This window comes from Mycobacterium sp. AMU20-3851 (assembly GCF_043974665.1).
Taxonomy (GTDB): Bacteria; Actinomycetota; Actinomycetes; order Mycobacteriales; family Mycobacteriaceae; genus Mycobacterium.
In genome coordinates this window covers 3,075,593-3,132,368 of record NZ_CP146371.1, presented here as the reverse complement: position 1 = coordinate 3,132,368, position 56,776 = coordinate 3,075,593, and the positions used below count along the sequence as shown (strand labels likewise).

Below are 56,776 nucleotides of genomic sequence, written 5' to 3'. Positions count from 1 at the left end.
TGCCACCGACGGCTGGGACCCCGCGGCGACGCCGCTCGTTCCGGTCGGCGGCGGTAAGGATTCGGTGGTCACCATCGAGGCGTTCCGCCGTCATGGCATCGCCCCGATGTTGTTCAGCGTCAACCGCTATGACCCGATCGACCGCTGCATCGAGGTCAGCGGACTGGGCAGCGTGCACGTGCGGCGCAGCATCGACCGCGGGCTGATCGAGGCCAACGCCGCAGGGGCCTACAACGGCCATGTGCCGGTCACCGCGATCAACAGTGTGATCGGGTTGATGGTCGCCGATGCCCGCGGCCTCGGGCCGGTGGTGCTGTCCAACGAGCGATCCTCCAACGTCGGCAACGTCGAGTGGCTGGGCCGCGACATCAACCATCAGTGGTCCAAATCACTGGAGTACGAAAGCTTGTTGCGGGACACACTGGCGCGCTACGGGTTCGATCCGGATCGATACTTCTCGCTGCTGCGCGGGCTGTCCGAATCGCAGATCGCCGATCGGTTCGCCGCCGCGGACCAGTACTTCGGGGTCTTCACCAGCTGCAACCGGCTGTTCGCACTCGACCCGAGCCGGCGGGCCAGTTCGTGGTGCGGGCATTGCCCGAAATGCCAGTTCGTGTTCGTGCTGCTGGCCCCGCGGCTGGGCCGGCCGACCTGCGAGAAGATCTTCGGCCGCAACCTGTTCGCCGACACCGGCAACCGGGACGGGATGGCCGACATCCTCGGGCTCGGCGTACACAAGCCGTTCGAATGTGTGGGGGAGTACTACGAGGCCGCCGAGGCGATGCTCGCGGTCATCGATGACCCGCAATGGCAGGGGCTGGAACTGGTCGACGAATTCGCCGGGCAGCGTGCGCAGTTGGCTGCGGTCGCGGTCAACCCGGATCCTGGCCCAGCACAGCACCATGTGCCGGCCCGGTATGCGAAGTTGCTCGATGACTGAGCTGTCCGGCCGGGTCGTCGGCATCTGGGGTCTGGGCAAGGAAGGGCTGTCGATGGCCCGCACCGCGGCCGCCCACGGCGCTGCCCGCATCGTCGCGGTCGACGACAGGGCCGACGTCCGGGCGCCCGAGATCGCCAATCTGACAGTCGATGTCGGACCGGACGCAGCCGGCCGGCTGCGGGACACCGATATCGTGTTCGTCAGTCCCGGGGTGCCCTGGCGTCACCCGGTCTTCGCGGAACTGCGCCGCAGCGCCGGATCGGGGGCCGGCCCGGCGGTGTCGAATGCCGCGGACTGGTACATGGGCCGGCACGGTGGCCATACGGTCGGCATCACCGGCACCAAGGGCAAGAGCACCACCGCCGCGTTCCTGGCGCACCTGCTGACCGGGCTCGGCGTGCCGACGGTGGCGGCGGGAAACATCGGGACGCCGCTGTCGGATCTCGAGCCCGCCCACGGCGAATGGGTGGTCGCCGAGCTGTCCAGTCAGCAGTGCGCGCTGCTGCGCACACCGCCGGCGGTGTCGGTGATCACCAACCTGTACCAGGATCACCTGGATTTCCACGGCGACGTGGCGTCCTACTACGAGGCCAAGTCGCATGTCTTCGGTTCGGCGACGGCCGCCCTGGTGACCGTCCCGGACGTCATCGAATCGCTTCGGGCAATCGGTATCTCGCAGTTCCCGCCGGTGCGGACCGTGGATCCCACCGCGGTCCGGGTGCCCGCCGGGGACTCGGTGCTGTCGTACCCGCACAACACCGTCAACGCCGCGCTGGCCGCCGCGGCCGCCGGGCAGGTGCTCGGGCGCGCGGTGACCGATGTCGAGGTGGACGCCGCCGCCGCATCGTTCGCCGGTCTGCCGCACCGGTTGCAGACGGTGCGCCGTACCGGACCCACCCGCTGGATCGACGACACGTTGGCGACCACCGGTGAGGCGGTGGTCGCCGCGTTGCGCGCGATGCGCCCCGACGAGGAGATCGCGCTGATCGTCGGCGGGATGGACCGGTCTCTGGACTACCGCCAGCTCGACGAGTTCCTGTGCAGCGGGCAACGCCGGGTGCGGCTCATCCAGGGCCCGACCAACGGCGCGCTCATCGGTGTCCGTTTCGCCGCCGCGCACCCCGACCGCACCCATCTGGTGGACGACCTGGCCGCCGCCGTCCGGGTCGCCGCAGCCGCCGCCGTCGACGTGGTGCTGCTGTCCCCGGGGGCGGCCAGCTACGACATTTTCCGCAACTACGAAGAAAAAGCGGCGATGTACTGCAGGTATATCGACGTCGTAGACACGCTCTAACCTGGACCCGTGCCCGATCCAGCGACTTACCGGCCCGCGCCGGGTTCGATTCCTGTCGAACCCGGCGTCTATCGGTTCCGCGATCCGCACGGGCGGGTGATCTACGTCGGCAAGGCCAAGAGCCTGCGCAGCCGGCTGAATTCCTACTTCGCCGACATCTCCGGCCTGGCGCCGCGCACCCGGCAGATGGTGATGACCGCGGGCAGTGTCGAGTGGACCGTGGTGACCACCGAGGTCGAGGCGCTGCAGCTGGAATACAACTGGATCAAGGAGTTCGACCCGCGGTTCAACATCCGCTATCGGGACGACAAGTCCTACCCGGTGCTGGCGGTGACCCTCAACGAGGAGTACCCACGGCTGTTCGTCTATCGCGGGCCGCGCCGCAAAGGGGTGCGTTACTTCGGCCCGTACTCGCACGCCTGGGCCATCCGCGAAACCCTCGACCTGCTCACCCGGGTGTTCCCGGCCCGTACCTGTTCGGCCGGAGTGTTCAAGCGGCACAGGCAGATCGACCGTCCCTGCCTGCTCGGCTACATCGACAAATGCTCGGCCCCCTGCATCAACCGGGTGAGCGCCGAGCAGCACCGCCAGATCGTGCTGGACTTCTGCGACTTCCTGGCAGGCAAGACCGACCGGCTGGTCCGCGACATGGAGCGGCAGATGAACGCCGCGGCCGAGGACCTCGACTTCGAGCGGGCGGCCCGGCTGCGCGACGACATCGGCGCCCTCAAACGTGCGCTGGAGAAGCAGACCGTGGTGTTCGGCGACGGAACCGACGCCGATGTGGTGGCCTTCGCCGACGACGACCTGGAGGCGGCGGTCCAGGTGTTCCACGTGCGCGGGGGCCGGGTCCGCGGTCAGCGGGGATGGGTCGTCGAGAAGACGGGCGAACCGGGTGAAGAGGGCGAGGCGCCGTTGGTCGAGCAGTTCCTCACCCAGTTCTACGGGGACCAGGCCGAACTCAGCGTAGGCACCGGGGACGAGTCCACCAACCCGGTGCCCAAAGAGGTTCTGGTGCCGGTACTTCCGGACAATGCCGGCGAACTGGCGGACTGGCTGTCGGGTCTGCGCGGTTCGCGGGTGTCGCTGCGGGTGCCGCAGCGAGGGGACAAGCGGGCGCTCGCCGAGACGGTACAGCGCAACGCGCAGGAGGCGCTGGCCCAGCACAAGCTCAAACGAGCCGGCGACTTCAACGCCAGATCCGAAGCGCTGCAGAGCATTCAGGAGACGCTCGGGCTCGCCGAAGCACCACTGCGTATCGAGTGTGTCGACATCAGCCATGTGCAGGGCACGGACGTGGTGGCCTCCCTGGTGGTGTTCGAGGACGGGCTGCCACGAAAATCCGACTACCGGCACTACGCCATCCGCGAGGCCGCCGGCGGCGGCCGCTCCGATGACGTCGCGTCCATCGCCGAGGTCACCCGTCGCCGGTTCGCCCGCCACGTCGCCGACTCCGAGCAGCCGATGGTGGCAGAAGGCAAGTCACGCAGGTTCGCCTACCCACCGAACCTCTTCGTCGTCGACGGCGGTGCTCCGCAGGTCAACGCGGCGGCTGCGGTGCTCAAGGACCTCGGGGTGACCGATGTCGCGGTGGTCGGCCTGGCCAAACGACTCGAAGAGGTGTGGGTGCCCGGACCATCGGCAGATCCGGTGATCTTCCCGCGCACCAGCGAGGGCCTCTACCTGCTGCAGCGTGTCCGTGACGAAGCCCACCGCTTCGCGATCACCTTCCACCGCAGCAAGCGCTCCAAGCGGATGACGGCCTCGGCCCTGGATTCGGTGCGCGGACTCGGCGAGCACCGGCGCAAGGCGCTGGTGACGCATTTCGGCTCGGTGTCGCGGCTGCGCTCGGCCAGCGTCGAGGAGATCACCGCGGTGCCCGGCATCGGGGTCACCACGGCCAAGGCCGTCCTGGAGGCGCTGGGCGTGACCCAGGACGCAACCCCCGGTCCGGCATCCGACGCGCCGAACGATTCCGACACGCCGGAGCCGGTTTTGCACGATGATCGACCCCGAGCCGATCTACTACCCCCTGCAGACGAGCAGCCCACCACTGACCAACACAGCGAACAGATATCGGAGTGGCAGACCAGCGAATGAGCGAGGAATCAGGCATTGAAGTCGTGCTGGTCACCGGATTGTCAGGCGCCGGCCGCGGCACCGCCGCCAAAGTGCTCGAGGACCTCGGCTGGTACGTCGCCGACAACCTGCCGCCCGAACTGATCGCCCGGATGGTCGATCTGGGGCTGGATGCCGGATCCCGGATCACCCAACTGGCCCTGGTGATGGATGTCCGGTCGCGTGGCTTCACCGGTGACCTGGATTCGGTGCGCAACGAACTGGCGACCCGTGGCATCCGGCCCCGGGTGCTGTTCATGGAGGCCGCCGACGAGATCCTGGTCCGGCGCTACGAACAGAACCGCCGCAGCCACCCGTTGCAGGGCAATCAGACGCTGGCCGAGGGCATCGCCGCCGAACGCGCCATGCTGGCGCCGGTGCGCGCGGCGGCCGACCTGGTCATCGACACGTCGACGCTGGCGGTGCCTGCGCTGCGGGAGAGCATCGAGCGTGCCTTCGGCGGCGAGGCCGTCGCCTACACCAACGTCACGGTGGAGTCGTTCGGGTACAAGTACGGGTTGCCGATGGACGCCGACACGGTGATGGATGTCCGCTTCATCCCGAATCCGCACTGGGTCGACGAACTGCGGCCGCACACCGGGCAGCACCCGGCGGTCCGGGACTTCGTGCTCGGCCAGGAGGGCGCCGCCGAGTTCCTCGATACCTATCATCGGCTGCTGGGGGTGGTGATCGATGGATACCGGCGGGAGGGGAAGCGGTACATGACGGTGGCCATCGGCTGCACCGGGGGCAAGCACCGCAGCGTCGCCATCGCCGAGGCGCTGACGGAGCGGTTGCGCAGCGACGACCATCTGACGGTGCGTGCGCTGCACCGGGATCTGGGTCGCGAATGACCGGTCCTCCACGCATCGTTGCGCTCGGCGGTGGCCACGGCCTGTACGCGACGCTGTCGGCGGCGCGGCGGCTCACCCCGCACGTCACCGCCGTGGTGACCGTCGCCGACGACGGTGGATCCTCCGGGCGACTACGCAGCGAACTCGACGTCGTGCCGCCCGGCGATCTGCGAATGGCGTTGGCAGCATTGGCCTCCGACTCACCGCACGGCCGGTTGTGGGCCACCATCATCCAGCACCGGTTCGGCGGCAGCGGCGCGCTGGCCGGTCATCCCATCGGCAACCTGATGCTGGCCGGGCTCAGCGAGGTGCTGGCCGATCCGGTGGCCGCGCTCGACGAGTTGGCCCGTGTCCTGGACCTGAAGGGCCGTGTCCTGCCGATGTGTCCGCTGGCCCTGCAGATCGAGGCCGATGTGGCCGGGCTGGAATCCGACCCGCGGATGTTCCGGGTGATCCGCGGCCAGGTGGCGGTCGCCACCACAGTCGGTCAGGTCCGCCGCGTGCGGCTGCTGCCCGGTGACCCACCGGCCACCCGGCAGGCGGTCGACGCGATCATGGCCGCCGACCTGGTGGTGCTGGGACCCGGGTCGTGGTTCACCAGTGTGATTCCCCACGTATTGGTCCCCGGGCTGGCCGCCGCGCTTCGGGACACCACCGCGCGGCGCGCGCTGGTGCTGAATCTGGTGGCCGAGCCGGGGGAGACCGCCGGGTTCTCCGCCGAACGCCACATCCACGTGTTGGCGCAGCACGCGCCGGGTTTCCAGGTCGACGACATCATCGTCGACGCGGCGCGGGTGCCCAGCGATCGCGAGCGGGAACAACTGGCCCGGACGGCTACGCTGCTCGGCGCCAACGTTGAATTTGCCGCCGTATCCCGACCTGGTACACAGTTACATGACCCGTCGCTGCTGGCAGCAGCTCTTGAAGCAGTGCGCCTGCGCGGCCGGGATCCCGGCTCGCCCGGCGGTCAGGAGGACCCCGGCGCGACATACAGCGGGCAACAACGATCGAACGCACCGAGGGGGGACCAGTCGTGGCAATGACGGCCGAGGTCAAAGACGAGCTGAGCCGTCTGGTTGTGAATTCGGTGAGCGCCCGTCGCGCCGAGGTCTCGGCGCTGCTGCGATTCGCCGGGGGGCTGCACATCGTCGGCGGCCGGGTGGTCGTGGAGGCCGAGGTCGACCTCGGCATCATCGCCCGCAGGCTGCGCAAGGACATCTACGACCTGTACGGCTACAACGCCGTGGTGCACGTGCTGTCCGCCAGCGGCATCCGCAAGAGCACCCGCTATGTGGTGCGGGTCGCCAAGGACGGTGAGGCCCTGGCCCGCCAGACCGGTCTGCTCGACCTGCGTGGCCGACCGGTGCGCGGGCTGCCCGCCCAGGTGGTCGGCGGCAGCGTCACCGACGCCGAAGCAGCTTGGCGGGGAGCGTTTTTGGCGCACGGCTCGCTCACCGAGCCCGGCCGCTCCTCGGCGCTGGAGGTCAGCTGCCCCGGCCCGGAGGCCGCCCTCGCCCTGGTCGGAGCGGCCCGCCGGCTCGGCATCAGCGCCAAGGCCCGCGAGGTGCGGGGCAGTGACCGGGTGGTGGTCCGTGACGGTGAGGCCATCGGCGCACTGCTCACCCGGATGGGCGCCCAGGACACCCGGCTGACCTGGGAAGAGCGCCGGATGCGGCGCGAGGTGCGGGCCACCGCCAACCGGCTGGCCAACTTCGACGATGCCAACCTGCGCCGATCGGCACGCGCCGCGGTGGCCGCCGCGGCCCGGGTGGAGCGCGCATTGCACATCCTCGGCGACACCGTCCCCGATCACCTGGCCCAGGCCGGCCGGCTCCGCGTCGAGCACCGGCAGGCATCGCTGGAGGAGCTGGGCCGGCTGGCCGATCCGCCGATGACCAAAGACGCCGTGGCAGGCCGCATTCGGCGTTTGCTGTCGATGGCCGACCGCAAGGCCAAGCAGGACGGCATCCCCGACACCGAATCGGCGGTCACCCCGGATCTGCTCGAGGACGCCTGAGCCGGACCGGCTGACCAGCGTGCACGCGCCGAAACCGGCACCGATAGGCTGGCCTGCGAGCAGTTCACCGCGATTTCCCCACAACTAGGAGAGACACGTGACCATCCGGGTAGGCGTTAACGGCTTCGGTCGAATCGGACGTAACTTCTTCCGCGCCCTCGATGCGCAGAAGGCAGCCGGCAAGAACACCGACATCGAGATCGTCGCGGTCAACGACCTGACCTCGAACGCGACGCTCGCGCACCTGCTGAAGTTCGACTCGATCCTGGGCCGGCTGCCCTACGAGGTGAGCCTCGAGGGCGAGGACACCATCGTCGTCGGCGACCACAAGATCAAGGCGCTGTCGGTCAAGGAGGGCCCGTCGGCCCTGCCCTGGGGCGACCTGGGCGTCGACGTCGTCGTCGAGTCGACCGGCATCTTCACCAAGCGCGACAAGGCCCAGGGCCACCTCGACGCGGGTGCCAAGAAGGTCATCATCTCCGCGCCCGCCAGCGACGAGGACATCACCATCGTGCTCGGCGTGAACGAGGACAAGTACGACGGCAGCCAGAACATCATCTCCAACGCCTCGTGCACCACGAACTGCCTCGGCCCGCTGGCCAAGGTCCTCAACGACGAGTTCGGCATCGTCAAGGGCCTGATGACCACCATCCACGCCTACACCCAGGACCAGAACCTGCAGGACGGTCCGCACAGCGACCTGCGCCGCGCGCGGGCCGCCGCCATCAACATCGTTCCCACCTCGACCGGCGCCGCCAAGGCCATCGGCCTGGTGCTGCCCGAGCTGAAGGGCAAGCTGGACGGCTATGCCCTGCGGGTGCCGATCCCCACCGGCTCGGTGACCGACCTGACCGCCGAGCTGAAGAAGTCGGCCACCGCCGACGAGATCAACGCCGCGATGAAGGCCGCGGCCGAGGGCAAGCTCAAGGGCATCCTGAAGTACTACGACGCCCCGATCGTCTCCAGCGACATCGTCACCGACCCGCACAGCTCGCTGTTCGACGCCGGCCTGACCAAGGTCATCGACAACCAGGCCAAGGTCGTCTCCTGGTACGACAACGAGTGGGGCTACTCCAACCGCCTCGCGGATCTGGTCGCCCTGGTCGGTAAGTCGCTGTAGCTCGCGATCATGGCGATCAATTCACTGTCTGACCTGCTCGCCGAAGGTGTTGAAGGTCGGGGCGTCCTGGTGCGCTCCGACCTCAACGTCCCCCTCGACGACAACGGAACCATCACCGACCCGGGGCGCATCATCGCTTCGGTGCCCACGCTCAAGGCACTCGCCGAGGCGGGGGCCAAGGTCGTCGTCACCGCGCATCTGGGCCGCCCCAAGGGCGAGCCGGATCCCAAGTTCTCGCTCGCCCCGGTCGCCGCGGCGCTGTCCGAGCAGCTGGGCCGGCACGTCCAGCTGGCCGGCGATGTCGTCGGCACCGATGCGCTGGCGCGGGCCGAAGGCCTGACCGACGGCGACGTCCTGCTGCTGGAGAACATCCGCTTCGATGCGCGGGAGACCAGCAAGGACGACGCCGAACGCCTGGCGCTGGCCAAGGCGCTGGCCGGTCTGGTCGAGGGCGCCGACGGTACACCCGGAGCGTTCGTCTCCGACGGGTTCGGTGTGGTGCACCGCAAGCAGGCGTCGGTCTATGACGTCGCCACCCTGCTGCCGCACTACGCCGGCACGCTGGTGGCCACCGAGGTAAAGGTGCTCGAGCAGCTGACCAGCTCGACCGAGCGTCCGTACGCGGTGGTGCTGGGCGGGTCCAAGGTGTCCGACAAGCTCGCGGTCATAGAGAATTTGGCCACCAAGGCCGACAGCATCGTCATCGGCGGCGGCATGTGCTTCACATTCCTTGCCGCCCAAGGGGTTTCGGTCGGTTCCTCGCTGCTGCAGGAGGAGATGATCGATACCTGCAAGAAGCTGCTGGAGACCTATGGGGACGTCATCCACCTGCCGGTCGACATCGTGGCCGCGGACAAGTTCTCCGCCGACGCGAACACCGAAACCGTGGCCGCCGACCGCATTCCGGACGACAAGATGGGTTTGGACATCGGTCCGGAGTCGGTCAAACGGTTCACCGCGCTGCTGAGCAACGCCAAGACGGTGTTCTGGAACGGCCCGATGGGCGTGTTCGAGTTCGAGGCGTTCTCGGCCGGCACGAAGGGTGTCGCCGAGGCGATCATCGGGGCCACCGGCAAGGGCGCGTTCAGCGTCGTCGGCGGCGGCGACTCCGCAGCGGCGGTGCGTCTGCTCGGCCTGCCCGAGGACGGCTTCTCGCACATCTCCACCGGCGGTGGTGCATCGCTGGAGTACCTGGAGGGCAAGACCCTCCCCGGCATCGACATCCTCGATTAGACGGACTGGAGGCGAAACAACATGGCCCGTAAGCCGCTCATCGCCGGCAACTGGAAGATGAACCTCAATCACTTCGAGGCCATCGCGCTGGTGCAGAAGATCGCATTCGCCTTGCCGGACAAGTACTTCGACAAGGTCGACGTGACCGTCATCCCGCCGTTCACCGATCTGCGCAGCGTGCAGACGCTGGTCGACGGGGACAAGCTGCGCCTCACCTACGGCGCCCAGGACGTGTCGCAGCACGATTCGGGTGCCTACACCGGCGAGATCAGCGGCGCGTTCCTGGCCAAGCTGGGTGTCACCTTCGCCGTCGTCGGGCACTCCGAACGCCGCACCTACCACGGCGAGACCGACGAACTGGTCGCCGCCAAGGCCGCCGCCGCCCTCAAGCACGGTCTGACGCCGATCGTGTGCATCGGTGAGGCGCTGGAGGTCCGCGAGGCGGGCAACCACGTCGAGTTCAACGTGACCTCGCTGCGCGGGTCGCTGGCCGGGCTGACGGCCGAGCAGATCAGCCAGGTCGTCATCGCCTACGAACCGGTCTGGGCGATCGGCACCGGACGGGTGGCCAGCGCCGCCGACGCGCAGGAAGTGTGCGCCGCCATCCGCGCCGAACTGGCCGAACTGGCCGACAAGGACGTGGCCGCATCGGTGCGGGTGCTCTACGGCGGCTCCGTCAACGCCAAGAACGTCGGCGAGATCGTCGGTCAGACCGATGTGGACGGCGCTCTGGTCGGTGGCGCCTCGCTGGACGGGGAGCAGTTCGCCACGCTGTCCGCGATCGCCGCCGGCGGCCCGCTGCCGTGATCGACGTGGGGGCGATTTGCGCACCTCTACCGGCGCTCAGCGCCGGTTTTCGTGCGCAAATCACCCCCGTGTAGGCTGTCCGCCATGGAACTCGCTCTGCAGATCGTGCTGATCATCACCAGTCTCCTGACGGTGTTGCTCGTGCTGCTGCATCGGGCCAAGGGCGGCGGTCTGTCCACCCTCTTCGGCGGCGGCGTGCAGTCCAGCCTCTCCGGCTCGACCGTGGTGGAGAAGAACCTGGACCGGCTGACGCTGTTCGTCGTCGGCATCTGGCTTGTCTCCATCATCGGCATGGCGCTGCGCATCAAGTACAACGCCTAGGCCGGGGCTCGTTCTGCGCCGCATGTGCGCGGGACGGATAATCGACTGATGGCTGACGCACCGGATTCTGTCCTCGCCCCTGTCGGATCGGTGTACCGGACGCAGGTCGGCCGGGAGGCCACCGAACCGATGCGCGAGGACATCCGGTTACTCGGGGCCATTCTCGGCGACACCGTGCGGGAGCAGAATGGTGATGCCGTCTTCGACCTGGTGGAACGTGCCCGGGTGGAGTCGTTCCGGGTGCGCCGGTCCGAGATCGACCGGTCCGAACTGGCCGACCTGTTCCGCGATGTCGATGTGCACCAGGCGATTCCGGTCATCCGTGCGTTCACCCACTTCGCCTTGCTGGCCAACGTCGCCGAGGACATCCACCGCGAGCGCCGCCGCGCGATCCATGAAGCCGCCGGCGAGCCGCCGCAGGACAGCAGCCTGGCGGCCACCTATCGCAAGCTCGACGAGGCGCAACTGGACGCCACCGAGGTGGCCGACGCTCTGACCGGCGCGCTGGTGTCCCCGGTGATCACCGCGCACCCCACCGAAACCCGGCGTCGCACCGTCTTCGACACCCAGCACCAGATCACCGAACTGATGCGGCGGCGCCTGCACGGGCACACCCGGACCGAGGCCGGTCGCGACATCGAGACGGAACTGCGCAGGCACATCCTCACCCTCTGGCAGACCGCGCTGGTGCGACTGTCGCGGCTGAAGATCTCCGACGAGATCGAAACCGGCCTGCGGTACTACCCGGCGGCGTTCCTCGAAGTCATCCCGCGGGTGAATGCCGAGGTACGCGCGGCCCTGCAGGAACGGTTCCCGGGCGCCGAGCTGCTGGCCCAGCCGATCCTGCGTCCGGGATCCTGGATCGGCGGTGACCGCGACGGCAACCCGAACGTCACCGCCGAGGTGGTGCGGCTGGCCAGCGGCCGGGCGGCCTTCACCGCCTTCGACCACTACTTCGGCGAGATCACCGCGCTGGAGGAGGAGCTGTCCATGTCGGCGCGGTTGGTGCAGGTCAGCGCCGCTCTGACCGCGCTCGCCGATGCGTGCGATGAACCGGCCCGCGGCGACGAACCCTACCGCCGCGCGCTGCGGGTCATCCATGCCCGGCTCACCGCGACGGCCGCACAGATCCTGGACCGCCAGCCCGAGCACGAACTCGATCTCGGATTGCCGCCCTACGGGACCCCGACCGAGCTGCTCGACGACCTGGACACCGTCGACGAATCGTTGCGCGCCAACGGCTCTGCGGTGCTCGCCGACGACCGGCTGGCGCGCCTGCGGGAAGCGGTGCGGGTGTTCGGATTTCACCTGTCCGGTTTGGACATGCGGCAGAACTCCGAGGTGCACGAGAACGTGGTCGCCGAGCTGCTGGCCTGGGCCGGGGTGCACGAGGATTACCTGTCGCTGTCCGAGGACGAACGGGTGGCCCTGCTGGCCACCGAGATCGGCACCCGACGGCCGCTGATCGGTCCCGGCGCGCATCTCTCCGAGCTGGCGAGCAAGGAACTCGGCATCGTGCACGCTGCGGCGCGGGCCGTTAAAGTATTTGGGCCGCAGGCGATTCCGAACTACATCATCTCGATGTGCCAGTCGGTATCCGACATCCTGGAGGCGGCGGTGCTGCTCAAGGAGGCCGGGCTGTTCGTGATCTCCGGCGACGAGCGGTACGCCCCGGTGGGCATCGTGCCGCTGTTCGAGACCATCGACGATCTGCAGCGCGGATCCTCGATCCTGGAAGCCGTGCTGGATGTCCCGGTCTACGCGGCCGCGGTCGCTGCCCGGGGCGGCCACCAGGAAGTCATGCTGGGGTATTCGGATTCCAACAAGGACGGCGGTTATCTGGCGGCGAACTGGGCGTTGTACCGCGCCGAACTCGACCTCGTCGAGTCCGCGGAGAAGACCGGAATCCGGTTGCGGCTGTTCCACGGTCGCGGCGGAACCGTCGGCCGCGGCGGCGGGCCCAGCTACGACGCCATCCTGGCCCAGCCGCCGGGGGCGGTGCGCGGGTCACTGCGCATCACCGAGCAGGGCGAGGTGATCGCCGCCAAGTACGCCGAACCGCGGATCGCACACCGCAACCTGGAAACCCTGCTGGCCGCCACCCTGGAATCCACCCTGCTGGACTTGGAAGGGTTGGGGGATTCTGCGGCTGACGCGTACGCGGTGCTCGACGATCTTGCCGCACGCGCCCAGCGCGCGTACTCCGAACTCGTGCACGAGACACCGGGATTCGTCGAGTACTTCAAGGAATCGACGCCGGTCAGCGAGATCGGTGCGCTCAATATCGGCAGCCGGCCGACCTCGCGTAAACCGACCACGGCGATCTCCGACCTGCGGGCCATTCCATGGGTGCTGGCCTGGAGCCAGTCCCGGGTGATGCTGCCCGGTTGGTACGGCACCGGAACGGCCTTCGAGGAGTACGTGGCAGGCGGGGCGGGCAGACTCGAGGTGCTGCAGGACCTCTACGAGCGGTGGCCGTTCTTCCGGACGGTGCTGTCGAACATGGCACAGGTGCTCGCCAAATCGGATCTGGGCCTGGCGGCACGGTATTCGGAGCTGGTGGCCGATGAGGATCTGCGGGCCCGGGTGTTCGACAAGATCGTCGCCGAGCATGAGCGCACCGTCCGGATGCACGGACTCATCACCGGCCAGGATGATCTGCTGGCCGACAACCCGGCGCTGGCCCGGTCGGTGTTCAACCGCTTCCCGTACCTGGAACCGCTGAACCATCTGCAGGTCGAACTGCTGCGCCGGTACCGGTCCGGTGACGAGGACGAGCTGGTGCAGCGGGGCATCCTGTTGACAATGAGCGGGCTGGCCAGCGCGCTGCGCAACTCTGGCTAGCGCACGGGGACCGATGTCCTGGGACATCACCCTTGCACGCCTTGGCTTTCGGATGTAGCATCGAACACAAGTTCGAATGCGATGTTGCTCCCAGTGCTTGACGGTGAGCTTCAGACCGCGACTCCGGTCGCCGAGAGGTTCTTCTGTCCTGCGGGACTGGTCGAACCGCCTTGCCTGATCGTGCCTGTGGGCACCTTCTGTGAAAGTCGGTATCCGTCATGGACGCCACTCATCTCGACAGTTTCGTCGATACGTTGATCGATGATCTCGCCGTCACCGCTGTCCCGGAGGACGATGCCGGGCGCACGTTGTTCCATCTGCTGGACTGTCCGCGGCGGGTGGTCGATGAGCCCTCGCTGCTGGCGGTGCTGGTGGCCGCAGTCACCGCCCGCAACCTGCTCGACCATGTGATCGCCCAGGCAGTTTCGGCCGCGGAGCGGCTCGGCATCCCGGCGCGCCGGCACCTACGTACGGGGGCCGACCTGCTCACCAGCCTGGGCGTGGCCCCGGGCGCCGCGCAGCGCTTGGTGCGGGTGGGCCGGGCGGCGCACACCCTGCCCGCGCTCACCCGGGAACAACGCTTGGGCGGGATCGGTATCGAATTCGCCGACGCCGTCGGGCGGGGCGTCTCCCACATCCAAGCCCGGACCCCTCTGTCGGAGGAGGACCGAGCGAAGGTCGTGACGAAGCTGATGATTCAGACCACCCCAGCTGAGGTCGCGGAAAAGGCCCGCACGAACGCCATCGAGCGTGCCTCGACGGTGCCGGGCGACGCAGGCGCGGTGCCGATCGCCGAGAACACTGACCTCAACGAGATGACGCTGGTGCAGACCGACGAAGGACGCGTCGCGGCGACTCTGGATCTGGATGCGCTGACCGGGGAGGAACTGTTCGCCGCGCTGGACCCGTTGTGCCGGCCGGTGCCACAACCGGACGGATCGCCGGACCCGCGACCACCCGGGCGGCGGCGCGCGGACGCGTTCGGGCAGATCATGCGCACGTATCTGTCGAGTTCGCAGCGCCCGATGTCGGGGGGTGTGCTGCCGCACGTCACCCTGATCCGGCCAGCCGGCGTCGACACCCTCGGCTTCACCGGGCCGGTCAGCGCGCCCACCGCCGACCTGATCTCCTGCGACAGCACCCTGGCCACGGTGATCGTCGACGGCGCGGGAGCACCGCTGGATGTGGGACGCGCCGAACGGCTGTTCACGCCGATCATTCGTAAGGGACTTAGCGTGCGCGACGGTGGTTGTGCGTTCCCGGGTTGTGGGCGGCCGGTGTCCTGGTGCGATGCCCACCACATCACACCGTGGAGCGCCGGGGGCACCACCAGCATCGACAACGGGGTGTTGCTTTGCCGGCGCCACCACACCCTGATTCACCACGATGGCTGGCGGGTCTACCTCGGCCCCGACCGCCACCCCTGGTTCATCCCACCCCACGACCCGGCCGAACCCCAACCACCCCATCTGCGTTCCCACGCACGCAGAACCATGACCGACCTACCCACCGCCGCATAACCGAATCCCACCGCGCACCTTGACAACTCCACAGTGAACCCGCCTTGCCGGGTTGTTCATCCGCGACCGTCACCGCACACTGAGAGATCGTGTCGGTTGATGGATCGGACGGTGCACGATACCGATTGTGTTGAGGGCCAATCCGATTACGGGTTCTGAGCACACAGCTCAGGACACTAGATTCGGGCTGCCCGGCGCACCTGGGTGATCGCGCCCCGCACGGCGCTCTCGACCGACGCCAGCGGGGCGGCGATCGCCTCGCCGATCTCGACGATGGCCTCCACCCGCGCCACGATCAGCTCGAGCCGCTCCACCATGCTGATCAATCGCGGCGCGAGCTCGTCGATGCTGGTGATGGTGGCGTTGAAACGATCCAGTGTGACGTCGAGATCGCCGATGGAGCTGTTCAAGGTGACGACGGTCCGGTCCAGGTCGACCAGCAGCGCCTCGACCTGCACCACGGTGGCATCGGCGTTGAGTGCCGCCTGGGTGAGCGTCTTGATCCGCCGGCTCGCCGGACGGGTTCGACCGTCGCCCTTGTCTGCCATAGGGCCAGTATGTCGCCGCCCCGTTCGGAAGGGAACCGAAACGGCCGGACCTGCGTCTGACCTGTATGGCGAACTTCTGCTGCGGGAGCCCGCGGTTACGCACGGACGCCGGTTCGGCCGGCGCGGTGGCCGACTACCTCGCCGGGTACGGCGAGGCGCTGGCCGACCGCGGCACGGACGGCCAGCCCGAGCGGTCGGCCGACGACTGACGGCGCGGTTGGGTACTGTCCGTGGGATGCTGGACATCGAGACACCGGCCCTGGTGGTCGATCTCGCGCGGTTGACATCGAACATCGCGGCGATGGCGGACGCGGCTCGCGGCAAGGCCGTCGATCTTCGGCCCCATGCCAAGACGCACAAGAGCATTCAGATCGCCAACCTCCAGATGGGTGCCGGTGCCGTCGGCATCACGGTGGCGACCGTCTCCGAGGCCGAGTCCTTCGCCGACCACGGGATGGACGACATTCTGATCGCCTACCCGATCCTGCCGCTGGGGGCGAAGGCGAGGAGATTCCGCGAACTCCTCGACCGGGTGCAGCTGCGGGTCGGAGTGGACAGCGCCGCGGGAGCGTCGGCGATAGCCCGGGCCGCGGACGGGCGCGACGTCTCGGTGCTGATCGAGATCGACAGCGGTCAGCACCGGACCGGGGTTCCCGCAGCGGAGGCGGCGGCCCTTGCGGTGGAGTGCGATCGAGCCGGGCTGACCGTTGCCGGTGTCTTCACCCACGGTGGGCACGCGTACTCGAGCCCCGACGCACCGGGCCGGGCAGGCGCGGACGAGGGCGATCAGCTCGCGCTCGCCGCCCGCGCCGTGCGGGATGCAGGATTCGACATCGCCGTTGTCAGCGCGGGATCGACGCCGACGTGGAGATCGCCGCGACCGCCCGAGGTCACCGAGGAGCGCCCCGGCACATATGTGTTCGGTGACCGTCAACAGGTCGCGCTGGGGTCCCAGGACCCGGACGCCTGTTCGGCCTGGATCGCCGCCACCGTCGTCAGCTCCCGCGGCGACCGCCTCGTGATCGATGCCGGATCCAAGGCGCTCACCGGCGAGCGGCCACAGTGGCTGGACGGCTACGGCAGCGTTGCCGAGCTGGGCAACGCGGTGGTCACCCGGGTTTCGGAACACCACGGGATCCTCGACAACGTGGACACCTCGGCCGTCTCCGTCGGCGACGTGGTGTCGGTGCTGCCCAACCACATCTGCACGGCGGTCAACCTTTTCGACGAGTACGTGGTCGTCGACGACGGACGGGTCACCGAGCGATGGGAGCTCATCGCCAGGGGCAGGAACGTCTAGCTAGCCGCGATCGCCGGGCAGTTTCGCGGCGGCGGCCTCGTCCAGCAGCCACACGGTCGCCTCGCGGCCGACGGCGCCCGCAGCCGGGATGTCGACCGGATCGGCACCGCCGATCGCCGCGGCGACCGCATCGGCCTTCTCCGCACCGGCGACCACCAGCCACACCTCCCGGGCGCGCCGGATCGCGGGCAGCGTCAGCGTGATGCGGCGCGGCGGCGGCTTGGGGGAGTCGGTCACCGCGACCACCAGCCGGTCGCTCTCACGTACCGCATCGGTGTCGGGGAACAGCGAATTGACGTGGCCCTCACCGCCCATCCCGAGCAGGTGCACGTCGAACTCGTCGGGCAGCAGCGCCTCGTAGGCGGCCGCCGCGTCGTCGATGGCGTCCCCGAAATCCCCGTCGCTGGCGGCCATCGGATGCACGTTCGCCGGTGGAATGGCGATGGTCTCCAACAGCGCTTCGTACGCCTGGCGGTGATTGCGCTCGCCGTCCGCCGCGGGCACGAAGCGCTCGTCGCCCCAGAACAGCTGCACCTTGGACCACTCGATGTCGGGGCCGTAGGAGGCGACGTGGCGCAGCAGCGCGATGCCGACGGTGCCGCCGGTCAGCACGATGACCGCCTCCCCACGGGCGGCGATGGCCGAGGTGATGGCGCCGACCAGACGTGCCCCGGCGGCCGCGGCGAGGACCTTCGCGTCGAGGTAGGTCTCCAGCACACGCTCAGACATATGTCACCCTGTCGATTCCCTGTAGTGCTTCGAAGTAGATCTCGTCGGCATCCAACCGCCGCATGTCCTCGGCCAGGCAGTCACGGGTCTCCCTGCGCGCCAACGGGATCTGCGCGTCCGGCTTTCCGGTGCGGGTGAGGGTCGCGGTGATGCCGTCCTGCGGGCGGCTCAGCGTGATGACCTCGCTGGGCCTGGTCATCTCGACCTTCAGCTCGCCGATGGCACGGGTGACGGGGCAGTCGAGCCGTCCGGCCAGCCATCCGGCCAGGACGTCCAGCGCCGGTTCGTCCTTGAGCCCGGACACCACGACCGAGGTGATCGGTTCATGCGGGGCCTCGTCGACGGCGGCGGTCAGCAGCGCGCGCCAGTAGGTGATCCGGCTCCACGCCAGGTCGGTGTCGCCGGCGGTGTAGCCGGAGAGTCGGCTCTTGATGCAGGCCAGCGGGTTCTCCCCGTTGGTGGCATCGGTGATGCGGCGGATCGCCAAGCGTCCCAACGGGTCCTGCGCCGGAATCGGCGGCGCGAGCTCGGGCCACCAGGTCACCACCGGCGTGTCGGGCAGCAAGAACGGAGTCACCACGCTGCTGGCGTGGTCGGCGAGCGGCCCGGACAACCGCAGCACCACCACCTCGTTGGCGCCGGCGTCGCTGCCGACCCGCAGCTGCGCGTCCAGCCGCGCGTCCTGCGCCGTCCGGTCCCCGGGGATGACCACGATGACCCGGCAGGGATGCTCCCGGCTGGCCGCGTTGGCGGCCTCGATCGATTCCTCCAGCACCATCTCGGTATTCGGCGCGATGACCAGTGTCAGCACCCGGCCGAGGGTGATCGCGCCGCCCTCTTCGCGCAGCGCGATGATCTTCTTGTTGATGGCACCGGTGTTGGTGTCGGGCAGGTCGATGATCATGGCTCGACTCCTAGCAACATCACGGCCTCCGCCATTCGCGTCCGGTCCGGCGCAGCATCTCGAACGCCGACTCCGGGCCCCAGGTGCCCGACTCGTAGGTATCGGGTTTGCCGTGCGAGGCCCAGTACTGCAGCGCCGGATCCAGGATCTTCCAGGACAATTCGACTTCATCGTTGACCGGGAACAGGGACGGCTCCCCGAGCAGCACATCCAGGATCAGCCGCTCGTAGGCCTCCGGCGATTCCTCCGCGAACGCCGAGCCGTAGGAGAAGTCCATGCTGACGTCGCGGACCTCCATGGCGTTGCCGGGCACCTTGGACCCGAACCGCAGGGTGATGCCCTCATCCGGCTGCACCCGGATCACCAGGGCGTTCTTGCCCAGTTCCTCGGTCATGGTGGCGTCGAAGGGCAGATGAGGCGCCCGCTTGAACACCAGCGCGATCTCGGTCACCCTGCGGCCCAGCCGTTTTCCGGTCCGCAGATAGAACGGCACACCGGCCCAGCGTCGGGTGTCGACATCGACGGTGATGGCGGCGAAGGTCTCGGTGAGCGAGGTCTTGGAGAACCCCTCTTCGTCGAGCAGGCCCACCACCTTCTCGCCGCCCTGCCAGCCCGCCGCGTACTGGCCGCGCGAGGTGGTCTCGTCCAGTGGCTCGGCCAGCCGGCTGGCGGCGAGCACCTTGATCTTCTCGGCCTGCAGTTCGGCGGGGGAGAAGCTGACCGGCTCCTCCATCGCGGTCAACGCCAGCAGCTGGATCAGGTGGTTCTGGATGACGTCACGGGCAGCGCCGACGCCGTCGTAATACCCTGCGCGGCCACCGAGTCCGATGTCCTCGGCCATGGTGATCTGCACGTGGTCCACATAGTGCGCGTTCCAGATCGGTTCGAACATCTCGTTGGCGAACCGCAACGCCAGGATGTTCTGCACGGTCTCCTTGCCGAGGTAGTGGTCGATGCGGAACACCGACGACTCCGGGAAGACGGAGTTCACCAGAGCATTCAGCTCCTCGGCGCTGGACAGGTCGTGCCCGAACGGCTTCTCGATGACGACCCGGCTCCAGCTGCCGTCGGTCCTGGCGGCCAGCCCGGTCCTGGACAGCTGCTGGAGCACCTGCGGGAAGGCCTTCGGCGGGATCGACAGGTAGAAGGCGTGATTGCCGCTGGTGCCGCGTTGGGCGTCCAGGGTGTGCAGCGTGTCGGCGAGCCGGCCGAACGCCTCGTCATCGTCGAAGGTGCCCTGGACGAACCGGAATCCCTCCGCGAGCCGGTCCCACACCTCCTGCCGGAACGGGGTGCGGGCGTGCTGCTTGACCGCCTCGTAGACGACATGGGAGAAGTCCTCGTCCGCCCAGTCCCGCCGGGCGAACCCGACCAACGCGAAACTGGGCGGCAGCAGACCCCGATTGGCGAGATCGTAGATCGCCGGCATCAACTTCTTGCGGGCGAGATCACCGGTGACACCGAAGATCACCACCGCGCACGGCCCCGCGATACGGGCCATGCGCTTATCGCGTTTGTCCCGCAGCGGATTACGCCAGGCGGGAGCTTCGGTCGTGCTCATCGGCGTTCCTCTGCTCGTTGTCGCTCGCGGCCGGTGCGTCTACTTCTTGGCGGCGTCCAGCTGGCCCTGTGTGGCTTCCAGCAGTTCGGCCCAGGACTTCTCGAACTTCTCGACGCCCTCCTCCTCGAGGACCTTGAACACGTCGTCCTTGTCGATGCCGGCCGCGACCAGCGCGTCGAACACCCCTTGGGCGGCGGCCGCGGTGCCGGTGACGGTGTCACCGGTGACCACACCGTGGTCGGCGACGGCATCCAGAGTCTTCTCCGGCATGGTGTTCACGGTGTTCGGGGCCACCAACTCGGTGACGTACAGGGTGTCCGAGTAGTCCGGGTTCTTGACCCCGGTAGAGGCCCACAACGGGCGTTGCGCGCGGGCGCCGGCGGCCTGGAGAGCGGCGAACCGCTCACCGCCGAACACCTCCTCGTAGGCGGCGTAGGCGAGGCGGGCGTTGGCCACCCCGGCCTGGCCACGCAGGTCCAGCGCCTGCTGCGACCCGATCTTCTCCAGCCGGGCATCGATCTCGGTGTCCACCCGGGACACGAAGAACGAAGCGACCGAATGGATCTTGGACAGATCGTGACCGGCCTCCTTGGCCTTCTCCAGGCCGGCCAGGTACGCGTCGATGACGGCACGGTGGCGCTCCACCGAGAAGATCAGCGTCACGTTCACCGAGATGCCCTCGGCGATCACCGCGGTGATGGCCGGCAGCCCGGCCAGCGTGGCGGGGATCTTGATCAGCAGGTTGGGACGATCCACGATCTTCCACAACTCGATGGCCTGCAGGATGGTCTTGTCGGTGTCGTGCGCCAGGCGCGGGTCGACCTCGATGGACACCCGGCCGTCCACGCCGTCGGTGGCCTCGTAGACCTTGGCCAGCACATCGCAGGCGTTACGGACGTCGTCGGTGGTGACGGTGCGGATGGTGGCATCCACATCGGCTCCCTGGGCGGCCAACTCGTTGACCTGATCGTCGTAGGCGTGTCCCTTGGACAGGGCGGCCTGGAAGATCGACGGGTTGGTGGTGACACCCACGACGCTCTTGGTCGCGATCAGATCGGCGAGGTTGCCGGTCTGCAGCCGCTCGCGGGACAGATCGTCGAGCCAGACGGATACGCCCGCTGCGGACAGTGCTGCGAGATTTGCGTTCTGAGACATGGTTTTCGCCTTACTTCCTTAGTTGTCGAGAGTTCGTTCGGCGGCAGCGACGACGGCTTCAGCGGTGAAACCGAACTCACGGAACAGCGTCTTGTCGTCGGCGGATTCGCCGTAGTGCTCGATCGAGATGATCTCGCCGGTGTCCCCGACCAGCTTGTGCCAGGACTGCGCGACACCGGCCTCCACGGCCACCCGGGCCGAGACATCCGGCGGCAGCACCGAATCCCGGTACTCCTTGGGCTGGGACTCGAACCACTCGACGCAGGGCATGGAGACGACCGCTGCGACCACGTCCTTGTCGGCCAGCAGCTTCTTGGCCTCGACGGCCAGTTGCAGTTCCGAACCGGTGGCGATGATGATCACGTCGGCATCGGAGGCGTCGTCCCCGCCGAGGACGTAACCGCCCTTGGCGACACCGTCGGAGTCGGTGCCCTCCAGCACGGGGATGCCCTGCCGGGTCAGGATGAAACCGACCGGGCCGCTGCCGTTTCCGCGGGCGATGATGCTGCGCCAGGCGTAGGCGGTCTCGTTCGGGTCACCGGGGCGCACCACCGAGAGGTTCGGGATGGCGCGCAACGCCGACAGATGCTCGATGGGCTGGTGGGTGGGCCCGTCCTCGCCGAGACCGATGGAGTCGTGGGTCCAGATGTAGATGGTGTCGATGTCCATCAGCGAGGCCAACCGCACGGCGGGCCGCATGTAGTCCGAGAACTGCAGGAAGGTACCGCCGAAGGCGCGGGTCGGGCCGTGCAGCACGATGCCGGACAGAATCGATCCCATCGCGTGCTCACGGATGCCGAAGTGCAGCACCCGGCCGTACCAGTCCGCGGAGAAGTCGTCGGTGGAGATGCTCGGCGGGCCGAACGATTTCACGCCCTTGATGGTCGTATTGTTGCTGCCGGCGAGATCGGCTGAGCCGCCCCACAATTCGGGTAGTTTCGGGGCCACATCGTTGAGCACCTGACCGAAGGCGGCGCGGGTGGCGACCGCCTTGGAGCCCGGCTCCCAGTAGGTGATGTCCGAATCCCAGCCCTCAGGCAGCTCTTCGGCGGTCAGCCGGTCGAGCAGTTGCTTGCGCTCGGGCTCGCGCTCGGCCCAGGCGTCGAACTCGGTCTGCCACTTCTGGTGCGCCTCGCGACCGCGGTCCACCAGCTTGCGGGTGTGCGCGATGACCTCGTCGCGGACCTCGAAGTTCTTCTCCGGGTCGAAGCCGAGGATCTTCTTGGTGGCCGCGACCTCGTCGGCGCCCAGCGCCGAGCCGTGCACGCCGCCGGTGTTCATCTTGGTCGGTGCCGGGTAGCCGATGATGGTGCGGATCGAGATGAAGGACGGCTTGTCGGTCACCTTCTTGGCCTCGGCGATGGCGGCCTCGATGTCGACCACGTTCTCGCCGCCGACGATCTCCTGCACGTGCCAGCCGTAGGCGCGGTAGCGGTCGGCGACGTTCTCGCTCAGCGCGATATCGGTGTCGTGCTCGATGGAGATGTGGTTCTTGTCATAGAAGACGATCAGGTTGCCCAGCTGCTGGGTGCCGGCCAGGGAGGAGGCCTCGCTGGTGACGCCCTCTTCGATGTCGCCGTCGGAGGCGATCACGTAGATGTAGTGGTCGAACGGGCTCTCACCGGCCGGGGCGTCCGGGTCGAACAGGCCGCGCTCGTAGCGGGCGGCCATCGCCATGCCCACCGCCGAGGCCAGGCCCTGTCCCAGCGGGCCGGTCGTGATCTCGACACCCTTGGTGTGCCGGAACTCGGGGTGGCCGGGGGTCTTGGACTTCCAGGTGCGCAGTGCCTCGATGTCTTCGAGCTCGAGGCCGAAGCCGCCCAAGTACAACTGCAGGTAGATGGTCAGGCTGGAGTGGCCGCAGGACAGGATGAACCGGTCGCGCCCGAGCCAGTGGGTGTCGGACGGGTCGTGGCGCAGCTGACGCTGGAACAGCGTGTAGGCCAGCGGCGCCAGGCTCATCGCGGTACCGGGATGGCCGTTGCCGACCTTCTGGACCGCATCGGCGGCCAGCACACGCACGGTGTCCACCGCGACGGTATCCAGGTCGGTCCAGTCATCGGGATGGTTCGGTTGCGTGAGGGCAGTTATCTCTTCGGCGGTGGTCACTACCGTCACTCCTAAACTTTTTTCTGTACTGCGGACTTCACTACGACAAACACCCTAGTGCCGGGGACTCATCCGCTGCAGACCGGTTCCTGCAGGTTTGGGTACCCGTAACTCCACGTTTTCCACGAACCCACCCTGCGGTGTCGGGTCCGCTCCGGGTGCGGTCTACCATCGTCTGTAGTAGAAGCCCGCGTGACCGCTGCCCGAGGAGTTAATTGCGTGAGCATTAGCGAGCGCCGGCATGTCAGTGGCGCCCCCCACCGGATCCGATCCAAGTTCCTGGCGTACGTGGCGCTGACGAAGCCGCGCGTCATCGAATTGTTGCTGGTGACGACGATTCCGGCGATGCTGCTGGCCGACCGGGGCACCGTCGATCCACTGCTCATCCTGAACACTCTGATCGGCGGCATGATGGCCGCCGCGGGTGCCAACACGCTGAACTGCGTGGCCGACGCCGATATCGACAAGGTCATGAAGCGGACCGCGCTGCGGCCGCTGGCCAAGGCGTCGGTGCCCACTCGTCATGCGCTGATCTTCGGGTTGGTGCTCACGGTCGGCTCGTTCGCCTGGCTGTGGTGGACCACCAACCTGCTGTCCGGCCTGCTGGCCGTGGCGACCATCGCGTTCTACGTCTTCGTCTACACCCTGCTGCTCAAACGCCGCACGTCACAGAACGTGGTCTGGGGCGGAGCGGCCGGCTGTATGCCGGTGATGATCGGCTGGTCCGCGGTGACCGGCACGATCCAGTGGCCGGCGCTGGTGATGTTCCTGATCATCTTCTTCTGGACGCCGCCGCACACCTGGGCGCTGGCCATGCGGTACAAGGAAGACTACAAAGCCGCAGGCGTGCCGATGCTGCCCGTGGTGGCCACCGAGCGCCAGGTCACCCGGCAGATCCTGATCTACACCTGGCTGACGGTGCTGGCCACGCTGGCGCTGGTGCTGGCGACCGGCTGGCTGTACGCCGCGGTCGCGGTGCTGGCCGGCGTGTGGTTCCTGGTGATGGCGCACCAGCTGTACTCCGGGGTGAAGCGCGGGCAGCCGGTGAAGCCGTTGCGGCTGTTCCTGCAGTCCAACAACTACCTCGCGGTGGTGTTCTGCGCGCTGGCCGTCGATTCGGCGCTGGCATTGCCGCATCTGTTCTAGGTCCGCTGTTCTAGATTTCTCGGCGTGAGCCCCCAACTGCCGGTCACCCCGGACAACTTCGCGCGTGCCGAATCGGACCTGTACTTCGCCGGGATGGTCGGCGACGGCGGGTTCGGTGCGTTCAGCCACCACCGTGAACCTGCCGCGATCGACAACCAGCTGGTGATCCGGCTGAACCGCGACACGCTGTACTCGGCGGCCGTGTTCGATCTGGATGCCGGTCCGGTCACCCTCACGCTGCCCGACAGCGCCGGCCGGTTCATGTCGGCGCAGATCATCAACGAGGACCACTACACGACCGAGGTCGCCTACGCCCCGGCCACGCTCACCCTGACCCGCGACACCGCCGGCACCCGGTATGTGATGGCCGCGGTGCGGACCCTGGTCGACCCCGACGACGCGACAGACGTGGCGGCCGTGCACGCCCTGCAGGACGCCATCGGGGTCAGTCAATCGGATTCCGGCGCATTCGTGGTCCCGCAGTGGGATCCGGTGAGTCAGAAGACCGTGCGCGACGCGCTGATCGTGTTGTCCACCACCCTGTCCGACACGTCCCGAATGTTCGGAGCCCGGACCGAGGTGGATCCGGTGCGCCACCTCATCGGATCGGCGTTCGCCTGGGGCGGCAACCCCGAACGCGATGCGCTGTACCTCACGGTCGTGCCGGCGGCCAACGACGGCCAGACGGTGCACCGGCTGGTGGTGCACGAGGTTCCGGTGGACGGCTTCTGGTCGATCTCGGTCTACAACAAGGACGGCTATTTCGAGCCGAACTCGCAGGCTGCCTATTCGGTGAACAACATCACCGGGGTCAAGGAGCAGGACGGCAGCACGGTGATCCAGTTCGGCGGGACCGGTGCGGCGAATCTGCTGCCGATCACCGCGGGATGGAACTACCTGGTGCGGCTGTACCGGCCGCGCCCGGAGATCCTGGACGGCTCCTGGACCTTCCCGATTGCTCGGCCGGTTTGACCGGACCGGACATCCTGGCGCCGCTACCATGCGTTATGACCTTGGGGTGGGCGCTGCGGGCCCTGGCGGGCCTCGTCGTGATGGTGGTCGTCGTCGGCTCGGCCGCGTGTTCGTCCGGTTCGCCGCCGGGGGCCACCGACAGGGTCGAGCAGTTCCAGTCCGACGGCGGATCGGGTGGCGCCCCGCTGCCCTCGGAAATGCCGATGACCGGGCCGGTGCCGCAGGAGGCGCCGAAATCGCCGCCCGCCGTGCAGCGTGACGTCGTCAAGACCGCCAGCGTCACGGTCACCGCCGAGGAGCCGTCCTCGGCGGCCGACCGCGCCGCGGACCTGGCCACCGATGCCGGTGGGCGGGTCGACAGCCGCACCGAGTACGGCGGTTCGGCACTCGACCGGGCGCGGATCACCCTGACCCTGCGGGTGCCCGCGGACAAGCTGGACGGTCTCGTCGACGGGCTGAAGCAACTCGGCACCGTCGATTCCCTGGATATGCGGGTGGAGGACGTCACCAGTCGGCGGGTCGATCTGGACGCGCGCATCAAGGCCCTGCAGACCTCGGTGGACCGGCTGCTCGCGATCATGCGGGACGCCGAGGATCCGAGCGCGCTGATCGAAGCCGAGAACGCGCTGTCACAGCGCCAGGCCGACCTGGACAGCCTGCGCGCCCAGCGTGCCACGCTGGGGGAGCAGATCTCCTACAGCACGGTCACCGTCGAACTGATCGCACCGGTGGCCGGCGGACCGGCGCCCGAGCGCTATCAGGGCTTCCTCGGGCAGATCGAGCGCGGCTGGGACGCCCTGGTGGACACCGGCACACACCTGTTCCTGCTGTTCGGTCTGCTGCTGCCGTGGGCCGGCGCCGGCCTGGTGCTGCTCGGTCTGCTGTACGGCGGCTACCGGCTGAGCAAGGCGCGTCGCTAGGGGACCAGCACCACCGAGCCGACCGTCCGGCGGGCCTGCAGGTCGGTGTGCGCACGCTCGGCCTCGGCGAGCGGGTAGCGCTCGCTGACCGTGATGGTGATCGACCCGTCGGCGATCGCGTTGATCAATTCACCTGCCCGCCATGAAAATTCGTCGGCGGTGCTGGTGTAGTGGCCGAGATTGGGCCGGGTGAGGAACACCGACCCGGCGGCGTTGAGACGCTGCGGATCCACTGGCGGCACCGGCCCGCTCGCGGCACCGAACAGCGCGAGGGTGCCGCGGATCTTGAGGCTGGCCAGGCTGGCGTCGAAGGTGGTGGCACCCACACCGTCGTACACCGCGGCGACCCCGCCGTTGCTCAACCGTTTGACCGTGGCCCCGAATTCCTCGGCGTCCTGCGGGTATTCCAGCACCTCGACCGCACCGGCCTGCCGAGACAGCTCGGCCTTCTCCGGTGTCGAGGCGGTGGTGATCACCCGGGTGCCCAGGCTGGTGGCCCACTGGGTGAGGATCAACCCGACCCCGCCGGCCCCGGCGTGCACCAGGATGGTGTCGTTGGGTTGCACCGGGTAGGTCGACTTCAGCAGATAGTGTGCCGTCATGCCCTTGAGCAGTGCCGACGCGACCGCGTCCGGCGCCACCCCGTCGGGCACGTAGGCCACGAAGTCGGCGGGGGCGACGCAGAAGTCGGCGTAGGCGCCGACGGCGTTGGCGGTGACCACCCGGTCGCCGACGGCCAGCGCGGCGACCTCGTCACCGACGGCGGCGATGGTGCCGCACACCTCGGTGCCCACCACGAACGGAACCTGCCGTGGGTACAGGCCCGACCGGAAGTAGGTGTCGATGAAGTTGACGCCGATCGCCTCGGCCTTGATCAGCACCTCACCCGGGCCGGGGGTGGGCTCATCCTTCTCCACGTAGCTCAGGACCTCAGGTCCGCCGGTGCGGGCGACTTCGATGGCATGCATGTCCCTATCATCCATGTGTGAAGCTGGCCCGTCCCGATCTGTTCCATCCGCGCATCGTGTTCGCGAGTTGCGCGGCCCTCCCGGAGGGCGACAGCGACGACGACGGGCTGGTCGCGGCCATGCGGGCCCGCGGGCTGCAGGTGCAGTGGAAGTCCTGGGATGATCCGGCCACGCTGCAGGCCGATCTGGTGGTGCTGCGGGCCACCTGGGACTACAGCGAACGCCTCGACGAGTTCCTGACCTGGACGCGGGCGGTGCGCAACCTGCTGAATCCGGCCGACCTGGTGGCCTGGAGCACCGACAAGCACTATCTGCTCGACCTCGCCGAGGACGGTCTGCCGATCGTGCCCACCTGGTACTTCCCGGTCGGCGCGCCGGTACTGATTCCCGACGGGGAAGTGGTGGTCAAACCGGCGGTCGGCGCCGGGTCCGTCGGCGCCCAACGGTTCGTCGATCCCGGTGCGGCGACCGCGCATGCCGAGACACTGCACAGCGACGGGCGCGCCGCGCTGGTGCAGCCCTACGACCCGCGCATCGTGTCCGGCGAGACCGCCCTGGTCTTCCTCAACGGCCGGCCCTCACACGCGTTCACCAAGGGCCCGATCCTGCCGCCCGCCGGGCAGCGACCCGAATTCGAGGAGACCGGCACGTTCGCCGCGGAGAAGCTCGGTGCCGCCGACCCCGAGGACGAGGTCTGGGAGATCGGTCGCGCCGCCGTCGTCGCCGCGTGCAGACGCTTCGGCATTCCCGCCAATGAGCTGCTCTATGCCCGGGTCGACGTCATCGGCGGTGCCGAGGACCCGCGCCTGCTGGAGCTGGAACTCGTCGAGCCGTCCCTGGGGTTCCGTCAGCTGAGTGCGGCCGAGAAAAGCCGTGCCGAACGCGATTACGCGCGCGGGGTCGAGACCGCGCTGGAGCGGCTCGGGCTGGGCCCGCTGTCCCGGCGCCGCCCCTAGCCGGATACACCCGGGCCGGCTCACGCCTCGATGCGCAGGCCGGTGTGTACGTCGAACCGGTGCGCGTCGCGGGCGGACAGGCCGACCGGGGCGCCCGGGGTGATGGCGCTCAGCGCGGCCGCGTCGACGACGCTGGTCAGCTGCTGATCGGCGGCGCGGACGGTGATGATGGCCCGCGGCCCGAGCAGCTCGACCAGTTCAACGGTGGCGGCGCCGCCGGAGGCCGGGGTCAGGATCAGGTCGTCGGCGCGCACACCGACGGTCACCGAGGAGGCGTCCGGTCCGCCGACCGTCATCCGCAGCCCGGACTCGGTGCGGAGTTCACCCGCGACCACCGCGCCGTCGATCAGGTTCATCTTCGGGCTGCCGACGAAGGTCGCGACGAACGTGTCGGCCGGGCGGCGGTAGACCTCCTCCGGCGGTCCGGCCTGGGCGATGCGGCCGTCGCGCATCACCACGATCCGGTCCGACAGGGTCATCGCCTCTTCCTGATCGTGGGTCACGTAGAGCGAGGTGATGCCGAGTTTGCGTTGCAGGCGCAGCAGTTCGGTACGTGTTTCCACCCGCAGCTTGGCGTCCAGATTGCTCAGCGGTTCGTCGAACAGGAAGACTGCGGGCTCGCGGATGATGGCGCGGCCGATCGCGACGCGTTGCTGCTGGCCACCGGAGAGGTCCTTGGGTTTGCGGTCCATCAGTTTGCCCAGGCCGAGCGAGTCACCGATCTCGTCCGCGCGCCTGTGCGCCTCGGCGCGCCCGATCTTTTTGGCCCGCAACGGAAACGCGATGTTCTCCCGCACCGTCAGGTGCGGGTAGAGGGCGTAGTTCTGGAACACCATGGCGATATCGCGGTCCTTGGGTTCCAGCGCGGTGACGTCCCGGTCCCCGATGTGGATGGTGCCGGAGGTGACCTCCTCCAGCCCGGCCAGCATGCGCAGCGAGGTGGTCTTCCCGCACCCGGAGGGGCCGACCAGCACCGTGAGGGTGCCGTCGGCCAGTTCCAGGTCGAGTTCGGATACCACGGTCGTTGTCCCGTAGGACTTTTCGACCTGGGAGAATTTCACCGATGCCATAACTGTGTCCTCGTTCGTCTAGTACTTGACCGCGCCGCCGCTGATCCCCTGGACCAGGCGTCGCTGGATGAAGAAGCTGGCGATCACCACCGGGATGATCGCGATCATGATCGCCGCGCTCATGGTGCCGATCTGCACACCGCGGAAGGTGTTGAAGTTGGCAATCGCCACCGGCAGGATCGCGGCGTTCCCCGGGGCCAGGATCAACCCGTAGAACAGGTCGTTCCAGGACAGCGTGAAGCCGAAGATGCCGGCCGCGCCGATGCCCGGGAACACCTGTGGCAGCACCACCATCCGGAAGGCCTGCCAGCGGGTGAGACCGTCGACTCGGGCCTGTTCCTCGAGGGAGGCGGGCACGGCCTCGAAGAAGCCGATCAGAAACCAGGTGACCAGCGGCAGCACGAAGGAAAGGTGGGCGAAGATCACCGGCACGATGGTGTCGGTCATGCGCAGTGCGTGGGCCATGGTCAGGAACGGGAACACCAGCACCGCGGGCGGCACCACCTGGGCGGCCAGCATGCCGAACCGGGTCAACGACCCACCGGCGCGGTACTTGGCGATCACGTAGGCGCCCATGCTGCCGACCACCAGGCTGATGGCCACCGTGATGACGCCGACCAGCGCGCTGCGTCCGGCGGCGGCGAATACGCCGGAGTCCAGCACATTGCGCCAGTTCTCCATGCTGGGGGAGAAGAACAGCAGGAACGGTTCCGACATCTGTTCGGGCGTCTTGAAACTGGCCAGGGCCACCCAGACGATGGGAAACAGCACGAAGACGAAGGCAGCGGCGATCACGGCGAGGCGCAGCGTCTCGAGCCCGCGGCCCGGGCGGCTGACGAAGGCGGGCAAACCCATCACGCGGTCCTTTCCGCGTTCCGGCTGCGCTCCATGGCGCGGAACGCGATGACGATCACGGCCAGGACCACCGCGAGCACCACGAACGCCATCGCGCTGGCCTGTGCGAGCCGGAAGAACTGGATGCCTTCGAGATACATGTAGTACTGCAGCGTCTGGGTTTCGGTGCCCGGGCCACCGCGGGTGGTGGCGTAGACGTACTCGAACACCCGCAGTGCGTCCAGCCCGCGCAGCACCACCGCCACGGTGAGCACCGGGGCGAGCATCGGGATGAGCACCCGGCGCAACCGGTAGACGGGGCCGGCGCCGTCCACCCGGGCCGCCTCCATGGGCGATTTCGGTAGCGATTCCAGGCCGGCGAGGATCAGCAGCACCATGAACGGGGTCCACTGCCAGACGTCGATGAACGCGAGCGTCAGCAGCGCGCGGCCGGAGCCGAAGAAGTCGTAGCCGGCGCCCACCGCGTGCAGCAGGGCCGGCACCGCCCCGATCTGGTCGTTGAGCAGGAACCGGAAGATCAAACCGACCGCGATCGGGGTGATGAACATCGGTGCGAGCACGATGGCGCGGGACAGGTCCTTGACCCAGCGCTGCTGGTGCAGGGCGAGCGCCAGGGCGAACCCGAGCACCAGTTCCAGCGCCACCGCGATCACCACGTAGGTCGCGGTGGTGGCGAACGCCTCCCAGAAGGCCGGGTTCGACAGCGCGGTGACGAAGTTCTGCGCGCCGACGAAATCGGGTTGCTTGCGATCGGTGAGCTTGTAGTTGGTCAGTGAGAGATACGCCGCGTAGCAGAGCGGGAATCCGACGGCCACCGCGAAGAGGGCGAGCAGCGGCGCGAGCATGCCGTACTTGAACTTCATCGTCAGCGCCCTCGCCGTCCCGATGTGATGGCGGTGGCCGCCGGATTCCCTTCGCTCACTGCTGGATCCGCTCCACAGCTGCCTGCGCATCGCGCAGCGCGTCGGCGACGCTCTTGTTGCCTGCTGCGGCGTCGTTCAGCTCGGTGCCGACGGCCTGGATCATCTCCTCGCCGCCCTTGCCCTGGGTGAGCGGCGCGGCATCGGCCAGGATCTCACCGACGGTCTTGTAGTAGTCGGCGCCGTAGCCGTCGGCGAGCACCTTCGGATCGGTCAGCGAGCTCTGCCGGATCACCGCACCACCGTCGGCCACGCGCAGTGCGTCGGTCTCCGGTGAGGTCACCCAGGAGGCGAAGGCCCACGCGGCGTCGGCGGCACCGGAGTTGGCCGGGATGGCCCAGCTCCAGGAGCCGAGGGCCGACTTGCCGCCGGGGATCGGAGCCAGGGCGAACTGGCCGGCACGCTGCCCGGAGGCGCCTTCGGGATCGTTGAGGGCGGGCAGGTTCCAGTTGTAGCCGATCATCGAGGCGGACTTACCGCTGGAGACCGAACGGAAGGCCTCGTCGAAGCCCCAGGCCAGGCTGTTCGCCGGGGCCGCGGTCTGGTAGGTCTCGATGTACGCCTCCAGCGCGCGGGCGGCCTCGGGCGTGTCCAGGGTGGGCTTGCCGTCCTCGTCGTAGATGGAGCCACCGGCGGCGAACAGCCAGTTGGCCCATTCCTCGAAGATCTTGTAGCCGCGCTGGGGCTGCATCGCGATGCCGGACCGGTCTGCGGTCTTGAGTCGCTGCGAGGTCGACACCAGGGCATCGAGGTCGCCGGGCGCGGCCACGCCGGCCGCGGTGAGGTCGGCGGTGTTGTAGATGTAGCCCAGGGCGTAGTTGTAGAACGGCACCCCGTAGGTGGTGCCGTCGACCTCGGTGATGTCGGTCAGCGACGCGAAGAAGTCCTCGGGCTGATACCCGGTGGTCGAGGAGATCCGGTCGTTCAGCGGCTCCAGGAAGCCGGCATCGGCGAAGTCGTCCATCCACGGGTTGTCCACCACGATCAGGTCATACGCTGCCGAGGAGGCCTGGAACGAGGACACCAGACGGTCGCGCATCTGGTCGAAGGTCATGGTTTCGATCTGAACGTCGATGTCGGGGTACTTCTGGTTGAACTGTCCGACAAGGCCTTTGACGATATCGGTATCGGGCACGTTTTCCATCAGCACCCGCACGGTGGCGTTGGTGTCGGTGGGAACGTCACCGATGCCGGAGGACGTCTGCTCACCGGAGCCACCGGAGCCGGCACAGCCGGACAGGGTCAGGCCGGCGGCGGCGACGATCGCGGGCAACCAACGGGTTGCTTTCGACCTACCCGTGGGCCGGCTCAACATCGGAATTTTCATACGTGCTCACTTTCCCTGGGGGTGGGGTGGGGTGAATCGTTCATGGACCGTGCGGGGTCAGTCCATGTAGGCGCCGCCGTTGACCGACAGCGCCTCTCCGGTGATGAAGCGGGCATCTTCGGAGACCAGGAACGCCACGGCGCGCGCGACGTCGTCGGGGGTCTGCAGCCGACCCAGCGGGGTGGCGTCGATCCAGGACTGCCGCACCCCTTCCGGTGTGGAGCCGCTGAGCTTCGCCTCCCATTCCAGTTCCCGGCTCTGCATCGGCGTCGCGACGAAGCCGGGGCACACGCTGTTGACCGTGATGTGGTGCGCGGCAAGCTCGAAGGCCATCGCCTGGGTGAGCCCCAGGACACCGAACTTGGACGCCACGTAGTCCGCCAGGAACGGCACCCGGCCCTGTTTGGCGGCCATGGAGGCGGTGTTGACGATGGTGCCGTGGACCCCGGTGCGGATCATCGCGCGGGCGGCCGCCTGCCCGCACAGGAACACACCCTTGAGGTTGATGTCCAGGCTGCGGTCGAGCTGCTCGACGGTGACGTCGATGAAGCTCGCCATCGCCGAGATTCCGGCGTTGCTGACCCAGGCGTGCAGCCCGGTGCGGTCGGCGACCTCGTCGGCGAGCCGGGTCGCGCCGGCGGCGTCGGTGACGTCGAGCTGCGCTGCCTCGTGGCCGGCGCCGGTGAGCCCGGCACGGGTCTGCTCGGCGGCCTCGGCGTCGATATCGGACACCACCACCCGCCAGCCGCGTTCGGCGAGGGTGGTGGCGATGGCGCGGCCGATGCCTGATCCCGCGCCGGTGACGACGACCGTCTGGGTGGAGGGGGTGTTCGGGGAGGTCATGACCGGGCCTTTCGGGCGATGCGATGGGAGATGGGAGTGAGCACGTCTCCGAGTTCGCGCCACTGGGCGTAGGACTCGGCGTACCGCTCGACGTGTTTCGGATCGGGCACGACCGGTTCACCGACGGTCTGGAAGCTCTCGGTGCTGTCCCAATCGTCGAGCAGCCCGGTGCCGACGGCGGCGATCACCGCGGCGCCCAGCGAGGCGCCGGGGTGCCCGACGATCGGGGACAGCGGGGTGCCGAGCACATCGGCCAGGATCTGCTTCCACAACACCGAGCGGCTGCCGCCGTTGGTGACCAGCGCCCGGCGCAGCGGCACGCCCATCGACGCGAACACCTCGGTGTGGTGTTTGAAACCGTAGGCGATGGCCTCGAGCACCGAGCGGTACATGTCGGCCCGGTTGTGGGCCAGATCGAGGCCGACGAACGCACCCCGCAGGTCGGGGTCGTGCAGCGGGCTCTTCTCGCCGAGAAAGTAGGGCAGGCACAGGATCTCGGCCGGCCGGCGTGTCTGCGCCTCGTCGTCGAGGGCTACCAGGTCATGGCCACCGGACAGGGTCTGGAACCACCGGATCAGGCTTCCGCTGGTGGCCATGCAGCCGTTGGGCAGCCAGCGGCCCGGCACCGGGTGGGCGTCCAGGTACAGGCGGGCATCGATCACCGGCGTGTCGGCAGCGGCCAGGATGTCTCCGGCGCCGCCGAGTTTCACCAGCCAGTCGCCCTCGGCGTTGATCCCGGCCGCGTACGCCGACAGCACGTGGTCGGCACCGCCGACGATCAGCGGCAGGCCGGCGGGCAGGCCGCACGCCGCCGCGGCCGCGGCACTGAGCTCGCCGGCCCGGGTGCCCGGCGCCAACACCGGGGGCACCAGGTCGGGGCCCAGTCCGGCCGCGGTGTACATCGGCTCGAAGCGCTGCCCGTCGACGGTGCCGAGCCCCGACTCCAACGCCCAGTTCAGTTCCACGTGCGCGGGTGCACCGAGCGCCATCAGGACCCAGTCGTAGGAGCCGACCAGATGCGCGGTGGCACGCCAGTTCTCGGGTTCGTGGCGTTGCAGCCACAGTGCCGTGGGTCCGACCGACTGCTGGGTGACCGCTGATCCGGTGGCGCGGAGCACCGTGTCGGCGTCGAGGGCCTCTTGGAGTTCGGTGATCTCCGCGGTGGCGCGGGCATCGTTCTGCAGGATGGCGCGCCGTACGGGAGTGCCTGCGCTGTCCACCGGGACGACGGCCGGGACCATGCCGGTGGTCGAGAGCGCGCCGATCTGGTCGGGGGCGACCCCGGATTCGGCGAGGACGGCGCGGATGCCGGCGTGCACGTTGTCCAGCCATTGGGCGGGATCGGCCTCGGCCCGGCCCGGCGCGTCGGAGTACAGCCGCGCCTCGCCGGTGGCCTGGGCGACGATACGTGCGCGGCCGATGTCGACGAGCACGGTTTTGGTTCCCGTGGTGCCGATGTCGATGCCGATCGTGTACTCCGGCATGCCGTCCCTTCTGTGCGATTCGGCGAGGTTCGGAAGTGTGCCTCGCCGTAGTCCAACCACATTAACCGATGATGTTAGATTCTCACATCTTATGTGGGATAGTCACGGTATCTCACGAAAATGTGTACGATGACTGTGATTTAGTAACAGCCGTCGATCGAGTAACTCGAAGAAACGAAAGCGGAGAGGCACCCATGACCAACTGGCTTGACGAAGTATTTGCCGTGCAGAAGCCCGTGATCGCGATGCTGCATCTGTCGGCGCTGCCGGGCGATCCCGGGTTCGACTCCGCAGCCGGTATCCGCGCGGTCGTCGACCGGGCCCGCGGCGAACTCGCCGCCCTGCAGGAGGGCGGGGTGGACGGGGTGATGATCTCCAACGAGTTCAGCCTGCCGTACCTGACCAAGACCGAGCCGATCACCGCCATCACCATGGCCCGGATCATCGGTGAACTGCTGCCCGACTTCACCGTTCCCTACGGAGTGAACGTGCTGTGGGACGGCCGGGCCTCGATCGATCTCGCCGTCGCGACCGGCGCGAAGTGGGTCCGGGAGATCTTCACCGGCGTGTATGCCAGCGATTTCGGCCTGTGGGACACCAACGTCGGCGAGGTCGCGCGGCATCGTCACCGCATCGGCGGCAGCGGGGTCAAGCTGCTGTTCAACATCGTTCCGGAGTCGGCGGTCTACCTGGCCCACCGTGATCTGGCCTCGATCGCCGCCACCACGGTGTTCGCCACCAAGCCGGACGGCATCTGCGTGTCCGGGCTGACCGCCGGTGCGCCCACCGATGCCCAGGCCCTGCGGGTGGTCAAGGACAACGCGGGCTCGGTGCCGGTGTTCGTCAACACCGGTGTGCGGGCACACAATGCGGCCGAGCAGCTGTCGGTCGCCGACGGTGCCATCGTCGGCACCTACTTCAAGGAGGACGGTGTGTTCGAGAATCGCGCGGTGGCCTCGCGGGCGACCGAACTGATGGACGCCGTCAAGGAATTCCGCAAGACGCTGTGAACGATTCACTGCGGGTGCTCGCGGTCCAGGCCGCCCGCGCCGGTGCGGCGGTGTGCCTGCGGCAGTGGGGTCAACAGGTCGACGTCAGCACCAAGAGCGCGGCCGGTGATGTGGTGACCGCGGTCGATCGTGCCGCCGAGGAAACCGTGCGCACGGCGCTGCTGGCCGCCAGGCCCGAAGACGGTGTGCTCGGCGAGGAATTGGCCGAGCACACCGGCAGCGGGGGGCTGCAGTGGGTGGTCGACCCGCTGGACGGCACCACCAACTACACCCGGCGACTTCCGCACTTCGCCACCTCGGTGGCGGTGCGGTCGGTGGCCGACGGCAGCTGGCTGGCCGGCGCGGTGTGCGCGCCGGCCCTCGGGCAGACCTGGAGTGCCGCCAAGGGGCATGGCGCACAGGTTGATTCGGGTTCGGGTGCCCAGGTACTGCCGCTGGCGATGGTGGAGTCCTCGGCGCGGCTGGTGGGCACCGGCCTGTCCTACGATGCCGCGCACCGGCGCAGGCAACTGGACCAGATGCCCGCCCTGATGACCGGATACACCGACATGCGCCGGTTCGGCGCCGCGGCGGTGGATCTGTGCCTGGTGGCCCAGGGCAGCCTCGACGCCTTCACCGAGGACGATCTCGCCGTACACGACTGGGCCGCCGGTGCGCTCATCGCCGAGGAGGCGGGCGCGCTGGTCATCCGTCCGGGCGAAGGTGCAAGCGAGATGTCAGCGCGCCGGCGCTGACCGGTCGGCATTCACACAGACCACCGACACCCCGGCCGAACGCAGTGACTCCACTGCCGGGTGGGTGCTCGGCCCATCGGTGACCAGAATCGAGATCGCCGAGACCGGGGCGACATTGATCAGCTGCACGCGCCCGAGTTTGGTGGCGTCGGCGGCCACGATCACCCGGTCGGCGGCCCGCATGGCCGCCTGCTTCACATTGCCTTCCTCGCGGTGGTACTCCGAGGCGCCGCGTTTGCCGTCCACCCCGGCGATGCCCATCACGTAGGTGTCGCAGTTGTAGCGCAGGTAGAAGTCCTCGGCCTCGGCGCCGATCAGGCTGAGTTCGCCCGGCCGGATCTTGCCGCCGGTCAGCAGGATGGTGGTGTCGGGTTCGTCGGCCAGTTCGACCGCCACCAGCACGCTCGGGGTGATCACGGTCAGACCCAGATTGCGGCCCTTGATCGCCCGCGCCACCGCCAGCACGGTGCTGCCGCTGTCCAGGATCACGGTTTCCTGCGGGGTGAGCAGGTCGGCGACCGCTCGGGCGATGTGCAGTTTTTCGTCGGCCGCATCGGCGGCCCGGGCCGCGAAGGAGGGTTCGGTGGATTTGCCCCCGAAGGCGATGGCGCCGCCGAGGACCCGCCGGGCGATGCCCTGTTCCTCCAGCCGCTCGATATCGCGGCGGATGGTCATCTCCGAGACACCGAACTCGTCGGCCAGGTTGGCGAAATCAACCTCGCGGTCGGTGTGGATGCGCGCGGCGATCGCCGTCCGTCGGGTGCTGGCGTTCATGCCGGGTGCCATGCCGCCAGCCTAAATCACCGATGTGAGCGAATCACACTGATCACATCGCGCTGTCGCGGGATTGTGATCAGTGCACAGGTTCGGGAACGGGTTCGCGGACGACCCGCTCACGCATCGACGCCCACAGCGCCGCGGTCGCCGCGGTGCACGCACCGGCACCCGCCACGTGCAGGGCCACCAGCGCCTCCGGGACACCGGTGAAGAACTGCACCGCGCCGAGCGCGCCCTGGGCGGCCACCAGCACCACGACGACGCCCAGGCGGGTCAGCACCGGGCGGGGCGCGGCGACGGCCAACAGCGCGAAACCGAGCGCCACCAGCAGCGACAGATAGCCGATCAGCAGCGACGAGTGCATGTGCACCAGCGTGGTGATCTCGATCTCAAGGCGGGGGACCGGCCGCTCCAGGCTCTTGTCGCCGGCGTGCGGGCCGGCACCGGTCACCATGGTCCCGGTGACCAACACCGCCGACAGCGCCACGCCGCTCAGGACGGTCAGCCAGCGCAGCGGTTCGGGCACCACCGGCTCCGGGACGCCGGCATCGGGCTCACCGATCTTGACGTACAGCAGCACCGCAAGCCACACCATCGCCATCGACACCAGCAGGTGGATCGCCACCGTCCACCAGAGCAGACCGGTCAGCACGGTGATGCCGCCGATGACCGCCTGGGCGACCGTCGAGGCCGGCATCAGCCAGGCGTATCCCAGTACCTCCCGGCGGCGCCGGGCACGGGTGACCGCGATGACGGCGGCCGCCGCGGTCAGCACCACCAGGAAGGTCAGCATCCGGTTGCCGAATTCCACGGCCTGGTGGATGCCGGCGACCTCGGGGTGCGGCACCGGGGTGAAGCTGCCCGGGAAGCACTGCGGCCAGGTCGGGCAGCCGAGCCCGGAGGCGGTGACTCGGACGATGGCGCCGGTGACGGCGATGCCGCCCTGGGTGAGGATCACGCAGGCGGCGATGATGCGCTGGGTGCGCAGACTGGGCATGGGCAGCGTATCGACGAGTCGCAGGAAGAGTCGTCCGACAGCCACGGTCCCGATCGTAGAGCAGTGCGAACTACGGTCCGTAGTAGGGCCGGTGTCAGCACCAGATCGCCAGCTGCTGACCGCGTTCGTTGACCTGGGGTGGGTCCGGGAGGCTGTATGCCGCGCCGGTGGCGATGCGCTGGGCGCTCCAGGCCGCGGCGGCCGCGTCCAGCACGTCGTCGGCCGCGACGGCGGCGACCGCGCTGCCCAGATCCTCCGGCAGGTCGATCCCGTGCTCGGCCAGGATGCGTAGTCGGGCGCGTTGGCCGCGCCAACTCTTCTTCCGGCCGTCGGAGGGCTGCAGGCCCATCTCCCGGAAGGAGAGTTCGGGGTGCACCTCGCGCATCAGCCGTGGGGACTCGGCATGCACCTGCTCGGCCTCCAGGATCTTGCTGCGCAGTCCCCAGGTCTGGATGCTGATGCCGGCCCCGGTCAGAGCCCGCGCGACGGTGCTGGCCGAGGCATGGTCCACCGCGTCGAACACCGGGCGGGGCGGCATCACGAACAGGCTCGACGATCGGGCCCCGAGCCGGCGTTTGGCTTCCCGATCGCTCGAGCGCACCTCGGTGTCCATCAGGCCCAACGGCATGTCCACCCCGGCGACGCCGGCACCGGGCACCGCGTCGAGCAGGCCGCGCAGGCTGGGATGTACATGCGCGGCGGCGTACCGCCCGTCGTGCAGCTCGATGCCGACCCAGCCCAGCCTGCAGCCGTCCACACCGAGCACGGTGCTCATCGCGACGCCGGGCTCAGGTGAACCGGAACCAGCGCAGCGCCGCCAACGCGGACAGCACGCCCCAGACGGCCAGCACGGCGATCCCGAACCAATCCACCGACAGCGTCATGGCCTGACTCAGCGACTCGGTCAGCGCGCCCGACGGGGTGAGCCGCGCCACCCAGCGCAGCGCGGCGGGCACCGGCCCGCCCTCCAGCGTCAGTGCGCCCAGCGCGGCGAAGACGAACCACAGCAGGTTGGCCAGCGCGAGCACGATCTCCGAGCGCAGCGTGCCACCGAGTAGCAGCCCCAGGGCGGCGAACGTCGCGGTGCCGACCGCGATCACCGCCGCGCCCAACGCCAGGCCGAGGACGGCGGGGCGCCAGCCGAGGGCAAAACCGATGGCGCCCAACAGGATCGACTGCAGGAACACCACGGTCACCACGGCCAGCGCCTTGCCGGCGATGATGCCCCACACCGGAAGTGCGGTGGCGCCCAGTCGTTTCAGCGCCCCGTACCGCCGGTCGAAGGCCACCGCGATGGCCTGGCCGGTGAAGGCGGTCGAGATGACCGCCAGCGCCATGATCGCCGGGACGAAGGTGGCGACCCGGTTGTCGCCGAAGTCGCCGAGCGGCAGCAGGGTCAGCCCGATGAGCAGCGTGATCGGGATGAACATGGTCAACAGCAGCTGTTCACCGTTGCGCAGCAGCAGCCGCAGTTCCAGACCGAACTGCGCGAGCAGCATCTGGCGGACCCCGGCGGGGCGCGGGTCGGGGGAGAAGGTGCCCGCGGCGAAACGATTGGTCACGGTCACGATCTGAGCTCCCGGCCGGTGAGGTCGAGGAAGACGTCCTCGAGGCTGCGTTGCTCGACACGCATGTCGGTGGCCAGCACGTTCACCCGGGCGCACCAGGCGGTCACGGTGGCCAGCACCTGCGGGTCGATCTGTCCCTCGACCAGATACTCGCCCGCGGCGGCCTCGGTGGCCCGGTAGTTCTCCGGCAGTGCGGAGACCAGTAGGGCCAGGTCCAGTCGCGGCGGGGCGGTGAAGCGCAGCTGGTTCTCCGCGCCACTGCGCATCAGCTCGGCCGGGGTGCCCGCGGCGACTGTCGTCCCGTGATCGATGATCATCAGCCGGTCCGCCAGTTCCTCGGCCTCGGCGAGCTGGTGGGTGGTCAGCACCACGGTCACCCCGTCGCGGCGCAGGGCGTCGATGAGTTCCCAGACCACGATCCGGGCGTGCGCGTCCATGCCGGCCGTCGGCTCGTCGAGGAACACCAACTCGGGGCGGCCGACGACGGCGCAGGCCAGCGCGAGCCGCTGCTGCTGACCACCGGACAACCGGCGGTAGGTGGTCTTGGCGGCGTCGGTGAGCCCGAGGGTGTCCAACAGCCACTGCGGGTCCAGCGGGTTGGCCGCGTAGGCCGCGACCAGATTGAGCATCTCACCGGCGCGGGCCGCAGGGTATCCGCCGCCGCCCTGCAGCATCACCCCGATCCGCTCGCGTAGACGGGCGTTGTCGGTGGCCGGATCCAGGCCGAGGATCTCGATGCTGCCCGCATCCGGGCGCAGGAAGCCCTCGCACATCTCGATGGTGGTGGTCTTGCCGGCGCCGTTGGGGCCGAGCAGTGCGAACACCTCGGCGCGGTGCACGTCCAGATCGAGGTTGTCCACCGCGGCGGGCGCCGTCGCCGCCCCGTATCTCTTGGTCACGCCGCGCAGGCGTACGACGGCTTCCTCCGAGGAAGCTCCAGAACCGGTGGTCACGGGGATTCAGCGTAGGCGTCGGGTTTGGCCGCCGGTGGCTCTGGTCCGGGTCTGCGGCCGTCCGGGCCGGGATCGGGCCCGCTGTCGGGCAGCGGGCGCCAGGGCAGCCGGCGATAGGTGATGGCGATCAGCAGCAGCACGATCACCGCGCTGGCCAGGGTGGCGTCGACGATCTGGAACAGCGCGAACCGGTCGCCGTTGGCCGTCGGCCCGAAGATGCCCACCACCAGCGTCATCGCGATCGCCGAGCCGCGGAAGCCGGGGCGGGTGGCCCAGGTGGCCAGCGGGATGATCGCCCACAGCAGGTACCAGGGCTGCACCACCGGGAACAGCAGCACGCTGGCGCCCAGCGCCACACCCAGGCCGCCGACCGGGTGCAGGCGGCCGCGCAGCACGGCCAACAGCAGCCAGCTGACCAGGATTGCGATGATGATCACACCGATGCCGCGGGTGAGGCCCAGCACCGAGGTGGTGTGGTCGCCGAGGCCGAGCAGGATGCCGACCTGACCGGTGCCCAGCGCGATCAGCGTCGGCGGCGACATCCAGGACCGCACCACGTTGGCGGTGCCCAGGGTGAACAACCAGCCGAAGCCGAGTCCGCTGGCCCAGCCGATCACCGCCATCACCGCCAGTGACAGCGCGCCGAGGGAGAAGCTGGCGGCCAGGAAGGCCTTGATGGTTCCGCCCCAGCGCCAGGCCAGCGCCATGCCGACGAAACCCAACGCCAGCAGGGCCGGCAGCTTGACCTGGGAGGACATTGTGATCAGCACGGTGCCCGCGAGCAGCATCGCGCTCGACTGCGCGGGCAGCCGCCAGCTGCCGTCACGCACCCCGTCGATGCCGCGCAGGGCGAATTCGGTACCGGCCAGCATCAGGCCCAGCATCAGCGCCTCGTTGTGGATGCCGGCCACCAGGTGCATGAACAGCAGCGGGTTGCACGGGCCCAGCCACAACGCGCTGACCTCGTGCACGCCGCAGCGCTGCGCCAGGCGCGGGGTGGCCCAGACGATCAGTCCGACACCGAGCAGCACCACCAGCCGGTGGCAGAGCACAGCGGCGACGATGTTGTCCCCGGTCACCACCGAGATGCCCTCGCCGATCCACAGGAACAGCGGCCCGTACGGGGCCGGGGTCTCCCGCCACAGGCTGGGGACCGAGAGGGTGAACACGTGGTCGAGGCCGAGTCCGGGGGCCGGACCGACCTGATACGGATCCAGTCCCAGCCGGGCGATCTGGCTCTGCGCGAGATAGGAGTAGACGTCCTTGCTGTACATCGGCGGGGCGATGAGCAGCGGCAACAGCCAGAGCAGCAGGGTGCGGTCGAGCTGACTGCGCGACATCCGGTGCGGACCGAGCGCGAAGCGGCCCAGCATCAGCCAGGCCAGCGCCATCATCACCGCGCCGGTGGTGGTCATCGTCAGCGACACCGTCTGGATGCGCGAGGGCAGGTTGAGCAGCCGGACCCCGAAGGTCGGGTCCTGGACGACCGGGCGCGCACCGGCGCCGAGGGCGCCGATGGCCATGAGGACGGTTCCGGTCGCACCGAAAACCCTGGTGCGGCGCAGTGAGATGACCTCGGCGCCGTTCAGCGGGGAGCCGACCGACCGTTCGTCGGCGTGCCAACGGGCGACCGCCGAGCTGAAGGACCCTAGGGCGGTCATGCGAGCAGCGTAACCGCCGCCGTCCGGTGCCCCGCCGCGGTTAGGGTTACCTTGCTGGAACCGCTGAACGAATTCCGTCACAATGGTGTTGTGAAATTCGGCTCGGAGGCTTCGGGCGCGGCGACCGCCGCGCTCGCTTCTGCTGTGCCCGCCGAAGGTCACACCCGCAGTGCCATCGTGCAGCTGCTGCTGGAGGGCCCGGTCACCGCCGGGGACATCGGCCAGCGTCTCGGTATCTCGGCCGCGGGCGTGCGCCGGCATCTGGACGCTTTGATAGACGCCGGGGACGCCGAGGCCAGTGCCGCGGCGGCCTGGCAGCACAACGGCCGGGGCCGTCCCGCCAAGCGGTACCGGCTGACCGCCGCCGGCCGGGCGAAACTGTCCCACGCCTACGACGATCTGGCGGTCGCCGCGATGCGCCAGCTCCGCGAGATCGGCGGGGACGACGCGGTGCGCACGTTCGCGCGGCGCCGCATCGACTCCATCCTGGCCGGGGTTCCCCAAGTGGAAGGCGCCGGGGCGGAGGCCCGGGCGGTCGAACAGACCGCGGACCGGGTGGCCGCCGCGCTGACCGATGCCGGGTACGCGACCACCACCGCACCGGTGGCCGGTCCGCTGCCCGGCGTGCAGATCTGCCAGCATCACTGTCCGGTATCACACGTCGCCGAGGAATTTCCCGAGCTCTGCGACGCTGAACAAGAAGCGTTCGTCGAAATCCTGGGCACCCACGTCCAGCGGCTCGCCACCATCGTCAACGGCGACTTCGCCTGCACCACCCACGTTCCACTGGGCGTCAACCCGGCCGAGCCGGGCAAGCCCACCACCGTTCGGCCCGCAGCCCGCGCCGAATCCACCACCACACAAGGAGTGTCGCGATGACCCTCACCCCGGAGACCCCGCTGACCCAGGAAGAGACCATTGCGTCCCTGGGCAAGTATGGCTACGGCTGGTCGGACTCCGATGTCGCCGGCGCCAGCGCCCAGCGTGGCCTGAACGAGGCCGTCGTCCGCGACATCTCGGCCAAGAAGAGCGAGCCCGAGTGGATGCTCGACATCCGGCTCAAGGCGCTGCGCACCTTCGACAAGAAGCCGATGCCGAATTGGGGTTCGGACCTCGACGGCATCTTCTTCGACAACATCAAGTACTTCGTGCGTTCCAGCGAGAAGCAGGCCGCCAGCTGGGACGACCTGCCCGCGGACATCAAGAACACCTACGACAAGCTGGGCATCCCGGAGGCGGAGAAGCAGCGCCTGGTCTCCGGTGTGGCCGCCCAGTACGAGTCCGAGGTCGTCTACCACTCGATCCGCGAGGATCTGGAGGCCCAGGGCGTCATCTTCCTGGACACCGACTCGGGTCTGCGGGAGCACCCCGAGCTGTTCCGCAAGTACTTCGGCACCGTCATCCCGGCCGGGGACAACAAGTTCTCCGCGCTGAACACCGCGGTGTGGTCGGGTGGCTCGTTCATCTACGTGCCGCCGGGCGTGCACGTCGACATCCCGCTGCAGGCGTACTTCCGGATCAACACCGAGAACATGGGCCAGTTCGAGCGCACGCTGATCATCGTCGACGAGGGCGCCTACGTGCACTACGTCGAAGGCTGCACCGCGCCGATCTACAAGTCCGACTCGCTGCACTCCGCAGTCGTCGAGATCATCGTGAAGCCCGGCGGCCGTTGCCGCTATACGACCATCCAGAACTGGTCGAACAATGTCTACAACCTGGTGACCAAGCGGGCCCGCGCCGAGGCCGGCGCCACCATGGAATGGGTCGACGGCAACATCGGCTCCAAGGTCACCATGAAGTACCCGGCCGTGTGGATGACCGGTGAGTACGCCAAGGGCGAGGTGCTCTCGGTGGCGTTCGCCGGTGAGGGCCAGCACCAGGACACCGGTGCCAAGATGCTGCACCTGGCGCCGCACACCTCGAGCAACATCGTGTCCAAGTCGGTGGCCCGCGGCGGTGGCCGCGCCTCCTACCGCGGCCTGGTCCAGGTCAACAAGGGTGCGCACGGCTCGAAGTCCAGCGTGAAATGCGATGCGCTGCTGGTGGATACGATCAGCCGCAGCGACACCTACCCGTACGTCGACATCCGCGAGGACGACGTCACGATGGGCCACGAGGCCACCGTGTCCAAGGTCAGCGAGGATCAGCTGTTCTACCTGATGAGCCGCGGCCTCACCGAGGACGAGGCGATGGCGATGGTGGTGCGCGGATTCGTCGAGCCGATCGCCAAGGAACTCCCGATGGAATACGCGCTTGAGCTCAACCGGCTCATCGAACTGCAGATGGAAGGGGCCGTGGGTTAGTGGCTTCGCAACTCACTCAGGCGTCCGAGGGCGCCGCCAAGCCCGGCTCGGTGCTCAACCTGAACAAGGGCGAACTGTTCGCCTCCTACGATGTCAACGCCTTCGAGGTGCCCGGCGGCCGTGACGAGCTGTGGCGGTTCACCCCGCTGAAGCGGCTGCGCGGTCTGCACGACGGATCCGCCGCGGCGACGGGCTCCGCGCTCATCGAGGTCACCGAGCGTCCCGGCGTCACGGTCGAGACCGTCGGCCGGGACGACGAGCGGCTCGGCCAGGCCGGCGCGCCCACCGATCGTGTTGCCGCCCAGGCGTACTCGTCCTTCTCCCAAGCGACCGTGGTGACCGTGGCCCGCGACACCGAGGTGGCCGAGCCGATCGAGATCGTCGTCAACGGTCCCGGCGCGGGCAACGTCGCCTACGGGCATCTGCAGATCCGGGTCGCGGAACTGTCCCGCGCCATCGTGGTGGTGGATCTGCGCGGCAGTGGAACCTACGCCGACAACGTCGAGATCATCGTCGGTGACTCCGCCGGTCTCGGGGTCATCTGGATCGCGGACTGGGCCGACGACACCGTGCACGTGAGCGCACACCACGCCAAGCTCGGCAAGGACGCCACCCTCGGGCACGTCAACGTCACGCTCGGCGGCGATGTGGTGCGTACCTCGGCCACCGTCCGGTTCACCGCGCCCGGCGGCGACGCCAAGATGCTCGGCACGTACTTCGCCGACGACGGCCAGCATTTCGAGTCCCGGCTGCTCGTCGACCACGCGGTGCCCAACTGCAAGTCCGACGTGCTCTACAAGGGTGCCCTGCAGGGCGATCCGGCGTCCGACAAGCCCGATGCGCACACCGTCTGGATCGGCGATGTGCTGATCCGGGCCGAAGCCACCGGCACCGACACCTACGAGGCGAACCGCAACCTGGTGCTCACCGACGGTGCCCGCGCCGACTCGGTGCCCAACCTGGAGATCGAGACCGGCGAGATCCTCGGCGCCGGGCACGCCAGTGCCACCGGCCGTTTCGACGATGAGCAGCTGTTCTACCTGCGTGCTCGCGGCATCCCTGAGGACCAGGCCCGCCGGCTGGTGGTCCGCGGGTTCTTCAACGAGATCATCGCGAAGATCGCCGTGCCCGCCGTACGGGACCGCCTCACCGACGCCATTGAACGAGAACTAGCAATCACGGAATCGAGAACCTCCTAACCATGACCACTCTGGAAATCAAGGATCTGCACGCATCGGTCGTCACGCCTGACGGCGCCGACATCCCCATCCTCAAGGGTGTCGACCTCACCGTGAAGTCGGGGGAGACCCACGCGGTCATGGGCCCCAACGGATCCGGCAAGTCGACACTGTCCTACGCCATCGCCGGGCACCCCAAGTACACCGTCACCTCCGGATCGATCACCCTGGACGGCCAGGACGTGCTGGAGATGAGCATCGACGAGCGCGCGCGAGCGGGTCTCTTCCTGGCGATGCAGTACCCGGTCGAGGTGCCCGGGGTCTCGATGTCGAACTTCCTGCGCACCGCGGCCACCGCCGTGCGCGGCGAGGCGCCCAAGCTGCGGCACTGGGTCAAAGAGGTCAAGGGCGCCATGGCCGATCTGGAGATCGACGCCGCCTTCGGCGAGCGCAGCGTCAACGAGGGCTTCTCCGGCGGCGAGAAGAAGCGCCACGAGATCCTGCAGCTGTCGCTGCTGAAGCCGAAGATCGCCATCCTCGACGAGACCGACTCCGGTCTGGACGTCGACGCGCTGCGCATCGTCAGTGAGGGCGTCAACCGGTACGCCGAGGCGGAGAACGGCGGTCTGCTGCTGATCACGCACTACACCCGGATCCTGCGCTACATCCGCCCGCAGTTCGTGCACGTGTTCTACGACGGCCGGGTCATCGAGTCCGGTGGGCCCGAACTGGCCGACGAGCTCGAAGAGAACGGTTACGAGCGCTTCACCCAGGCCGCATCAACCACATAGAGAAGGAGCGCCAGATATGACCCTGTCCGATATCCGTTCCGCAGCACTGGATCTGGAGGGGATCGCCCGCATCCGGGCCGACTTCCCCATCCTGAACCGGGTGATGCGCGGCGGGTGTCAACTGGCATATCTGGACTCCGGGGCGACATCGCAGAAACCGTTGGCGGTGCTGGACGCCGAGCGGGCGTTCCTGACCACCTCCAACGGTGCGGTGCACCGCGGTGCGCACCAGTTGATGGAGGAATCCACCGACGCCTACGAGCAGGGGCGCGCGGACATCGCCGCCTTCGTGGGTGCCGATGACGACGAGCTGGTATTCACCAAGAACGCCACCGAGGCCATCAACCTGGTCGCATACACCCTGGGCGACAGGCGGTTCGATCGAGCCGTGGGCCCCGGCGACGTCATCGTCACCACCGAATTGGAGCACCACGCGAACCTGGTGCCCTGGCAGGAGCTGGCCCGGCGCACCGGTGCCACCCTGCGCTGGTACGGGGTCACCGACGACGGTCGCATCGACCTGGACTCACTGCAGCTCGACGAGCGGGTGAAGGTGGTGGCGTTCACCCACCATTCCAACGTCACCGGGGCGTTGGCACCGGTCGAGGAGATCGTGCGACGGGCCAAGTCGGTCGGCGCACTGACGCTGCTGGACGCCTGCCAGTCGGTGCCGCATCAGCCGGTCGACTTCCACGCACTCGATGTCGATTTCGCGGCCTTCTCCGGCCACAAGATGCTGGGCCCGACCGGGATCGGCGCACTGTACGGACGTCGCGAACTGCTGAACGCGTTGCCGCCGTTCATCACCGGTGGATCCATGATCGAGACCGTGACCATGGCGGAGACCACCTTCGCGCCCGCACCGCAACGGTTCGAGGCGGGCACCCCGATGACATCGCAGGTGGTCGGCTTGGCCGCCGCGGCCCGCTACCTGAGCGCGATCGGCATGCCGGCGGTGCAGGCCCATGAGCAGACGTTGGTCGCCGCCGCGCTGGCCGGTCTGTCCGAGGTGCCCGGCGTCCGGATCATCGGCCCGCAGACCGTGGAACGGCGGTCCTCACCGGTGAGTTTCGTGCTCGACGGTGTGCATGCCCACGATGTGGGGCAGGTGCTCGACGATGAGGGTGTCGCGGTCCGGGTGGGCCATCACTGCGCGGCGCCGCTGCACCGGCGCTTCGGGATCAGCGCGACCGCTCGCGCCTCCTTCGCGGTCTACAACACCCTCGACGAGGTGGACCGGTTGGTGGCCGGGGTGAACCGCGCGGTGGAGTTCTTCGGGCGCTGATCTGATGAGACTGGAACAGATGTACCAGGAAGTGATCCTGGACCACTACAAGCACCCGCACCACCGCGGGTTGCGCGAACCGTTCGGCGCCGAGGTGCACCACGTCAACCCGACGTGCGGGGACGAGGTGACGCTGCGGGTCGCGCTGTCGGCGGACGGCGAGACGGTGGCGGACGTCTCCTACGACGGCCAGGGCTGTTCGATCAGTCAGGCCGCCACCTCGGTGCTCACCGATCAGGTGATCGGGCAGAGCGTCGGCGACGCGCTGAAAACCGTCGCCGCCTTCACCGAGATGATCTCCTCGCGCGGCAACGTGGAGGGTGACGAAGAGGTGATCGGGGATGGGATCGCCTTCGCCGGCGTATCGAAGTACCCCGCCCGGGTGAAATGTGCACTACTGGGTTGGACGGCTTTCAAGGCCGCAGTGGCCGAGGCCAGCCATGACATGGAGGACAAACGATGAGTGACGCTGCTGAAGGAACCCAGTCCGCGGCACCGGCCGACGAGGCATTCCTGGCCGACGTCGAAGAGGCGATGCGCGACGTGGTGGACCCCGAACTCGGGATCAACGTCGTCGACCTCGGCCTGGTCTACGGGCTGAACGTCGAGGAGGGCGAGAGCGGCCCGGTCGCGCTGATCGACATGACCCTGACCTCGGCGGCCTGCCCGCTCACCGATGTCATCGAGGACCAGACGCGCACCGCACTGGTGGGCGCCGGCCTGGTCAACGACATCAAGCTCAACTGGGTGTGGAACCCGCCGTGGGGCCCGGACAAGATCACCGACGACGGCCGCGAGCAGTTGCGGGCGCTGGGTTTCACCGTCTGATCACACCGAGTCATGGTGTAGCACCCGTACTTCGAAGGCCTCCAGCCGAGCGGTATTCGGTCCCGGCGCTCGGATCACGATCGGGGCGCCGGTCTTGTTGATCACCAACAGCTTTCGGGTCCCGTCCCGCGTGATGAAACCTTGCGCGTGGACGCGTGGGTCCGGATGGCCGGGATGCCCGGCGCTCGTCGCGACCAGGACGTCCCCGGGCCCGAAGTGGCGCAGCAGATATGCCAGGGCGTCGTAACGGGTGTTGGGTGCACCCGTCTCCCAGTCGATGAGGCTGACTCCGGGGATCATGCCGGGATAGTCCATGAACTCTGCGATGCCGACGACGTCGATTCCGAGTTCGACCAACCGCGCCCACAGGTAGGACTGCACCGCCGCGCTCAGCGCCCAGTACTCGTCGGAGATGACGGGCTCGGGATTCATCAGGTCGGCCGGGAAGGTACCCAATTCGTTGATGAACGTCTTGGTATCGGGCGCGATCCGGCGGCGGATCGAATCGATTAGCCGGACCTGGTCGAGGAACCCGTCGGCCTGCGCGAAATAGATGTCACGCCAGTGGCTTTCCGGTGCGTTGGGTTCGGGGCGGAGCGGATCCACGATCTCGGGATGTGCATAGAAGTGGTAGGACATGGCATCGGGCGCTTCGCCGTCCAGGTGGTTGGCAGGATCCAGGAACGTCCAGAAGTACTCGGGATTCCGGTGCATGTGGGTCAACGACAACCCGACGAACTTCATGTCCGGATCCAGCGGACGCAGCCGGCTGACCACGGCGTCGTACAGCGCGGTGTAGGTCTGCGGCGACATTCCGCGCATATCTGGTTCGCACAACACCTCCCAGTAGGCGAAGCGGTAGCGATGCCCCGATTCATGCCACTGGCCCAACTCGTCGGTGAATCCGCCGGCGATATACCAACTGGCGACCCGGTGGAAATAGTCGGCCACCTCGGCCATCGTCGGGTCTCGCAACTCGGTGCCCCGCTCGTAGTCCCAGACGATGGTGTCCGGATCCTCGGGCACGGACACCCAGTCGGTGAACATCCAGGCGGGAATGGTGGCGAAGTTGGCCACCACCGGTCTGCTATCGGCGGCCGCCATGACGTCCTCGACGAATGGATCCAACAGCCTGAAGTCCCAGTGCGTTGCGTCGGCGGTCGGTGGATCCAGTTGTGCCACAGACAATCTGGGGTGGGAGAACCAGGGCAGGAAACGGACCAGATCGGCCTGCAGGTCGCGCAACGCCCCGAAGGCGCGGGTGTGGATCGGTGAACCCCGGCGCAGCGGGGGAGCCGTCCACACGTGTGTGGTCAGGGTCGTCTGTGACAGCCGGGTGGTGTTCTGCCAATCGATCTCGATGTCGATGTTCACGTATCTCCTTCCAACATGGTCGGGAAGCCGAGTGCCGGCAGGATCGCCTGGTCGACGATCGCCGCGAGCGCGATGTCGCCGGGAAGGTCCCCGGTGTCGATCTGGTGCTTGATCACCAACGCCTCACCGATATCGCAGACGACCGGGGTGACGCGCCGGGGGTCTATCTCGCCGCAGGCCGCATAATGCTCGATCACGGTCTGGGTGAAGCGGCTGCCGTGGATGTCGAAGACTTCGCGGTACAGCGCGTCCACTAGGTCGGGCCGACGGCGGCGCTCGGCGAGAATCGCGGCGACCGCGGGGGCGGCCGGACCGGATAGCCACCGCGTCAACTGTTCGAGCGACCGGAGCAGATCGGTGCGAAGCTGTCCGCCCTCGACGGTAATCTCCTCGCGCGGGTACGCGGTGGCGAGTGCGTCGATCAGCAGAGCATCCGGCGACGCCCAATGCCGGTAGATCGATGTCTTGGCGGCCGCCGCGCGGCGGGCGATGCCCTCGACCGTCAGCCTGGCGAGCCCGGTGACCGCCACTTCGGCCAGGACGGCTGCCCGGCAGTCCCCCCTGAGCTGATCCACGGGTCTGCGCATGCCGCCAACATAGCTACGTATCCATAGCTACGCAACCGTGTCTACGTACCGGCGGGGGTCGGAATTTGAATTCAATCGGCTCATGGAATTCATTTCGCCGCCATTGATTGTATTCAAAAAACAATTTTCTGAATTTGCCCTGTGAGTTCCGGGCGCCTCGGTTAATGTCTGATGTGCGACGGCTTGCCGCCGCAAGTTTCGATCCAAATGTGTAGTGGCACCACATGTTCCAGCACGACAGTCACCTAGAACCGGGGCTGTCGATACCGTTCGCGGTCTGTTGTGTGACAAGTTGAGTTTGCGCTGTGCGTTGGTCACACCCTCCCGCATACCTCCGCTGTGGGTAGACGAATCGAGGGTCGTGGACATGATCGATCAGGGAGAGACCGTACTTCGCATCTGGCTGCGTGCCGGCGTGCTGGCGGCGGGACTCGGCGCCGCGGTCGCGGCCGGACAGGGATCGGCGACGGCGTCGGCCGACGGTGGGACCGGTTCGGCCGCAGCGAGTTCGGGAGCATCGGCAGGATCGGCGGCATCTCCCGCCGGCACTGCCTCGGCCGCACCATCCGGGGCCCGATCCCGACCGAACCTCGGTCCGCGCAGGGCATTCCAGGGTCGTGTCGATGCTCGATCCGGGCCGGCGATCCGCCCCGGTGCGAAGACGCAGCGCGACATTCCCGAAGCCGAGTCCGGTATCGACGCACCGCGCACCGTCACGTTGGCGGTCCCCGAAGGGGATATCCCCACGCCACCGGACAATGCAGTGACCAGCACCGGCGGATTGGTCGTGAAAACCTCGCCGGACCGGCCGTACGACCGTCGCCGCCCCGGCGCAGATACCCGCCCGGCCCGCGCCGATCGGGACAGTTCCCGCCCGGAAAGCGTTGATGCAGTGCAGGATCTGGCCCCGTTCCCGGACCGCCAGGACGCCGAGGCGACGGTCGCATCCGCGGCCACCGTCACCACGGCGGTCGCCAAACCCCCGACGATCCGAAGCTTCGTCAGCCACGTCATGGCGCGCATCGGGTTCAAGCCGTTGCGCGTCAGCTTGGCGCTGCCCAGGGCGGTTCGGAACTGGTGGGCCGACGTCCGGGCCAGACTTCTGGGACTGCCCAAACCGGGAAGCGGTGCAGCGCCCGGTGATCCGCCGCTGGACCCGGGGGCGGGGTCTTCGGAACCGGTGCTGCTGTGGGAGACCAACTTCACCTCGGTGTCCGAGGCGATGCAGGCGTGGTCCCTGCAGCGCGGTCGGTGGGGGCAGGTTGCCGGCGAAAACCAGTATTACACCGCGGATTTCTCCAATGTGACCGTCGATGCGGACGGACACCTGATCATCACGGTGCGCCGTGAGCGCACGCCGGACAATGCCGCCGCGCCCAACAACTACACGTCGGCCCGCATGGTGACGCACGGAAAGCAGACCGTCGAACCGAACAGTCGCATCGTGGCCCGCATGCAACTGCCCTATTCGAAGGGCCTGTTGCCTGCGTTCTGGATGGTGGGTCTGGAGCCCGGCCATGAATTCGACTGGCCGCGCCAGGGCGAGGTGGACATCATCGAGTACCCGGGGTTCGGTACCGCCGAAGGTGCGTCGCACTGGACCGGCAACGTGCACGGTCCCGCGGCGACCAACAACACCGTGGACGTCAAACTGCACAACATCGGCGGCGATACCGGTACGGACCTGTCACAGGGCTTCCACGAGTATGGAATCGACTGGTACACCGACCGGATCGTGTGGCATATCGACGGCGTGCAGACCGGTCAGGTCACCAGGGCTCAGTACGAGGCGCTCGGCGGTGACTGGACACCGTTCTCCGGGGCGTGGCCGCACTACCTGATTCTCAACGTCGCCGTCGGCCACGACTGGACCGGCGATCCGGATCCGTCCGCGCAGTTCCCGCCGCAGCAGATGAAGGTGGATTGGGTGCGGGTCTACTCCCTGTCGGCGGACTGATTCGCGGTGCCGTCCGGTGTGTCGTGTCCGTCACTCCCGAACCCGATTGGTAGCCCCCACATTCCGCGGCCGTTCCGTTATCGTGGGCCGACCCGGTCGGGCAGGGATCAGTCGAGGGCGCTCGGCGGGCCGCCGGCTGTCACGGCGAATCGGAGGAACAGTCAATGAGGCGCGACCCATCGGGCCGACGCGGAGCGAGCGCGGTTGCGACGCCGTACGACGCTCTGCTGGAGCCACGTTGTCCGCAGGCCCCGGCATCCACCGGCCTGCCGTACGGGCTGCGCTACTGGATCACCGGAGGTTTGGGCGCCCTCGGAGTCGGTCTGGCGCTGTCACTTTCGGCGGGCACGGCGGCCGCCGCGCCCGCGGCAGGCAGCGAGGGTGGTGGCGCATCGACGAGTTCGGGCACTTCGTCCATCGCCGGCGAACGCCCCGACCGCGAGTCGGCCACCGGCTCGGGCCGAACCGCCTCCGCCGCGAGTCGTCCGGGCCTGAACCGGAAGGCTGTGCGCACCGTCCGTTCGGCCGGGCCGGTCGCCCGGGATACCGTCGACCCCGGCGAACCGGTCGACGAGACGACGTCGACCCCCGATACCGGCACCGACACCGCTGAGGCCAACGAGAAGCCTTCGGCTGCAAGCTCTTCGGGGCGCCCGGGCGAGACAGGGGAGCCAGCCCCGACGCCGGCGAAGTCGGTCCGCGACGACGCCGACGAGCGGACCGCGACGACAGTGTCCGCACCGTCGACGAGGACGGTGGCGGCCGCCGACGCGCTGCCCGCCGCGGCCGCCCTGACCGCAACAGCCGGCGCACCGGCGATCCCCGGTTCGGGCGCGCTGGTCAACGGACGAGTCGTCGTCGGCACCGTCATCGTCGACCTGCTCAATGTCGTCGGTCTGCGGCTCGGCCTGCCGGTCCCCGGACAGTTCGCCCGGCTGCTGCCCATTGCCGTGCCGTCTCAGTTCGAGGTGTTCTGGTTCACCGCACGGCGCAACATATACGGCTCACCGGGATCCAATCCGGGCGGACCCGGCAATCCGGGCAATCCGGGGCAACTCCCGCTGATCTGGGAAACCAACTTCGACAGCGAGGAAGAAGCCGCGCGGTACTGGACCTATCACACCGGACGCTGGGGGGCCTCGGCCGGAGACAAGCAGTACTACACCGACGGCGACAACGACTACATCGATGCCGACGGCAACCTCGTGATCGAGGCCCGGCGCGAGACACCGCCGGACGGTGCCTCCGCCCCGTACAACTACACGTCATCGCGCATGGTCACCTACGGCAAGCAGACGATCTCCGTCGGCCAGCGGGTGGTGGCCCGCATCCAGATGCCCACCGACAAGGGCACGGTGCCGGCGTTCTGGACGCTCGGCCTCAAACCCGGCGACGAGTTCGACTTTCCCAGCCAGGGTGAGATCGACATCGCCGAGGTGGCCGGTCACGGTACCGAGGAGTCCAGGCGCACCTGGGTCGGCAATCTGCACGGCGGTGCCGCCTGGAACGAGGACGTGGAGATCAAGATGCAGGGCATCGGCGCCGATCTCGGCGAGGATCTGTCCAACAATTTCCACGAGTTCGGGATGGACTGGCACGCCGACCGCATCGTCTGGCACATCGACGGTGTCGAGGTCGCGCAGGTCACCCAGCAGGAATGGGAGGCTGTCGGTGGCGACTGGACACCGTTCTCGGGGGTCTACGACCACTACCTGATCCTCAATATCGCCGTCGGTAACAACTGGACCGGCAACCCGCCGGCCGATCAGCCGTTCCAGTCCCAGATGAAGGTGGACTGGGTCAAGGTCTATTCGCTGGACACCGTTACGGTCTGACCTGTTCGGGCAATACTGGGAATTGGCAGTATCGCCCGGACGTTAGGAAAGAGCGTGACTACACAGGACATCACCGCAGCAGAGTTCAAGGCGATCGTCGACGAGAACGACATCGTCCTCGTCGACTTCTGGGCATCGTGGTGCGGTCCTTGCCGCGCCTTCGCCCCGACGTTCGGTGCGTCTGCGGACAAGCATCCCGACGTCGTGCACGCCAAGGTCGACACCGAGGCCGAGCCCGAGCTGGCCCAGGCCGCCGAGATCCAGGCGATCCCCACCCTGATGGCCTTCAAGAAGGGCCACCAGGTGTTCCGGCAGTCCGGTGCGCTCGGACCGGCCCAGCTCGAGGAACTGATCACCAAGATCAAGGAGTTCGACATCGACGCGGCCATCGCGTCGCAGCAGAACTGACGCGGGGCCGACGGCACGCGATAGCGTGCACCTCGTGACTGAGCCCAGCGACTACGTCCTCGTCGACCATCCGGAGCCCGGCGTGGCGTTGGTCACCCTGAACCGTCCCGAGCGGATGAACTCGATGGCGTTCGACGTCATGGTTCCGCTGCGCTCGGTGATCGCCGACCTGCACCACGACAACTCGGTGCGGGTGGTGATCCTCACAGGGGCCGGCCGCGGCTTCTCGTCCGGGGCGGACCACAAGTCGGCCGGATCGGTGCCGCACGTCGACGGCCTCACCCGCCCGTCGTTCGCGCTGCGCTCCATGGAGGTGCTCGACGACGTCATCCTGGGGCTGCGTCGGCTGCATCAACCGGTGATCGCCGCGGTCAACGGCGCGGCGATCGGCGGGGGCCTGTGCCTGGCCCTGGCCTGCGATATCAGGGTCGCCGCGGCCGGCGCCTACTTCCGCGCCGCCGGCATCAACAACGGCCTGACCGCCAGCGAATTGGGTCTGTCCTATCTGCTGCCCCGCGCGATCGGCGCGTCGCGGGCCTTCGAGATCATGCTCACCGGCCGCGACGTCGCCGCCGCCGAGGCTGAACGCATCGGCCTGGTGTCCAGCGTGACCCCCGAGGACGAGCTGTTGTCGCGCTGTCTGGAGATGGCGCGCGGCATCGCGGCCTTCTCCCGGCCGGGAATCGAATTGACCAAGCGCACTCTTTGGAGTGGACTAGACGCCGGTAGCCTGGAAGGTCACATGCAGGCTGAGGGCCTGGGCCAGCTCTACGTGCGTCTACTCACCGCCAATTTCGAGGAAGCGGTTGCTGCGCGCGCACAGCAGCGGCCCCCGGCCTTCACCGACGACAAGTAGTTAACAGACATGAGGAGGTAGTTGCGTGATCACCGCAACGGACCTGGAGGTCCGCGCCGGGGCGCGCACACTGCTGTCCATCGAGGGTGCGGCGCTGCGGATCCAGCCCGGCGACCGGATCGGCCTGGTCGGCCGCAACGGCGCAGGCAAGACCACCACGATGCGGATCCTGGCCGGGGAGGGCGAGCCCTACGCCGGGTCGGTGGAGTCCACCGGTGAGATCGGCTACCTGCCGCAGGACCCGCGGGAGGGGGATCTCGATGTCCTGGCCCGCGACCGGGTGCTTTCCGCGCGCGGCCTGGACACCCTGCTGGCGGACCTGGAGAAGCAACAGACGCTGATGGCCGAGGTGGCCGACGACGACGCCCGGGACAAGGCGGTCCGCCGCTACGGGCAACTGGAGGAGCGATTCTCCGCGCTCGGCGGTTACGCCGCCGAGAGCGAGGCCGGCCGGATCTGCGCGAGTCTGGGGTTGCCCGACCGGGTGCTGACCCAGCAGTTGCGCACCCTGTCCGGTGGCCAGCGCCGGCGGGTGGAGCTGGCCCGGATCCTGTTCGCGGCCTCGGACACTGGTTCGGGGTCGGCAACCACGCTGCTGCTCGACGAGCCGACCAACCACCTCGATGCCGACTCCATCGGCTGGCTGCGAGGATTTCTGCAGAACCACACCGGCGGTCTCGTGGTGATCAGCCACGATGTGGACCTGCTGGCCGATGTGGTGAACCGGGTGTGGTTCCTGGACGCGGTGCGTGGTGAGGCCGACGTCTACAACATGGGGTGGCAGAAGTACCTGGACGCCCGCGCCACCGACGAACAGCGGCGCCGCCGCGAACGTG

At 68.3% G+C, this 56,776-nt stretch carries 53 protein-coding genes (2 of these 53 cut by a window edge); 32 read left to right on the top strand and 21 right to left on the bottom strand.

Annotation, left to right across the window (positions count from 1 at the left end):
* The 12 genes from V4U86_RS14930 to V4U86_RS14875 form a co-directional block, all read left to right on the top strand.
* A protein-coding gene (locus tag V4U86_RS14930; protein WP_395306761.1) for a hypothetical protein crosses the window boundary here: on the top strand, positions 1 to 940 show its 3' portion. Its footprint begins 383 nt before the window's first position; only the last 940 of its 1,323 coding nucleotides appear in the window; its start codon lies beyond the left edge, outside the window; its stop codon occupies positions 938 to 940.
* The gene (gene murD / locus V4U86_RS14925) at positions 933 to 2,234 is read left to right on the top strand and encodes a UDP-N-acetylmuramoyl-L-alanine--D-glutamate ligase (protein WP_395306760.1); all 1,302 of its coding nucleotides are present in this window, start codon (positions 933 to 935) and stop codon (positions 2,232 to 2,234) included. The genes V4U86_RS14930 and murD overlap by 8 nt, the downstream gene beginning before the upstream one ends.
* Before the next feature lie 9 nt (positions 2,235 to 2,243).
* Complete coding sequence (uvrC, locus tag V4U86_RS14920) at positions 2,244 to 4,334, top strand: excinuclease ABC subunit UvrC (protein ID WP_395306759.1); 2,091 nt, start codon at positions 2,244 to 2,246, stop codon at positions 4,332 to 4,334.
* Entirely contained in the window at positions 4,331 to 5,206 is an 876-nt protein-coding gene (gene rapZ / locus V4U86_RS14915; RefSeq protein WP_395306758.1) for an RNase adapter RapZ, read from the top strand. The genes uvrC and rapZ overlap by 4 nt, the downstream gene beginning before the upstream one ends.
* Positions 5,203 to 6,249 (top strand): uridine diphosphate-N-acetylglucosamine-binding protein YvcK, encoded by a 1,047-nt coding sequence (gene yvcK, locus V4U86_RS14910; protein WP_395306757.1) that lies wholly within the window; start codon positions 5,203 to 5,205, stop codon positions 6,247 to 6,249. The genes rapZ and yvcK overlap by 4 nt, the downstream gene beginning before the upstream one ends.
* A complete protein-coding gene (gene whiA / locus V4U86_RS14905) occupies positions 6,246 to 7,223 on the top strand; it encodes a DNA-binding protein WhiA (protein ID WP_395312054.1) in 978 nt (325 codons plus the stop codon). Before yvcK ends, whiA begins: the two co-directional genes overlap by 4 nt.
* 97 nt (positions 7,224 to 7,320) lie before the next feature.
* Positions 7,321 to 8,343, top strand: a complete 1,023-nt coding sequence (gene gap, locus V4U86_RS14900; RefSeq protein ID WP_395306756.1) for a type I glyceraldehyde-3-phosphate dehydrogenase — start codon at positions 7,321 to 7,323, stop codon at positions 8,341 to 8,343.
* A gap of 9 nt (positions 8,344 to 8,352) precedes the next feature.
* Positions 8,353 to 9,576, top strand: a complete 1,224-nt coding sequence (locus V4U86_RS14895) for a phosphoglycerate kinase (RefSeq protein ID WP_395306755.1) — start codon at positions 8,353 to 8,355, stop codon at positions 9,574 to 9,576.
* A 21-nt stretch (positions 9,577 to 9,597) separates the two neighbouring features.
* Entirely contained in the window at positions 9,598 to 10,383 is a 786-nt protein-coding gene (tpiA, locus tag V4U86_RS14890; RefSeq protein ID WP_395306754.1) for a triose-phosphate isomerase, read from the top strand.
* Between the two features lie 84 nt (positions 10,384 to 10,467).
* Positions 10,468 to 10,704: a preprotein translocase subunit SecG gene (gene secG, locus V4U86_RS14885; RefSeq protein WP_073854696.1), complete on the top strand. Its 237-nt coding sequence runs from the start codon at positions 10,468 to 10,470 to the stop codon at positions 10,702 to 10,704.
* A 48-nt stretch (positions 10,705 to 10,752) separates the two neighbouring features.
* The gene (gene ppc, locus V4U86_RS14880; protein ID WP_395306753.1) at positions 10,753 to 13,548 is read left to right on the top strand and encodes a phosphoenolpyruvate carboxylase; all 2,796 of its coding nucleotides are present in this window, start codon (positions 10,753 to 10,755) and stop codon (positions 13,546 to 13,548) included.
* 218 nt (positions 13,549 to 13,766) lie between these two features.
* Positions 13,767 to 15,068 carry an HNH endonuclease signature motif containing protein gene (locus V4U86_RS14875; RefSeq protein WP_395306752.1) on the top strand — a complete coding sequence of 434 codons (1,302 nt, stop codon included), beginning with the start codon at positions 13,767 to 13,769 and terminating at the stop codon, positions 15,066 to 15,068.
* A gap of 176 nt (positions 15,069 to 15,244) precedes the next feature.
* On the opposite strand, the gene V4U86_RS14870 is transcribed toward V4U86_RS14875, so the two are convergent.
* Positions 15,245 to 15,616: an ATPase gene (locus V4U86_RS14870; protein WP_395306751.1), complete on the bottom strand. Its 372-nt coding sequence runs from the start codon at positions 15,614 to 15,616 to the stop codon at positions 15,245 to 15,247.
* Between the two features lie 65 nt (positions 15,617 to 15,681).
* Here V4U86_RS14870 and V4U86_RS14865 point away from each other — a divergent pair, with 65 nt between their 5' ends.
* Both V4U86_RS14865 and V4U86_RS14860 read left to right on the top strand, forming a co-directional pair.
* Positions 15,682 to 15,825, top strand: a complete 144-nt coding sequence (locus tag V4U86_RS14865) for a hypothetical protein (protein WP_395306750.1) — start codon at positions 15,682 to 15,684, stop codon at positions 15,823 to 15,825.
* A 26-nt stretch (positions 15,826 to 15,851) separates the two neighbouring features.
* Positions 15,852 to 16,916: an alanine racemase gene (locus V4U86_RS14860; protein WP_395306749.1), complete on the top strand. Its 1,065-nt coding sequence runs from the start codon at positions 15,852 to 15,854 to the stop codon at positions 16,914 to 16,916.
* On the opposite strand, the gene pgl is transcribed toward V4U86_RS14860, so the two are convergent.
* The 5 genes from pgl to tkt are packed head-to-tail and all read right to left on the bottom strand — an operon-like array spanning position 16,917 to position 23,374.
* A complete protein-coding gene (gene pgl / locus V4U86_RS14855) occupies positions 16,917 to 17,645 on the bottom strand; it encodes a 6-phosphogluconolactonase (RefSeq protein ID WP_395306748.1) in 729 nt (242 codons plus the stop codon).
* A complete protein-coding gene (opcA, locus tag V4U86_RS14850) occupies positions 17,638 to 18,549 on the bottom strand; it encodes a glucose-6-phosphate dehydrogenase assembly protein OpcA (protein ID WP_395306747.1) in 912 nt (303 codons plus the stop codon). Before opcA ends, pgl begins: the two co-directional genes overlap by 8 nt.
* A 19-nt stretch (positions 18,550 to 18,568) precedes the next feature.
* On the bottom strand, positions 18,569 to 20,110 hold the full coding sequence (gene zwf / locus V4U86_RS14845; RefSeq protein ID WP_395306746.1) for a glucose-6-phosphate dehydrogenase: 1,542 nt from the start codon (positions 20,108 to 20,110) through the stop codon (positions 18,569 to 18,571).
* 39 nt (positions 20,111 to 20,149) lie between these two features.
* Positions 20,150 to 21,265, bottom strand: a complete 1,116-nt coding sequence (gene tal / locus V4U86_RS14840; protein WP_395306745.1) for a transaldolase — start codon at positions 21,263 to 21,265, stop codon at positions 20,150 to 20,152.
* 18 nt (positions 21,266 to 21,283) lie between these two features.
* Positions 21,284 to 23,374, bottom strand: a complete 2,091-nt coding sequence (gene tkt, locus V4U86_RS14835; protein ID WP_395312053.1) for a transketolase — start codon at positions 23,372 to 23,374, stop codon at positions 21,284 to 21,286.
* A 219-nt stretch (positions 23,375 to 23,593) separates the two neighbouring features.
* Here tkt and V4U86_RS14830 point away from each other — a divergent pair, with 219 nt between their 5' ends.
* From V4U86_RS14830 to V4U86_RS14820, 3 genes are all read left to right on the top strand, one after another.
* The gene (locus tag V4U86_RS14830) at positions 23,594 to 24,520 is read left to right on the top strand and encodes a heme o synthase (protein WP_395306744.1); all 927 of its coding nucleotides are present in this window, start codon (positions 23,594 to 23,596) and stop codon (positions 24,518 to 24,520) included.
* 93 nt (positions 24,521 to 24,613) lie between these two features.
* Positions 24,614 to 25,492 carry a DUF1254 domain-containing protein gene (locus tag V4U86_RS14825; protein ID WP_395312052.1) on the top strand — a complete coding sequence of 293 codons (879 nt, stop codon included), beginning with the start codon at positions 24,614 to 24,616 and terminating at the stop codon, positions 25,490 to 25,492.
* Between the two features lie 35 nt (positions 25,493 to 25,527).
* A complete protein-coding gene (locus V4U86_RS14820) occupies positions 25,528 to 26,412 on the top strand; it encodes a DUF4349 domain-containing protein (RefSeq protein WP_395306743.1) in 885 nt (294 codons plus the stop codon).
* On the opposite strand, the gene V4U86_RS14815 is transcribed toward V4U86_RS14820, so the two are convergent.
* Positions 26,409 to 27,380 carry a quinone oxidoreductase family protein gene (locus V4U86_RS14815; protein WP_395306742.1) on the bottom strand — a complete coding sequence of 324 codons (972 nt, stop codon included), beginning with the start codon at positions 27,378 to 27,380 and terminating at the stop codon, positions 26,409 to 26,411. The two genes, V4U86_RS14820 and V4U86_RS14815, sit on opposite strands and share 4 nt — an antisense overlap.
* 17 nt (positions 27,381 to 27,397) lie before the next feature.
* Between V4U86_RS14815 and V4U86_RS14810 the strand changes: the two genes are divergently transcribed.
* The gene (locus V4U86_RS14810; RefSeq protein WP_395306741.1) at positions 27,398 to 28,336 is read left to right on the top strand and encodes an ATP-grasp domain-containing protein; all 939 of its coding nucleotides are present in this window, start codon (positions 27,398 to 27,400) and stop codon (positions 28,334 to 28,336) included.
* A 20-nt stretch (positions 28,337 to 28,356) separates the two neighbouring features.
* Here the strand turns inward: V4U86_RS14810 and V4U86_RS14805 are convergent, their stop codons facing one another.
* Genes V4U86_RS14805 through V4U86_RS14780 form a run of 6 tightly spaced genes read right to left on the bottom strand, consistent with a single transcriptional unit; the run spans position 28,357 to position 34,835 of the window.
* Positions 28,357 to 29,406 carry an ABC transporter ATP-binding protein gene (locus V4U86_RS14805; RefSeq protein WP_395306740.1) on the bottom strand — a complete coding sequence of 350 codons (1,050 nt, stop codon included), beginning with the start codon at positions 29,404 to 29,406 and terminating at the stop codon, positions 28,357 to 28,359.
* 18 nt (positions 29,407 to 29,424) lie between these two features.
* A complete protein-coding gene (locus V4U86_RS14800; RefSeq protein ID WP_395306739.1) occupies positions 29,425 to 30,261 on the bottom strand; it encodes a carbohydrate ABC transporter permease in 837 nt (278 codons plus the stop codon).
* A complete protein-coding gene (locus V4U86_RS14795; RefSeq protein ID WP_395306738.1) occupies positions 30,261 to 31,124 on the bottom strand; it encodes a carbohydrate ABC transporter permease in 864 nt (287 codons plus the stop codon). The genes V4U86_RS14800 and V4U86_RS14795 overlap by 1 nt, the downstream gene beginning before the upstream one ends.
* Positions 31,125 to 31,179: 55 nt before the next feature.
* Positions 31,180 to 32,508: an ABC transporter substrate-binding protein gene (locus tag V4U86_RS14790; protein ID WP_395306737.1), complete on the bottom strand. Its 1,329-nt coding sequence runs from the start codon at positions 32,506 to 32,508 to the stop codon at positions 31,180 to 31,182.
* Between the two features lie 57 nt (positions 32,509 to 32,565).
* A complete protein-coding gene (locus V4U86_RS14785; protein ID WP_395306736.1) occupies positions 32,566 to 33,351 on the bottom strand; it encodes an SDR family NAD(P)-dependent oxidoreductase in 786 nt (261 codons plus the stop codon).
* Positions 33,348 to 34,835, bottom strand: coding sequence for an FGGY-family carbohydrate kinase (locus V4U86_RS14780; protein ID WP_395306735.1), 1,488 nt, complete (start codon positions 34,833 to 34,835; stop codon positions 33,348 to 33,350). The genes V4U86_RS14785 and V4U86_RS14780 overlap by 4 nt, the downstream gene beginning before the upstream one ends.
* Before the next feature lie 194 nt (positions 34,836 to 35,029).
* Here V4U86_RS14780 and V4U86_RS14775 point away from each other — a divergent pair, with 194 nt between their 5' ends.
* Together V4U86_RS14775 and V4U86_RS14770 are read left to right on the top strand one after the other, a co-directional pair.
* Positions 35,030 to 35,845 (top strand): BtpA/SgcQ family protein, encoded by an 816-nt coding sequence (locus V4U86_RS14775; protein ID WP_395306734.1) that lies wholly within the window; start codon positions 35,030 to 35,032, stop codon positions 35,843 to 35,845.
* Complete coding sequence (locus tag V4U86_RS14770) at positions 35,842 to 36,579, top strand: inositol monophosphatase family protein (RefSeq protein WP_395306733.1); 738 nt, start codon at positions 35,842 to 35,844, stop codon at positions 36,577 to 36,579. Before V4U86_RS14775 ends, V4U86_RS14770 begins: the two co-directional genes overlap by 4 nt.
* Here V4U86_RS14770 and V4U86_RS14765 read toward each other — a convergent pair.
* The 6 genes from V4U86_RS14765 to mptB all read right to left on the bottom strand — a co-directional run bounded on the left by V4U86_RS14765 (position 36,562) and on the right by mptB (position 42,535).
* Entirely contained in the window at positions 36,562 to 37,365 is an 804-nt protein-coding gene (locus tag V4U86_RS14765; RefSeq protein ID WP_395306732.1) for a DeoR/GlpR family DNA-binding transcription regulator, read from the bottom strand. The genes V4U86_RS14770 and V4U86_RS14765 overlap by 18 nt on opposite strands.
* 67 nt (positions 37,366 to 37,432) lie before the next feature.
* Positions 37,433 to 38,398, bottom strand: coding sequence for a COX15/CtaA family protein (locus V4U86_RS14760; protein ID WP_395306731.1), 966 nt, complete (start codon positions 38,396 to 38,398; stop codon positions 37,433 to 37,435).
* A gap of 49 nt (positions 38,399 to 38,447) precedes the next feature.
* Complete coding sequence (locus V4U86_RS14755; RefSeq protein ID WP_395306730.1) at positions 38,448 to 39,128, bottom strand: DUF429 domain-containing protein; 681 nt, start codon at positions 39,126 to 39,128, stop codon at positions 38,448 to 38,450.
* A 13-nt stretch (positions 39,129 to 39,141) separates the two neighbouring features.
* On the bottom strand, positions 39,142 to 39,921 hold the full coding sequence (locus tag V4U86_RS14750) for an ABC transporter permease (protein ID WP_395306729.1): 780 nt from the start codon (positions 39,919 to 39,921) through the stop codon (positions 39,142 to 39,144).
* Positions 39,918 to 40,874, bottom strand: a complete 957-nt coding sequence (locus V4U86_RS14745) for an ABC transporter ATP-binding protein (RefSeq protein ID WP_395306728.1) — start codon at positions 40,872 to 40,874, stop codon at positions 39,918 to 39,920. Before V4U86_RS14745 ends, V4U86_RS14750 begins: the two co-directional genes overlap by 4 nt.
* On the bottom strand, positions 40,871 to 42,535 hold the full coding sequence (gene mptB, locus V4U86_RS14740; protein ID WP_395306727.1) for a polyprenol phosphomannose-dependent alpha 1,6 mannosyltransferase MptB: 1,665 nt from the start codon (positions 42,533 to 42,535) through the stop codon (positions 40,871 to 40,873). Before mptB ends, V4U86_RS14745 begins: the two co-directional genes overlap by 4 nt.
* Positions 42,536 to 42,625: 90 nt before the next feature.
* On the opposite strand from mptB, the gene V4U86_RS14735 reads away from it, so the two are divergent.
* The 7 genes from V4U86_RS14735 to V4U86_RS14705 are packed head-to-tail and all read left to right on the top strand — an operon-like array spanning position 42,626 to position 48,923.
* Positions 42,626 to 43,414, top strand: coding sequence for a helix-turn-helix transcriptional regulator (locus tag V4U86_RS14735; RefSeq protein WP_395306726.1), 789 nt, complete (start codon positions 42,626 to 42,628; stop codon positions 43,412 to 43,414).
* On the top strand, positions 43,411 to 44,841 hold the full coding sequence (sufB, locus tag V4U86_RS14730) for a Fe-S cluster assembly protein SufB (RefSeq protein WP_395306725.1): 1,431 nt from the start codon (positions 43,411 to 43,413) through the stop codon (positions 44,839 to 44,841). The genes V4U86_RS14735 and sufB overlap by 4 nt, the downstream gene beginning before the upstream one ends.
* Positions 44,841 to 46,040, top strand: coding sequence for a Fe-S cluster assembly protein SufD (gene sufD / locus V4U86_RS14725; protein ID WP_395306724.1), 1,200 nt, complete (start codon positions 44,841 to 44,843; stop codon positions 46,038 to 46,040). The genes sufB and sufD overlap by 1 nt, the downstream gene beginning before the upstream one ends.
* A 2-nt stretch (positions 46,041 to 46,042) precedes the next feature.
* On the top strand, positions 46,043 to 46,810 hold the full coding sequence (gene sufC / locus V4U86_RS14720) for a Fe-S cluster assembly ATPase SufC (protein WP_395306723.1): 768 nt from the start codon (positions 46,043 to 46,045) through the stop codon (positions 46,808 to 46,810).
* A gap of 16 nt (positions 46,811 to 46,826) precedes the next feature.
* Entirely contained in the window at positions 46,827 to 48,095 is a 1,269-nt protein-coding gene (locus tag V4U86_RS14715; protein ID WP_395306722.1) for a cysteine desulfurase, read from the top strand.
* Between the two features lie 4 nt (positions 48,096 to 48,099).
* Positions 48,100 to 48,558 (top strand): Fe-S cluster assembly sulfur transfer protein SufU, encoded by a 459-nt coding sequence (sufU, locus tag V4U86_RS14710; RefSeq protein WP_395306721.1) that lies wholly within the window; start codon positions 48,100 to 48,102, stop codon positions 48,556 to 48,558.
* Positions 48,555 to 48,923: a metal-sulfur cluster assembly factor gene (locus V4U86_RS14705; RefSeq protein WP_395306720.1), complete on the top strand. Its 369-nt coding sequence runs from the start codon at positions 48,555 to 48,557 to the stop codon at positions 48,921 to 48,923. The genes sufU and V4U86_RS14705 overlap by 4 nt, the downstream gene beginning before the upstream one ends.
* On the opposite strand, the gene V4U86_RS14700 is transcribed toward V4U86_RS14705, so the two are convergent.
* Both V4U86_RS14700 and V4U86_RS14695 read right to left on the bottom strand, forming a co-directional pair.
* Complete coding sequence (locus tag V4U86_RS14700; RefSeq protein ID WP_395306719.1) at positions 48,924 to 50,297, bottom strand: hypothetical protein; 1,374 nt, start codon at positions 50,295 to 50,297, stop codon at positions 48,924 to 48,926.
* Positions 50,294 to 50,884 carry a TetR/AcrR family transcriptional regulator gene (locus V4U86_RS14695; protein ID WP_395306718.1) on the bottom strand — a complete coding sequence of 197 codons (591 nt, stop codon included), beginning with the start codon at positions 50,882 to 50,884 and terminating at the stop codon, positions 50,294 to 50,296. The genes V4U86_RS14700 and V4U86_RS14695 overlap by 4 nt, the downstream gene beginning before the upstream one ends.
* A 367-nt stretch (positions 50,885 to 51,251) precedes the next feature.
* On the opposite strand from V4U86_RS14695, the gene V4U86_RS14690 reads away from it, so the two are divergent.
* The 5 genes from V4U86_RS14690 to V4U86_RS14670 form a co-directional block, all read left to right on the top strand.
* A complete protein-coding gene (locus V4U86_RS14690; RefSeq protein WP_395306717.1) occupies positions 51,252 to 52,841 on the top strand; it encodes a glycoside hydrolase family 16 protein in 1,590 nt (529 codons plus the stop codon).
* Positions 52,842 to 53,005: 164 nt separating this feature from the next.
* The gene (locus tag V4U86_RS14685) at positions 53,006 to 54,676 is read left to right on the top strand and encodes a glycoside hydrolase family 16 protein (protein WP_395306716.1); all 1,671 of its coding nucleotides are present in this window, start codon (positions 53,006 to 53,008) and stop codon (positions 54,674 to 54,676) included.
* Positions 54,677 to 54,730: 54 nt separating this feature from the next.
* A complete protein-coding gene (gene trxA, locus V4U86_RS14680) occupies positions 54,731 to 55,084 on the top strand; it encodes a thioredoxin (RefSeq protein ID WP_395306715.1) in 354 nt (117 codons plus the stop codon).
* Between the two features lie 25 nt (positions 55,085 to 55,109).
* Positions 55,110 to 55,940, top strand: a complete 831-nt coding sequence (locus tag V4U86_RS14675; RefSeq protein ID WP_395306714.1) for an enoyl-CoA hydratase — start codon at positions 55,110 to 55,112, stop codon at positions 55,938 to 55,940.
* Positions 55,941 to 55,965: 25 nt separating this feature from the next.
* On the top strand, positions 55,966 to 56,776 hold the start of the coding sequence (locus tag V4U86_RS14670) for an ABC-F family ATP-binding cassette domain-containing protein (protein ID WP_395306713.1). Its footprint extends 818 nt past the window's final position; 811 of the gene's 1,629 nt are visible here — the first part of the coding sequence; it begins with the start codon at positions 55,966 to 55,968; its stop codon lies off the right edge, out of view.

What these genes read in the sequence shown, in the direction of transcription:
- murD (WP_395306760.1), top strand. Translation starts at nt 933, where the DNA reads ATGACTGAGCTGTCCGGCCGGGTCGTCGGCATCTGGGGTCTGGGCAAG.
- rapZ (WP_395306758.1), top strand. Translation starts at nt 4,331, where the DNA reads ATGAGCGAGGAATCAGGCATTGAAGTCGTGCTGGTCACCGGATTGTCA.
- yvcK (WP_395306757.1), top strand. Translation starts at nt 5,203, where the DNA reads ATGACCGGTCCTCCACGCATCGTTGCGCTCGGCGGTGGCCACGGCCTG.
- whiA (WP_395312054.1), top strand. Translation starts at nt 6,246, where the DNA reads ATGACGGCCGAGGTCAAAGACGAGCTGAGCCGTCTGGTTGTGAATTCG.
- V4U86_RS14895 (WP_395306755.1), top strand. Translation starts at nt 8,353, where the DNA reads ATGGCGATCAATTCACTGTCTGACCTGCTCGCCGAAGGTGTTGAAGGT.
- tpiA (WP_395306754.1), top strand. Translation starts at nt 9,598, where the DNA reads ATGGCCCGTAAGCCGCTCATCGCCGGCAACTGGAAGATGAACCTCAAT.
- secG (WP_073854696.1), top strand. Translation starts at nt 10,468, where the DNA reads ATGGAACTCGCTCTGCAGATCGTGCTGATCATCACCAGTCTCCTGACG.
- ppc (WP_395306753.1), top strand. Translation starts at nt 10,753, where the DNA reads ATGGCTGACGCACCGGATTCTGTCCTCGCCCCTGTCGGATCGGTGTAC.
- V4U86_RS14875 (WP_395306752.1), top strand. Translation starts at nt 13,767, where the DNA reads ATGGACGCCACTCATCTCGACAGTTTCGTCGATACGTTGATCGATGAT.
- V4U86_RS14870 (WP_395306751.1), bottom strand. Translation starts at nt 15,616, where the DNA reads ATGGCAGACAAGGGCGACGGTCGAACCCGTCCGGCGAGCCGGCGGATC.
- V4U86_RS14865 (WP_395306750.1), top strand. Translation starts at nt 15,682, where the DNA reads ATGGCGAACTTCTGCTGCGGGAGCCCGCGGTTACGCACGGACGCCGGT.
- V4U86_RS14860 (WP_395306749.1), top strand. Translation starts at nt 15,852, where the DNA reads ATGCTGGACATCGAGACACCGGCCCTGGTGGTCGATCTCGCGCGGTTG.
- pgl (WP_395306748.1), bottom strand. Translation starts at nt 17,645, where the DNA reads ATGTCTGAGCGTGTGCTGGAGACCTACCTCGACGCGAAGGTCCTCGCC.
- opcA (WP_395306747.1), bottom strand. Translation starts at nt 18,549, where the DNA reads ATGATCATCGACCTGCCCGACACCAACACCGGTGCCATCAACAAGAAG.
- zwf (WP_395306746.1), bottom strand. Translation starts at nt 20,110, where the DNA reads ATGAGCACGACCGAAGCTCCCGCCTGGCGTAATCCGCTGCGGGACAAA.
- tal (WP_395306745.1), bottom strand. Translation starts at nt 21,265, where the DNA reads ATGTCTCAGAACGCAAATCTCGCAGCACTGTCCGCAGCGGGCGTATCC.
- V4U86_RS14825 (WP_395312052.1), top strand. Translation starts at nt 24,614, where the DNA reads ATGGTCGGCGACGGCGGGTTCGGTGCGTTCAGCCACCACCGTGAACCT.
- V4U86_RS14820 (WP_395306743.1), top strand. Translation starts at nt 25,528, where the DNA reads ATGACCTTGGGGTGGGCGCTGCGGGCCCTGGCGGGCCTCGTCGTGATG.
- V4U86_RS14815 (WP_395306742.1), bottom strand. Translation starts at nt 27,380, where the DNA reads ATGCATGCCATCGAAGTCGCCCGCACCGGCGGACCTGAGGTCCTGAGC.
- V4U86_RS14805 (WP_395306740.1), bottom strand. Translation starts at nt 29,406, where the DNA reads ATGGCATCGGTGAAATTCTCCCAGGTCGAAAAGTCCTACGGGACAACG.
- V4U86_RS14800 (WP_395306739.1), bottom strand. Translation starts at nt 30,261, where the DNA reads ATGGGTTTGCCCGCCTTCGTCAGCCGCCCGGGCCGCGGGCTCGAGACG.
- V4U86_RS14795 (WP_395306738.1), bottom strand. Translation starts at nt 31,124, where the DNA reads ATGAAGTTCAAGTACGGCATGCTCGCGCCGCTGCTCGCCCTCTTCGCG.
- V4U86_RS14790 (WP_395306737.1), bottom strand. Translation starts at nt 32,508, where the DNA reads ATGAAAATTCCGATGTTGAGCCGGCCCACGGGTAGGTCGAAAGCAACC.
- V4U86_RS14785 (WP_395306736.1), bottom strand. Translation starts at nt 33,351, where the DNA reads ATGACCTCCCCGAACACCCCCTCCACCCAGACGGTCGTCGTCACCGGC.
- V4U86_RS14780 (WP_395306735.1), bottom strand. Translation starts at nt 34,835, where the DNA reads ATGCCGGAGTACACGATCGGCATCGACATCGGCACCACGGGAACCAAA.
- V4U86_RS14775 (WP_395306734.1), top strand. Translation starts at nt 35,030, where the DNA reads ATGACCAACTGGCTTGACGAAGTATTTGCCGTGCAGAAGCCCGTGATC.
- V4U86_RS14765 (WP_395306732.1), bottom strand. Translation starts at nt 37,365, where the DNA reads ATGGCACCCGGCATGAACGCCAGCACCCGACGGACGGCGATCGCCGCG.
- V4U86_RS14755 (WP_395306730.1), bottom strand. Translation starts at nt 39,128, where the DNA reads ATGAGCACCGTGCTCGGTGTGGACGGCTGCAGGCTGGGCTGGGTCGGC.
- mptB (WP_395306727.1), bottom strand. Translation starts at nt 42,535, where the DNA reads ATGACCGCCCTAGGGTCCTTCAGCTCGGCGGTCGCCCGTTGGCACGCC.
- sufB (WP_395306725.1), top strand. Translation starts at nt 43,411, where the DNA reads ATGACCCTCACCCCGGAGACCCCGCTGACCCAGGAAGAGACCATTGCG.
- sufC (WP_395306723.1), top strand. Translation starts at nt 46,043, where the DNA reads ATGACCACTCTGGAAATCAAGGATCTGCACGCATCGGTCGTCACGCCT.
- V4U86_RS14715 (WP_395306722.1), top strand. Translation starts at nt 46,827, where the DNA reads ATGACCCTGTCCGATATCCGTTCCGCAGCACTGGATCTGGAGGGGATC.
- sufU (WP_395306721.1), top strand. Translation starts at nt 48,100, where the DNA reads ATGAGACTGGAACAGATGTACCAGGAAGTGATCCTGGACCACTACAAG.
- V4U86_RS14705 (WP_395306720.1), top strand. Translation starts at nt 48,555, where the DNA reads ATGAGTGACGCTGCTGAAGGAACCCAGTCCGCGGCACCGGCCGACGAG.
- V4U86_RS14695 (WP_395306718.1), bottom strand. Translation starts at nt 50,884, where the DNA reads ATGCGCAGACCCGTGGATCAGCTCAGGGGGGACTGCCGGGCAGCCGTC.
- V4U86_RS14690 (WP_395306717.1), top strand. Translation starts at nt 51,252, where the DNA reads ATGATCGATCAGGGAGAGACCGTACTTCGCATCTGGCTGCGTGCCGGC.
- V4U86_RS14685 (WP_395306716.1), top strand. Translation starts at nt 53,006, where the DNA reads ATGAGGCGCGACCCATCGGGCCGACGCGGAGCGAGCGCGGTTGCGACG.